The organism is Streptomyces sp. CAU 1734 (assembly GCF_039888735.1).
Classification (GTDB): Bacteria; Actinomycetota; Actinomycetes; order Streptomycetales; family Streptomycetaceae; genus Streptomyces.
The window spans coordinates 1-56,804 of sequence record NZ_JBDQQP010000018.1 but is presented as its reverse complement, the minus strand read 5'-3'; the positions used below and the strand labels follow the sequence as shown (position 1 = coordinate 56,804).

General features: G+C 73.3%; 47 protein-coding genes and 1 pseudogene (1 of these 48 running past the window's edge). 21 read left to right on the top strand and 27 right to left on the bottom strand.

From position 1 onward, the window contains the following. Nucleotides 1-635, bottom strand: the start of a protein-coding gene (locus AAFN69_RS29075) for a phosphodiester glycosidase family protein (protein WP_347731841.1). 2,911 nt of this gene lie to the left of the window's left edge; the window shows 635 of its 3,546 coding nt (coding positions 1-635); its start codon is at nucleotides 633-635; its stop codon lies beyond the left edge, outside the window. Nucleotides 636-905: 270 nt separating this feature from the next. Here AAFN69_RS29075 and AAFN69_RS29070 point away from each other — a divergent pair, with 270 nt between their 5' ends. Continuing rightward, nucleotides 906-1,505, top strand: a complete 600-nt coding sequence (locus tag AAFN69_RS29070; protein ID WP_347731840.1) for a DinB family protein — start codon at nucleotides 906-908, stop codon at nucleotides 1,503-1,505. A gap of 24 nt (nucleotides 1,506-1,529) precedes the next feature. Here AAFN69_RS29070 and AAFN69_RS29065 read toward each other — a convergent pair whose 3' ends face one another. After that, nucleotides 1,530-2,036: a DUF6328 family protein gene (locus AAFN69_RS29065; protein ID WP_347731839.1), complete on the bottom strand. Its 507-nt coding sequence runs from the start codon at nucleotides 2,034-2,036 to the stop codon at nucleotides 1,530-1,532. A gap of 233 nt (nucleotides 2,037-2,269) precedes the next feature. On the opposite strand from AAFN69_RS29065, the gene AAFN69_RS29060 reads away from it, so the two are divergent. Next, entirely contained in the window at nucleotides 2,270-2,440 is a 171-nt protein-coding gene (locus AAFN69_RS29060) for a hydrophobic protein (protein ID WP_347731838.1), read from the top strand. Nucleotides 2,441-2,555: 115 nt separating this feature from the next. Here the strand turns inward: AAFN69_RS29060 and AAFN69_RS29055 are convergent, their stop codons facing one another. Continuing rightward, on the bottom strand, nucleotides 2,556-2,780 hold the full coding sequence (locus tag AAFN69_RS29055) for a DUF6458 family protein (RefSeq protein WP_347731837.1): 225 nt from the start codon (nucleotides 2,778-2,780) through the stop codon (nucleotides 2,556-2,558). Between the two features lie 129 nt (nucleotides 2,781-2,909). Next, on the bottom strand, nucleotides 2,910-3,161 hold the full coding sequence (locus AAFN69_RS29050; protein WP_347731836.1) for a DUF6158 family protein: 252 nt from the start codon (nucleotides 3,159-3,161) through the stop codon (nucleotides 2,910-2,912). A 333-nt stretch (nucleotides 3,162-3,494) separates the two neighbouring features. Between AAFN69_RS29050 and AAFN69_RS29045 the strand changes: the two genes are divergently transcribed. Beyond that, nucleotides 3,495-4,304, top strand: coding sequence for a VOC family protein (locus tag AAFN69_RS29045; protein WP_347731835.1), 810 nt, complete (start codon nucleotides 3,495-3,497; stop codon nucleotides 4,302-4,304). 76 nt (nucleotides 4,305-4,380) lie between these two features. Here AAFN69_RS29045 and AAFN69_RS29040 read toward each other — a convergent pair whose 3' ends face one another. From AAFN69_RS29040 to AAFN69_RS29030, 3 genes are all read right to left on the bottom strand, one after another. Beyond that, nucleotides 4,381-4,551 carry a hypothetical protein gene (locus tag AAFN69_RS29040; protein WP_347731834.1) on the bottom strand — a complete coding sequence of 57 codons (171 nt, stop codon included), beginning with the start codon at nucleotides 4,549-4,551 and terminating at the stop codon, nucleotides 4,381-4,383. A gap of 175 nt (nucleotides 4,552-4,726) precedes the next feature. Next, a complete protein-coding gene (locus AAFN69_RS29035; RefSeq protein ID WP_347731833.1) occupies nucleotides 4,727-5,206 on the bottom strand; it encodes an ATP-binding protein in 480 nt (159 codons plus the stop codon). Between the two features lie 409 nt (nucleotides 5,207-5,615). Next, entirely contained in the window at nucleotides 5,616-6,821 is a 1,206-nt protein-coding gene (locus tag AAFN69_RS29030; RefSeq protein WP_347731832.1) for an aromatic acid exporter family protein, read from the bottom strand. 290 nt (nucleotides 6,822-7,111) lie between these two features. On the opposite strand from AAFN69_RS29030, the gene AAFN69_RS29025 reads away from it, so the two are divergent. The 3 genes from AAFN69_RS29025 to AAFN69_RS29015 all read left to right on the top strand — a co-directional run bounded on the left by AAFN69_RS29025 (nucleotide 7,112) and on the right by AAFN69_RS29015 (nucleotide 9,617). Then, a complete protein-coding gene (locus tag AAFN69_RS29025) occupies nucleotides 7,112-8,188 on the top strand; it encodes a PHP domain-containing protein (RefSeq protein ID WP_347731831.1) in 1,077 nt (358 codons plus the stop codon). Nucleotides 8,189-8,352: 164 nt separating this feature from the next. Continuing rightward, nucleotides 8,353-8,742: a VOC family protein gene (locus tag AAFN69_RS29020; protein WP_347731830.1), complete on the top strand. Its 390-nt coding sequence runs from the start codon at nucleotides 8,353-8,355 to the stop codon at nucleotides 8,740-8,742. A gap of 113 nt (nucleotides 8,743-8,855) precedes the next feature. Further along, a complete protein-coding gene (locus AAFN69_RS29015; RefSeq protein WP_347731829.1) occupies nucleotides 8,856-9,617 on the top strand; it encodes a helix-turn-helix transcriptional regulator in 762 nt (253 codons plus the stop codon). A gap of 56 nt (nucleotides 9,618-9,673) precedes the next feature. On the opposite strand, the gene AAFN69_RS29010 is transcribed toward AAFN69_RS29015, so the two are convergent. Together AAFN69_RS29010 and ppk2 are read right to left on the bottom strand one after the other, a co-directional pair. After that, nucleotides 9,674-10,444, bottom strand: coding sequence for a sortase (locus AAFN69_RS29010; protein ID WP_347731828.1), 771 nt, complete (start codon nucleotides 10,442-10,444; stop codon nucleotides 9,674-9,676). Between the two features lie 246 nt (nucleotides 10,445-10,690). Beyond that, nucleotides 10,691-11,509 carry a polyphosphate kinase 2 gene (gene ppk2, locus AAFN69_RS29005; RefSeq protein ID WP_347731827.1) on the bottom strand — a complete coding sequence of 273 codons (819 nt, stop codon included), beginning with the start codon at nucleotides 11,507-11,509 and terminating at the stop codon, nucleotides 10,691-10,693. 337 nt (nucleotides 11,510-11,846) lie between these two features. Here ppk2 and AAFN69_RS29000 point away from each other — a divergent pair, with 337 nt between their 5' ends. Beyond that, nucleotides 11,847-13,049, top strand: coding sequence for a globin domain-containing protein (locus AAFN69_RS29000; protein ID WP_347731826.1), 1,203 nt, complete (start codon nucleotides 11,847-11,849; stop codon nucleotides 13,047-13,049). A 418-nt stretch (nucleotides 13,050-13,467) separates the two neighbouring features. On the opposite strand, the gene AAFN69_RS28995 is transcribed toward AAFN69_RS29000, so the two are convergent. From AAFN69_RS28995 to AAFN69_RS28955, 9 genes are all read right to left on the bottom strand, one after another. Then, complete coding sequence (locus tag AAFN69_RS28995) at nucleotides 13,468-14,370, bottom strand: universal stress protein (protein WP_347731825.1); 903 nt, start codon at nucleotides 14,368-14,370, stop codon at nucleotides 13,468-13,470. A 465-nt stretch (nucleotides 14,371-14,835) separates the two neighbouring features. Beyond that, nucleotides 14,836-19,305, bottom strand: a complete 4,470-nt coding sequence (locus AAFN69_RS28990; RefSeq protein ID WP_347731824.1) for an amino acid adenylation domain-containing protein — start codon at nucleotides 19,303-19,305, stop codon at nucleotides 14,836-14,838. Further along, the gene (locus tag AAFN69_RS28985; RefSeq protein WP_347731823.1) at nucleotides 19,305-20,849 is read right to left on the bottom strand and encodes an amino acid adenylation domain-containing protein; all 1,545 of its coding nucleotides are present in this window, start codon (nucleotides 20,847-20,849) and stop codon (nucleotides 19,305-19,307) included. Before AAFN69_RS28985 ends, AAFN69_RS28990 begins: the two co-directional genes overlap by 1 nt. Next, nucleotides 20,846-21,109, bottom strand: coding sequence for an acyl carrier protein (locus AAFN69_RS28980; protein WP_347731822.1), 264 nt, complete (start codon nucleotides 21,107-21,109; stop codon nucleotides 20,846-20,848). The genes AAFN69_RS28985 and AAFN69_RS28980 overlap by 4 nt, the downstream gene beginning before the upstream one ends. 697 nt (nucleotides 21,110-21,806) lie before the next feature. Beyond that, entirely contained in the window at nucleotides 21,807-22,274 is a 468-nt protein-coding gene (locus AAFN69_RS28975; RefSeq protein WP_347731821.1) for a hypothetical protein, read from the bottom strand. An 81-nt stretch (nucleotides 22,275-22,355) separates the two neighbouring features. Continuing rightward, entirely contained in the window at nucleotides 22,356-22,619 is a 264-nt protein-coding gene (locus AAFN69_RS28970; protein WP_347731820.1) for a DUF6225 family protein, read from the bottom strand. 741 nt (nucleotides 22,620-23,360) lie between these two features. After that, on the bottom strand, nucleotides 23,361-24,596 hold the full coding sequence (locus AAFN69_RS28965; protein ID WP_347731819.1) for an MFS transporter: 1,236 nt from the start codon (nucleotides 24,594-24,596) through the stop codon (nucleotides 23,361-23,363). Between the two features lie 485 nt (nucleotides 24,597-25,081). Beyond that, nucleotides 25,082-25,480, bottom strand: coding sequence for a hypothetical protein (locus tag AAFN69_RS28960; RefSeq protein WP_347731818.1), 399 nt, complete (start codon nucleotides 25,478-25,480; stop codon nucleotides 25,082-25,084). Between the two features lie 82 nt (nucleotides 25,481-25,562). Beyond that, nucleotides 25,563-26,033, bottom strand: coding sequence for a spore germination protein GerW family protein (locus tag AAFN69_RS28955; protein WP_347731817.1), 471 nt, complete (start codon nucleotides 26,031-26,033; stop codon nucleotides 25,563-25,565). 651 nt (nucleotides 26,034-26,684) lie between these two features. Between AAFN69_RS28955 and AAFN69_RS28950 the strand changes: the two genes are divergently transcribed. From AAFN69_RS28950 to AAFN69_RS28930, 5 genes are all read left to right on the top strand, one after another. Beyond that, nucleotides 26,685-28,379 (top strand): VanW family protein, encoded by a 1,695-nt coding sequence (locus AAFN69_RS28950; protein ID WP_347731816.1) that lies wholly within the window; start codon nucleotides 26,685-26,687, stop codon nucleotides 28,377-28,379. A 388-nt stretch (nucleotides 28,380-28,767) separates the two neighbouring features. After that, entirely contained in the window at nucleotides 28,768-30,276 is a 1,509-nt protein-coding gene (locus AAFN69_RS28945; protein WP_347731815.1) for a DUF6056 family protein, read from the top strand. Nucleotides 30,277-30,345: 69 nt separating this feature from the next. Continuing rightward, a complete protein-coding gene (locus AAFN69_RS28940) occupies nucleotides 30,346-30,684 on the top strand; it encodes a PadR family transcriptional regulator (RefSeq protein ID WP_347731814.1) in 339 nt (112 codons plus the stop codon). Then, nucleotides 30,681-31,559 (top strand): hypothetical protein, encoded by an 879-nt coding sequence (locus AAFN69_RS28935; RefSeq protein WP_347731813.1) that lies wholly within the window; start codon nucleotides 30,681-30,683, stop codon nucleotides 31,557-31,559. Before AAFN69_RS28940 ends, AAFN69_RS28935 begins: the two co-directional genes overlap by 4 nt. 233 nt (nucleotides 31,560-31,792) lie before the next feature. Further along, nucleotides 31,793-32,710, top strand: coding sequence for a DUF4184 family protein (locus tag AAFN69_RS28930; RefSeq protein WP_347731812.1), 918 nt, complete (start codon nucleotides 31,793-31,795; stop codon nucleotides 32,708-32,710). A 42-nt stretch (nucleotides 32,711-32,752) separates the two neighbouring features. Here AAFN69_RS28930 and AAFN69_RS28925 read toward each other — a convergent pair whose 3' ends face one another. Continuing rightward, complete coding sequence (locus tag AAFN69_RS28925) at nucleotides 32,753-35,782, bottom strand: BTAD domain-containing putative transcriptional regulator (protein ID WP_347731811.1); 3,030 nt, start codon at nucleotides 35,780-35,782, stop codon at nucleotides 32,753-32,755. 648 nt (nucleotides 35,783-36,430) lie between these two features. Here AAFN69_RS28925 and AAFN69_RS28920 point away from each other — a divergent pair. Continuing rightward, the gene (locus AAFN69_RS28920; protein ID WP_347731810.1) at nucleotides 36,431-36,964 is read left to right on the top strand and encodes a hypothetical protein; all 534 of its coding nucleotides are present in this window, start codon (nucleotides 36,431-36,433) and stop codon (nucleotides 36,962-36,964) included. 337 nt (nucleotides 36,965-37,301) lie between these two features. Here AAFN69_RS28920 and AAFN69_RS28915 read toward each other — a convergent pair whose 3' ends face one another. From AAFN69_RS28915 to AAFN69_RS28905, 3 genes are all read right to left on the bottom strand, one after another. Next, nucleotides 37,302-37,658, bottom strand: coding sequence for a hypothetical protein (locus AAFN69_RS28915; protein ID WP_347731809.1), 357 nt, complete (start codon nucleotides 37,656-37,658; stop codon nucleotides 37,302-37,304). Nucleotides 37,659-37,681: 23 nt separating this feature from the next. Then, nucleotides 37,682-38,212 (bottom strand): helix-turn-helix domain-containing protein, encoded by a 531-nt coding sequence (locus tag AAFN69_RS28910; RefSeq protein ID WP_347731808.1) that lies wholly within the window; start codon nucleotides 38,210-38,212, stop codon nucleotides 37,682-37,684. A gap of 133 nt (nucleotides 38,213-38,345) precedes the next feature. After that, complete coding sequence (locus tag AAFN69_RS28905) at nucleotides 38,346-38,681, bottom strand: tetratricopeptide repeat protein (protein ID WP_347731807.1); 336 nt, start codon at nucleotides 38,679-38,681, stop codon at nucleotides 38,346-38,348. A gap of 132 nt (nucleotides 38,682-38,813) precedes the next feature. On the opposite strand from AAFN69_RS28905, the gene AAFN69_RS28900 reads away from it, so the two are divergent. Both AAFN69_RS28900 and AAFN69_RS28895 read left to right on the top strand, forming a co-directional pair. After that, complete coding sequence (locus tag AAFN69_RS28900; protein ID WP_347731806.1) at nucleotides 38,814-39,779, top strand: pirin family protein; 966 nt, start codon at nucleotides 38,814-38,816, stop codon at nucleotides 39,777-39,779. Between the two features lie 1,422 nt (nucleotides 39,780-41,201). Next, nucleotides 41,202-41,876 carry a transposase gene (locus AAFN69_RS28895; RefSeq protein WP_347731805.1) on the top strand — a complete coding sequence of 225 codons (675 nt, stop codon included), beginning with the start codon at nucleotides 41,202-41,204 and terminating at the stop codon, nucleotides 41,874-41,876. Here the strand turns inward: AAFN69_RS28895 and AAFN69_RS28890 are convergent. Beyond that, nucleotides 41,842-42,942, bottom strand: a complete 1,101-nt coding sequence (locus AAFN69_RS28890; RefSeq protein WP_347731804.1) for a hypothetical protein — start codon at nucleotides 42,940-42,942, stop codon at nucleotides 41,842-41,844. The genes AAFN69_RS28895 and AAFN69_RS28890 overlap by 35 nt on opposite strands. Before the next feature lie 585 nt (nucleotides 42,943-43,527). Next, a complete protein-coding gene (locus tag AAFN69_RS28885) occupies nucleotides 43,528-44,202 on the bottom strand; it encodes a hypothetical protein (protein ID WP_347731803.1) in 675 nt (224 codons plus the stop codon). Nucleotides 44,203-44,239: 37 nt separating this feature from the next. Here AAFN69_RS28885 and AAFN69_RS28880 point away from each other — a divergent pair, with 37 nt between their 5' ends. Continuing rightward, the gene (locus AAFN69_RS28880; protein WP_347731802.1) at nucleotides 44,240-44,578 is read left to right on the top strand and encodes a hypothetical protein; all 339 of its coding nucleotides are present in this window, start codon (nucleotides 44,240-44,242) and stop codon (nucleotides 44,576-44,578) included. Here AAFN69_RS28880 and AAFN69_RS28875 read toward each other — a convergent pair. Then, nucleotides 44,557-45,314: pseudogene (locus AAFN69_RS28875) on the bottom strand (transporter); the annotation flags it as partial. The gene AAFN69_RS28880 and the pseudogene AAFN69_RS28875 sit on opposite strands and share 22 nt — an antisense overlap. Before the next feature lie 801 nt (nucleotides 45,315-46,115). Here AAFN69_RS28875 and AAFN69_RS28870 point away from each other — a divergent pair. Both AAFN69_RS28870 and AAFN69_RS28865 read left to right on the top strand, forming a co-directional pair. Beyond that, a complete protein-coding gene (locus tag AAFN69_RS28870) occupies nucleotides 46,116-46,721 on the top strand; it encodes a hypothetical protein (RefSeq protein WP_347731801.1) in 606 nt (201 codons plus the stop codon). Between the two features lie 1,104 nt (nucleotides 46,722-47,825). Continuing rightward, on the top strand, nucleotides 47,826-48,266 hold the full coding sequence (locus AAFN69_RS28865) for an SUKH-3 domain-containing protein (RefSeq protein WP_347731800.1): 441 nt from the start codon (nucleotides 47,826-47,828) through the stop codon (nucleotides 48,264-48,266). Between the two features lie 307 nt (nucleotides 48,267-48,573). Here AAFN69_RS28865 and AAFN69_RS28860 read toward each other — a convergent pair whose 3' ends face one another. Next, nucleotides 48,574-48,900 (bottom strand): nuclear transport factor 2 family protein, encoded by a 327-nt coding sequence (locus AAFN69_RS28860; protein WP_347731799.1) that lies wholly within the window; start codon nucleotides 48,898-48,900, stop codon nucleotides 48,574-48,576. A gap of 261 nt (nucleotides 48,901-49,161) precedes the next feature. Between AAFN69_RS28860 and AAFN69_RS28855 the strand changes: the two genes are divergently transcribed. After that, nucleotides 49,162-52,248, top strand: a complete 3,087-nt coding sequence (locus tag AAFN69_RS28855) for a BTAD domain-containing putative transcriptional regulator (protein WP_347731798.1) — start codon at nucleotides 49,162-49,164, stop codon at nucleotides 52,246-52,248. A gap of 353 nt (nucleotides 52,249-52,601) precedes the next feature. Here the strand turns inward: AAFN69_RS28855 and AAFN69_RS28850 are convergent, their stop codons facing one another. Continuing rightward, nucleotides 52,602-52,805, bottom strand: coding sequence for a hypothetical protein (locus AAFN69_RS28850; RefSeq protein WP_347731797.1), 204 nt, complete (start codon nucleotides 52,803-52,805; stop codon nucleotides 52,602-52,604). A gap of 403 nt (nucleotides 52,806-53,208) precedes the next feature. Between AAFN69_RS28850 and AAFN69_RS28845 the strand changes: the two genes are divergently transcribed. Then, nucleotides 53,209-54,588 (top strand): helix-turn-helix domain-containing protein, encoded by a 1,380-nt coding sequence (locus AAFN69_RS28845; protein WP_347731796.1) that lies wholly within the window; start codon nucleotides 53,209-53,211, stop codon nucleotides 54,586-54,588. 224 nt (nucleotides 54,589-54,812) lie between these two features. Then, a partial coding sequence (locus AAFN69_RS28840; RefSeq protein WP_347731795.1) for a condensation domain-containing protein occupies nucleotides 54,813-56,804 on the top strand: 1,992 nt, incomplete at its 3' end.

Below are 56,804 nucleotides of genomic sequence, written 5' to 3'. Positions count from 1 at the left end.
CCGGAGGGCAGGGTGAGGGTTCCCTCGACGTGGAGGCGCAGTACGCGTCCGGCGGCCCCGGGCCCGATGCCGATGGCCCGTTCGGCGCCCGCCACCGGGGAGTGGGTGAGCTCGCCGGCGCTGATCCCGGGGCCCAGCGGGGCATCTGTCCGCCCGATGTCGAAGAAGTCTCCGTTGAGGGCGGCGACGGTGCGCCGGCCGGGGCCGGGGTCGTGCCGGGCGGCGAGCTCGGAGACGGTGGCGCGGGCGGCGACACGGCCGGGCGAGAGATAGTCGACCCGCAGGCCGGGGGCGTCGAGGTCGACGGCGAGGGTGTCGATCCGCAGCCAGTCGCGGGCTTCGAGGCGGTCGTACGAGGTGAGGCGGACGCCGGGGGCGACCGGCCGCGAGACGCGTGCGGTCTCGATGCCGTCCGGGCCGGGGCCGGGGCCGGGGTCGGAGGGCGGCGCGGTGCCGGGCGGGCCGGCGGACGGGGCGCTCGCGGGCGGCGGCGCGACGGCCGGCGGCACCTCGGCCGAGGCGAACGGACGCGGGTCGGGGGCGGAGTCGGCGGCGGCCGGGGAGAGTCCTCCGAGGGCCAGCGCGGACACGGTCGCGATCAGCACGGCGGTGCGCCGTGTACTGCCTGGGCTCACAACGTCTCCCGGGTCTCTGCCGATTGAGCACGGGGCAAGCGCTTTCCCCGACAGCATTCCCGCCGCCCGGGCGGACGCACCGGGCCCCGCGCGGGAAGAGCTCCGGGCGGGGCGGAAATCCACCGGACGGACGGCGCGGCGGCCGTTGTCCGGGCCGCGGGGGCGGGGGGCTCCCGCCGCCGCCCGTGTCGCGGGGGGCTCGTGCCGCCGCCCGGTGCCCGTCGCGCGAAATGCGGTGGACAGCGGTCACCCGGTCGGCAGACTGGCCCCATGACCGCACCGGATGCCCGAGCCGACCTTCACTTCTACCTTCAGTCCGCCCGCGACGCCCTGCTGTGGAAGCTCGAAGGGCTCACGGAGTACGACGTCCGCCGCCCGCTGACACCGACCGGCACCAATCTCCTCGGTCTGGTGAAGCACGCCGCCGGTTGCGAACTGGGCTATCTCGGCGACACCTTCGGGCGGCCGTCCGGCGAGCGGCTGCCCTGGCTGGACGAGGGTGCCGAACCCAACGGCGACATGTGGGCCACCGCCGACGAGTCGCCCGCGCGGATCGTGGATCTCTACCACCGGGCGTGGGCGCATGCGGACGCCACGATCGGCGCGCTGGCGCTGGAGACGGTGGGGAGGGTGCCGTGGTGGCCGGCCGGCCGGGACGAGGTGACCCTGCATCACGCGGTGGTGCGGGTGATCGCCGACACCCACCGCCACGCCGGGCACGCGGACATCCTCCGTGAACTCCTCGACGGCTCCGTGGGGATGAACAAGAACAACACCGGCATGGCACCGGGCGACCGGGAGTGGTGGGAGAACCACCGCGCTCTGCTGGAGCGCACGGCCCGGGAGGCGGGCGGTCCGGGCGCACGGTGACGGCGGACCGCCCCGCGGGCGCGGTCAGCCCTCGGGAGTGCCCTCCGCCGGCTGCCGGGAGCGTGTCCACAGCGGCAGGACGAACCAGCACAGCCCGAACCAGAGGACCATCCCCGCGACGAGCCAGACGGCCAGTGAGTCGTGGAGCACCACTCGCAGGATCAGCAGGAGTGAGGACGCCATCGTGCAGAGCAGCAGCACGAGTCCGGCGATGGTGAGCCGGGAGGCCCAGACGACGGTCTCGGGCTTCAGCCGGCGCCCGGCGACCATCCGGTGGAAGGAGACGGGGCCGATGAGGGCGCCGGTCGCCGCGGCCCCGAGCAGGACCGTGGCCAGATAGATGTTCCGGTCGATGTCCGAGAGTGTGGTGAAGCGGGGCTGGAAAACCACGGTGAGCAGAAATCCGAAAAGGATCTGAACACCGGTCTGGGCCACTCTCAATTCCTGGAGAAGTTCGCCCCATCTCCGGTCCGCCCGTTCATCGGCCGTCTCGTCCCGGCCGCGGCGCGGGATTTCACCGTCATCGGTCACCGAAGCACCCCGTCCGGTACGGGCGGGGACGGCCGGCGGCCCCCGCGGGAATCCATCCGCACCCGGTCCGGCGGCTCCGGACACGGCCGGCATGCTTCGCCGACCAGCGCGCGAGTCTTCCGGTTCCCGTTTCCGGTCACCGCAAACGCCGGTCGCACAAACAATTCATCGAAAATGTGTACGTGTGGTGGAGTGAATCGCGGGCACACGCATTTCCGGAGGTGCAGAAAACAATGGTTCCCATTCTTCTTGTTCTGCTGCTGGCCATCCTTCTCTTCGGAGTCGGATTCGCCGTGAAGGCACTTTGGTGGATCGCACTGGCGGTCCTGGCGATCTGGCTCCTGGGCTTTGTCATGAGGAGCACGAAGACGGGAGGCGGGCGGTCCCGGTGGTACCGCTGGTAGACCCGGCGGACACCCGCGGGGTGTGACGCGGAGGGGCGGCGGCCGGAAGGCCGCCGTGCCTCCCGGCCGCGTGGCCGGGAGGCACCCACTCCTGTGCACGGGGTTGCCGCGCGGGTCACTCGTACCGCCGGTGACCGCCCTCGTCGATGACGGGCGCCGAAGGCGGAACCACCAGCCGGCGGCGCCTGGCGATACTGGCGAAGGTGACGACTCCGATGAAACCGACGGCCATCAGGATCAGGCCGATGACATCGAGGTTGGCACCCTCCATCTGCCAGTCGGTGGCGAATGTGAGGATCGCTCCAACAGCGATCAGAATGATGCACCCTCCCAGGCCCATCGGAACCACCTTCCTGAGGGAACGGTTCCTCACGCGGGTACCCGGCATCACGCCGCTCATGCCCGGCACTCGGGCCGATCCGCCCGGCCGCCGGGCGGCCGGCGGCGGCCGGTGCGCGACCCCGCGTACTCACTCCTGATGGGTGCGTGCCCGCGCGCCCGCGCGGGTGCGGGCCGCCGAGACCGGACGGTCCGGATGGCGGCGCAGATACTCCTCCTCCAACTGCGCCATCCGGGTGGTGTGCGCGGCCAGTGAGGCGGGTGAGCCGTGCAGCAGGGTGTCGTGTCTGCTGCGGTGGATGTTCTCCAGTTCCCGGATGAGCTCCTGCTCGCCGAGGCGGGCGGGCTCGATGCCCCTGCGCGGATTCCCGGCCTGCGTCATGGCAGCCGTACTCCTTCCGTCCGGCGGCTCCGTGGCGTGCCACGGCCGTCGCGACCACATGTCCCCGACCCCCGGCCGGTGGCCCCGCGCGCACGGGCGCGGTCCGCACCATCCCGCCCCGCCCGGGGCGGGAGCGCAACTCGGGCCCCGCCCGCCGGGCTCCGCGCCGGGTGGCCGGGGCGGGACACGCGGACGGCCCGTGACTCGCGTGGATGCCGGGCTGGAGGCAGGATGAGGAACCGGACCCCGGCTCGGCCTCCCCGCCCCGGCTTCCGGTCCGCCGGCCCTTCCGACCTGCGGAGGGGCGCGCGCACCTCCCAGGACACGAGGGTGATGGACAGAATGAGGGAACCGGCCGCCGCGGCGGACACGACACCGGGCACCGGCCGCATCGGCGCGCCGTGCTGGGTCAGTCTGATGGCGCGTGATCTGGCGGCCTCGCAGGAGTTCTACGGCGCCGTGCTGGGCTGGCGGTTCCACAAGGGCCGGCTCGGCGACGGATTCAGCATCGCGGCGCTCGACGGCGAGCCGGTGGCCGGTATCGGCGCGCTCGCCCGCACCTTCCGGGTGGCCGTCGCCTGGACACCGTACTTCGCCGTCCCGGACGCGGATGTGGCGGCGGCCAGGATCCGCGAGCGCAGCGGTACGGTCGCGGTCGGCCCGCTCTCCTTCTCGCTGGGGCGCGGTGCCCTCGCCGCGGACCGGGACGGCGCCGTCTTCGGCATCTGGGAGGGAGCGCTGCTCCCGGACTGGCAGTCCGGGAGCAGGGACGCCCCGGCGTGGCTGCTGCTGCGCACCCGCAACGCCTTCGATTCGGCGATCTTCTACGGGGAGATCCTGGACTGGGCGACCGAGGGGCCCGGCGGCTGCGATGTGGGCTTCGAGAACGACGAGGTCGTACTCGCCTACAAAAGCCATGTGATGGCCCGGCTCGCCTCCGGGGCGACCGGCGCCGCGGCCGATCCGGTGCACCGCCCCCGCTGGGATGTGCACTTCCCGGTCGCGGATGTCGACGCCACGGCCCGGGCGGCGCGGGAGGCGGGCGGTACGGTGCTGGAGCGGCGCACCACCTCCGAGGGTCTGGAGGAGGCGGCGATCCGCGACCCGGACGGCGCGCTCTTCACCATCAGCGGCCGCCCCTGAGCGCCCCCGGCGGGGGCGGTCCCGGATCGTCCGCCGATGAGGACACGGCCCGGCGGTCCCGGAGAGCGGCGCGGGGTCAGCCGCCGTGCCTGCGGCGGCGCGCCTCCCGTGACGCGGCCTCCTCCTCGCGGCCCAGCTGCTTCTCGCGCACTCCCTCCGCGCGCAGCCGCTCATCGCGCAGGGCGATCCCGTCGGCTTCCTTCTTCCGGCCCTTCACCTGCTTCAATTTCGCCTTGACCCAGCTCATGAGCGCGGCCTTTCTCCTACGGCATGTGCCGCCCGCCGGGCTCCGCCACCCGCCGGCCGGCCTGTCGGCACCCGGCTGCCCGTACGGCCCGGCCCCTACACGCGATGGTACGGACGGTGCGGCGGCCGCGCGAGAACAGTGCTCCCCGCACGTCCCGGCGGGGGTGCCGCGGGGTTCAGCGCGGCCGGGGCCGGACCCCGGCCGGGGCGGGGGTGATCTCCGCCCAGACGACCTTCCCGTCGCCCACCCGGTCCGTGCCCCAGCTCTCCGCCAGCCGGTCCAGCACGATCAGTCCGTGGCCGCCCGGCTGGGAGACCTCCCGGGGCCGCCGCCGGGGCGGCTCGGGGCTCGCGTCCGCGACCTCGATCCGCAGCCTGCCCGGTGTGCGGCGGAGCACCAGTTCGGTCGGGCCGCCCGCATGCAGACAGGCGTTGGTGACGAGCTCGGAGACGAGCAGCAGCACATCGTCCGCGCGCTCCGCGCGCTCCCCCGAGTCCGGGATCCACCCCCAGTCCGCCAGGGCGCTCCCGGTGAAGTCACGGCAGCGGCCGACCACCCCTCTGACGCCGAACAGCGCGAGCCGCCGGATCTGTCCGTGTGTGTGCGTGTGCCCCTGTCCGTTCTCAGGTCCCGGTCCCCGGCGGCCTGTGCCCATCGCTCCTCCGCTGTGTCTGCCGCCCGTCCGCGAGCGCCGCGGGCACGGTGTGACGCACCCCGTACACCCTGTCGCGGCGGTGAGTGCCGGTGCCGCGCGCCCATGGGCGCCCGTGGCCCGGGGTCAGCCGGCCGGCCGCCGGTCTCCCCGCGCCCGTCCCGGCTCCGTCCGGCCCTTTTGGGCGGGACCTCGGCGGCGCGCTCTGTCGAGGCGGGCGGTGCCGGGCCGCCGCCACCCGTGTGGCTGTCGTCCGCTCACCGCACCGGCACTTCCCACAGTGCCCGTTCCGTACGTCCCGAAACGCCTGGCCACCCGCGAGGTTCCCGGTGACGGGCGGGGCGGCCGGTTCCTCCGGGCCCCGTGTCCCGCGCGGACGGCGGCGGGCGCGGCCTCCCCGGCCGGTCCCCGGTCAGCGGGCCGGCGCCCGGCGGCGGCGCTTCCCGCCCAGCCACTGGCGCGCGGCGGCCAGCCGGGGGTACTTCTCGCGCGTCTCGCGGGCGCTGCGGTCCAGCTCCTCCATCAGCCGCCGGGTGCGGTGCTCGGGGTCGAGCTCGTCCAGGATCCGGTCCGCCTCGGCGAGCAGCGCGCCGTGCAGCTGCCAGTGGATCGGGTCGCGGCGCACCGCCTCCAGAAAGAGCCCGGCCATCCGCTCCCGGCTGTCGGCCGCGTCGCGGAGCCCGTCGGCGAGCCGGCCCTCCGCGAGCTCGGCGCTGGCGCTGACCTGGCTGGTGACCAGTACCGCGAAGCTGACCAGCGCGTCGGCGATCCGGGCGAGCAGTTCCTCGACGGCCAGCGCCTCCTCGCGCGGATAGAGGTCCCGCCCGCCGCCGCGTTCCCTGGCGAGGTCGGTCATGGTGCGGGCCATCACCCGCAGCACCACGGCGCAGATCTCCAGGGTGTCGAGACCGGTGCGCAGCACCACCCGGTTCAGCAGCCCCTCCCGCACCCTCGGGTTGAGCCGGAGGCTGTCCTCGGCCTGGCGGAGGGAGGCGTCCACCTGGGCGATGTCGTTGTCGAGCCGGCGGGCCTCGTGGAGCCGGGCCGCCGAGCCGGCCACGGAGGCGGGGTTGCTCAGCTCCTCGCCCATGCCGAGCAGCAGCAGCCGCATCCGCCGGGAGAGTTCCACGATGGACTCCCCCGCGGTCCCCACCCACACGGGCGGCAGCAGCACATTGAACAGCAGCCCCACCACCGCGCCGATCAGGGTCTCCACCACGCGTTCCCATGCGGTGGCGGCCACTTGGGTGACACCGAGCACCAGCATGGCGCTGATGGCCACTTCGGGGACGAATTCACCCACCCGGACCATGTAGCCGATGATCAGCGAGGCCAGGATGAGCAGCCCGAGACTCCACCAGGAGAGTCCCACCAGGATGCTGAACGCGCTGGCGATGAGCACACCGGCGACGACGGAGTTCACCCGGCGGATACCGGTGGTGAGGGTGGAGTAGAGGGTCACCTGCACCACGAGCAGGGCCGTGAGGGGTGCGGTGAGCGGGGCGGGTTCGCTGCTGATCCGGAGCGCGACGGCATAGGCGATGGTCGCCGCGGCCGTGGCACGCAGGGTCTGGACGACGGCGGGCCGGCTGCGGTGGCGCCTGATGAATTCGGCCATCCGCTTCACGGTCGGGCTTCGCGTCTGGGGCAATGCGGGCACCCATGGGCTTTCGGTTCGGGGGGCACAGGCGGTACGGGGATCGTCCTTCTCCGCCACCTGCCCCCGGACGATCAGGGTAAGCCGGATCGGACCCCGATGCTCCCCGGAAACCGGGGGCATGACGGTCCGGCACCACACCCGTTCCCGCGTGCCGCCGGCGTCGCCCCGGGCCAGAGTGGAGGGGAGGCCGGGAGGGTCACTCCGCACCGGCGCGGGTGCGGAGCCGGACCGGGCGGAGAGGAGCCGGTGTGGATCCCGTGGAGGCGCTGGACCGGGTCGCGTTCCTGCTGGAGCGGTCGCGGGCGGAGACCTACCGGGTGCGGGCGTTCCGGACCGCCGCCGCCGTGCTCTCCGCACTGTCCGGGGACGAGATCGCGGCGAGGTCCGCCGCCGGGTCGCTGGAGGCGGTGAAGGGCATCGGGCCGAAGACCGCGGGGGTGGTGCGGGAGGCCCTGGCCGGGAACGTGCCGGAGTATCTCCGGCGGCTGGAGGAGAAGGCCGCCGAACCGCTCGCGGAGGGCGGCGGGGCGCTGCGGGCGCTGCTGCGCGGGGACTGTCACCTGCATTCGGACTGGTCCGACGGGGGAAGTCCGATCGAGGCGATGGGCCGGGCCGCGAAGGCGCTGGGTCATGAGTGGGCGGTGCTGACCGATCACTCGCCGCGGCTCACCGTGGCCCGCGGGCTGTCGGCCGAACGGCTGCGCGAGCAGTTGGAGGTGGTGGCGGGGCTCAACCGCCGCTGGGCGCCCTTCCGGCTGCTGACCGGTATCGAGTGCGACATCCTGGCGGACGGCTCGCTCGACCAGGAGCCGGAGCTGCTGGACCGGCTTGACGTGGTGGTCGCCTCGGTCCACTCGGAGCTGCGGATGGAGTCCCCGGCGATGACCCGGCGGATGCTGGCGGCGGTACGGAATCCGCTGGTCGATGTGCTCGGGCACTGCACGGGACGGCTGCTCATCGGCCGTGAGCGGTCCGGGCGGGGGCGCGGGGCGGGCGGGGGCGGTGCGGGGAGCCGGGCGGACGGCCGGCGGCCGGAGTCGCGGTTCGACGCGGATCTCGTCTTCGCGGCCTGCGCCGAGCACGGTACCGCCGTGGAGATCAACAGCAGGCCGGAGCGGCTGGACCCGCCGATGCGGCTGCTGCGCGCGGCGGTGGCGGCCGGGGTGTTCTTCGCCGTCGACACCGATGCCCACGCGCCGGGGCAGCTCGACTGGCAGCTGCTCGGCTGCGACCGGGCGGAGCGGGCCGGGGTGCCGTCCGGGCGGGTGGTCAACACCTGGGGCGCGGACGAGCTGCTGGCCTGGACCGCCGGCCGGCGGCCGTGACGGCCGGCGCGGGTCGAGGCGGGTCGGTACGGGTCAGTGCGGGTCGGTACAGGTCGGCGCGGGTCGATGCGGGTCGATGCGGATGCGGATGCGGGCCGGTGTCCCGGGGGAATTGCCCGCCCCCGGTCCGTCTGTCCGGGCGACTCGGGGGCAGACGAGCCCGTATGACGGTGAAGAAGACGAGTGTGCTCGTACTGGACTGTGCCGAACCGCTGGAGCTCGCCGAGTTCTACGCGTCGCTTCTCGGGGCGGAGACGCGGATCGCCGACGACCCCGACTTCGTGGAGATCATCGGCCATGCCGGGGTCCATCTCGCCATCCGGCGCGACCTCGGGCACGCGCCGCCGAGCTGGCCCCGGCCGGAGGACTCCCAACAGGCCCATCTGCGGATTCTGGTGGCGTCCGACGACATGGACGAGGCCGAGCGGGAGGCGGTGGGTCTCGGCGCCAGACCGGTGGACGCGAAGGAGAACAGCGGGCCGCGCGAGGTGCGGATCTACTCCGATCCGGCCGGTCACTCCTTCTCCCTGGCGGTCTCCCCCAGCCCGCGCTGACCCTTCCGGCCCCCGCCGGCGGGCACGCGGGGCGCGGCTCACCGCCGGATGTCCGTGCGGGCCCGCGGCGGACCGGGGTCTTTCCCGCCCGCCACGGGCTACGCTGCCGACTCATGTTGCGGAACGGACATGCGCCGCGCTGCGGAGGCGGCCCGGGAACGGCGATCGTCGTCAGCGCCTTCACGCTGTCCGACGGCTTCTGGTCGGCCACCCGCAGCCATCCCTGCCATCGGCTGGCCCGCTCCGGGAAGGGTCTGCTGGCGGTGCGGACCGGTGCGCGGGCCTGGCTGCTGCCGCCGTCGATGGCACTGTGGATTCCCGCCCGGCTGCCCCATGCGACGGGCGCGGCCGGGAGCGCGGACGTGCACGGCGCCCGTCTCGATCCGGCGGGCTGCGCCGGTGCTCCCGACGAGCCGACGGTGGTCGCGGCCGGACCGCTGCTCAGTGCGCTGATCGGCCATCTGGACCGGCCGGACCTCGGCCGGGAGGCCCGGCGGCGGGCGGAGGCGGTGGTGCTCGATGTACTGGAACCCCTGCCGGTGACCAGTGTCTCGGTGCCCGAGCCGGTGGACCCCCGGGCGCTGGCGGTGGCCCGGGCGCTCGCCGCCGACCCCCGGGACAACCGGGGGCTGGAGGCATGGGGCGACCGGGCGGGCACCAGCGCCCGCACACTGGCGCGGCTGTTCATCGCGGAGACGGGTCTCACCTTCGGCCAGTGGCGGGAGCGGCTGCGGATGCAGGCGGCGATGCCGCTGCTCGCCGGTGATCTGCCGATCGAGGCGGTGGCGCGCCGGGTGGGGTACGGGTCGGCGAGTTCTTTCGTGGCCGCGTTCCACCGGATCGTGGGTCTGACGCCGCGCCAGTACTTCCCCTGAGCCTCCGGGCGGTCCGCGACGGACCCGGTGGCGTCCCGCGTCGCGGTGAGGGTCCGTCACCCGCCGCCCGTGCCCCCGCTCTCCCTGAGGACGCCGATCTTGTCGATGCGGTGCTCGGGGTTGCCCTTGTCGTCCCGCCAGAAGTTCCCGGCCGCGTCGTCCTCCGGGGTCGCGCAGGTCGAGATGGTGATCATGGCCCGGGTGGGGCGCTCGCCGGGCCGGCCGGGCACTGCCGCCCGCTGCTCGTCGAGGGAGCGGGCGGAGCGGAAGGAGGTCCGCCGGGTGTCGGTGATCTCGTACACGAAGGTCTGCCCGCCGGCCGTGACGGTGACGGTGTCACCGGCGCGCAGCGACGGCAGATCGCGCAGCGGGGCACCGGCCGAGAGGCGGTGCGCGGTGACCAGGTAGTTGCCCTTCTCCCCGGGGCCCACTCCCCCGTGTTCCCCGTAGGGGCTGGCGGCGTCGCCGCGGTTCTGGATCCTGGTGCCCGGCCAGTCGTCGGTGGTGCCCTCGTAGGGGATGACCCGCAGTCCGCGGACGCCGATGGCGGGGATGTCGAGGGTCGCGGGCTCCGTCCGGGGGATCACCGGACGGGATTCCTCCGGGGACGGAGAGGGCGCACGGGACGCGGCCGGCCCGTCGCCGGCGGTGACCGCCGGTATGGCGTCGGCGGTGACGGCGCGCGGGGCGGACGAGATGACGGCGGGCGCGCGGTCCCGGCCGCCGGGGACTCCGTCCGCGGTGCCGGTGGCGGCCGTACAGCCGGTGAGCAGGGCGGCGGTGAGCACCGCCGCGGATATCGGAAGGGCGGTTCGCGCTGCTGCCATGGGCGGATCCGGATCGTCGGCCGGCCGGAGACCGGGACCGGTGTGCGGGGCCGGTGGCCGCGTGGACGGGACCGCCCGTGATCGAGCAGTTGTTCCCGTACTGACTCCACCATGCCCAACCCCCGGGGGTACGGCAAGAGCGGAGCCCTCCCGCGTACCGGCGCCCCGGGGTCCGCGCCGTCCGTCCCTCCCTCCGAGAACCCATGGTGCTCACGGTGCTCACGGGGAGGGAGCGACGGGCCGGCGCTACCGGACGAGCCCCGCCGAATGGTCGGGCACATAGGTCTGGAGATCGCGGGGCGGCCGGACGTACCCGGTCGACGGCGGGCGCTCCGGGATCTCGATGACCGGCGGGGGCACCTCCCGGTACGGCACCGTGGAGAGCAGATGGGCGATCATGTTGAGGCGGGCCCGCTTCTTGCTGTCGCTCTCCACGACATACCAGGGCGCCTCGGAGATGTCCGTGTGCACCATCATCTCGTCCTTGGCCCGGGAGTACGCCTCCCAGCGGGTGATCGACTCCAGGTCCATCGGCGACAGCTTCCAGCGCCGGGTCGGATCGGTGAGGCGCCGCCGGAACCGCTCCTCCTGGACGTCGTCGCTCACCGAGAACCAGTACTTGCGCAGCAGGATCCCGTCCTCCACGAGCATCCGCTCGAAGATGGGGCACTGATGGAGGAACCGCTGGTGCTCCTCCTTGGTGCAGAAGCCCATCACCTGCTCGACCCCGGCCCGGTTGTACCAGCTCCGGTCGAAGAGCACGATCTCACCGGCGGCCGGCAGATGCTCGATGTACCGCTGGAAGTACCACTGGCCGCGCTCGCGTTCTGTGGGCTTGGGGAGGGCGGCGGTGCGGGCGACGCGCGGATTGAGGTGCTCCGCCACGCGTTTGATGGTGCCGCCCTTGCCCGCCGCGTCGCGTCCCTCGAACACCACCACGAGCCGGACGCCCTCCACGCGTACCCACTCCTGGAGTTTCACCAGTTCGGTCTGGAGCCGCAGCAGCTCGTCCTCGTACACCGCGCGCGGCAGCGGGGCCGCGGATCGTGTCTTCTTGTCGCCCATGAGATCTCCCGGGTTGACGCCGTTCCCCGCCGACCTTACGGACCGGCGCCCCCGTGCGGTGCGACCGACGTCACGGGAGGCCGGCACGGGAAGGGGGCCGGCACCGCGCCCCGCGGAGAATCCGCCCCTCGGCCGGTGCGCGGGATCCGTGTTTTGTAGGGTGTCGTGCGGGTGAGGCCCGGGCGGGAGAAACACACCGCACCGGCCGGCGACAGCGGCCGGTGCCCGGCGCCCCCATCCGTGTTCCCGCCCGTCCGACGGGCGGATGCCCCACGGCTCATCACTGTTCAGTCCTGCTTACGGTCCATCACGGTTCATCGATTCCGGGAGTCCGACGATGCTGTCCGAGAAATCCACCGCGACCATCCGCGCCACCCTGCCCGCTGTCGGGGGTGCCATCGACGAGATCACCGGGCTCTTCTACGACAAGCTCTTCGCCGCCCACCCCGAGCTGCTGCGCGATCTGTTCAACCGCGGCAATCAGGCTGCCGGGGAACAGCAGCGGGCCCTCGCCGGATCCATAGCCGCGTTCGCCGTCGCCCTGATCGACCACCCGGACATCCGGCCGGACACGCTTCTCGGCAGAATCGCCCACAAGCACGCCTCCCTGGGTGTCACCCGGGACCAGTACGCGATCGTCCACACCCATCTCTTCGCGGCCATCGCCGAGACGCTGGGCGACGCGGTCACCGACGAGGTCGCCGCGGCCTGGGACGAGGTGTACTGGCTGATGGCCCATGCCCTGATCGCCATCGAGAACGGGCTGTACGCGGAGGCCGGGACCGAACCGGGGCCGAGTCTGCGCGACCATCTCGTCGTCGGGCGGCGGACCGAGACCGACGAGGTCGTCACCTTCCTGGTACGGCCCGCGGACGGTTCGCCGCTGCCGCCGTTCCGCCCCGGGCAGTACGTCTCCGTGCAGGTGGAACTCCCCGACGGAGCACATCAGATACGCCAGTACAGTCTCTCCGGAGCACCCGCCGACGCGCTCCAGTTCAGTGTCCGCAGGGTGACCGGGACACCGGACGGTGAGGTCTCGGGCCATCTGCACGACCGGGTACGCCCCGGCGATGTGCTGCGGGTGAGCGCGCCCTTCGGCGATGTGGCCCTGGCGGACGGGGACGGGCCGGTGCTGCTGGCCTCCGCCGGGATCGGCTGCGCGCCGCTGATCACCATGCTGGGGGCGCTGGCCGGGCAGCGCTCCAAGCGCCGGGTCACGGTGGTGCACGCGGACCGCAGCCGGCGCGACCACGCCTTCCACGCGGAGCTCGGCCGCCTTGTCGCGGAGCTCCCCGATGCGGAGGCGCATGTCTGGTACGAGCACCCGGAGGGCGACTGGCCGGCCGGCCGCACCGGTCTCGCCGACCTCTCCGGTGTCCGGGTGGACCCCGGAACCACCGCCTATCTCTGCGGCCCGCTGCCCTTCCTGCGCGCCACTCGCACCCGGCTGCTGGAGCTCGGGGTACCGGCGGCCGACATCCACTACGAGGTCTTCGGCCCCGATCTGTGGCTCGGCCGCGACGAGAGCCCGGCCGGCTGACCGGGCCCGTCCGTACGGCCCTTGAGCACCGATGAGCCCGAGGGCCGGCCGGGGGTGTGCGGTCCCCGTCCGCGCGACCGCACACCCCGCACACCCGCCGGACCCCGCACCGGCATGACGGCGTCCCGGGCGGGTCACACGGGTACGGGTCGAGGACGGGGGCGCGGTCTCTCCCGCCCCTCGCCGCCGCGTGGCCGGGCGAGTTCACCCGGCGCCGGCGGCGATTCACCGCACACCGCCGGCACACGGCCGGGGACGCACTCGCGGGCACCGCGCCCAAGACGCCCAGCGCGTCGCGGAAGGAGTCGTACCGGCCCATTCCACACCGGCCGGGCACCGGCCGCCCGCCGGCGGGACCGGGGAGCGGCGGTCCCGGAAACGGCGGCGGGTGAGCCGGCCGCGCACGGCACCGGCGGGATCAGGGGTGCGGGATCACCGCGACCGGGGCGGCCGAGTGGTGCAGCACCGCGTGGGCGACGGAGCCGATCCGTCCGCCGAACGCCGTCGCCCGCCGGATGCGGCGGCCGACCACCAGCAGGGATGCCCCGTCCGATGCCGCCACCAGCTGGTCGACGGCCCGGCCGGGCTCGGCCTGTTCCACCACCTCGACCGCCGGGTACTTCCGCCGCCACGGGTCGAGTGCGGCGCTGAGGGCCGCCGCCTCGGCCGCGCCGAGCCGCTCGTCGAGCTCCGGGTCCGGCGGCAGGCCGTAGGCGAAGTAGGGCGGCAGATTCCAGCTGTGCACCACCCGCAGCGGGGCGTCGCGGCGGGCCGCCTCGGCGAAGGCGAAGCCGATCAGCAGCTCGTCGGGGGCGTTGGCGTCGAGTCCGAGGACGACCGGGCCGTCCGGGGCGATCGGCGGGACCTGGGCGTCCGCGGCGGGCAGCCGGTCGTGCTCGCCGGCCTCCGGCGCCCGCACCAGGACCACGGGACGCTCGGTGCGGGAGACCACCGCCTGGCCGACCGAGCCGACCAGGAAGCCGCCGAAGCTGCTGAGACCGCTGGAGCCGAGGACCAGCAGATCGGCCTCCGCGGCGGCTTCGGTGAGCACATCGCCGGGCCTGCCCTTGAGCTGTTCCGAGGTGATCTCCAGTTCGGGGTGGCGCCGCCGGAGCCCCTCGGCCGCCTCGCGCGGGATGTACTCGGTCCACTTCCGCTGGTCCTCGTCGCCCAGGAAGGGGGCCTGGACGAAGGGCACCGGCTCCCGGACATTGACGACCCTCAGCGGCAGTTCGCGCAGCTTCGCTTCGCGAGCGGCCCATTCGGCGGCGGCCAGGCTCTCTCGGGAGCCGTCGATGCCGACGGTGACGGTGCGGGACATGGTGCACACCTCCGGAAGCGGAAGGAATCGACTCGTGTGATCGTTCCCCTGCCCAGCATGATCGCCGGGACACCGGTCCGCGAGGGGCCGCAGGTCCCCGCGGGATGGACTCAGGTCCCGGGCCCCGGGCCCGACCGGCCCTGTCCGAAAGGCCCTTCCGCCGGGGGGAATCGTCCGGCCGGGTGACGGCCCGCCACACCGCGGGGGCGGCCGGGTGACGGCGCGCGCGGACCCGGCGGCCGGCGCACCCGCGGCGGGAAGGAGAGGAGCCGCCGTGCCGGGGCGGCGTGAGTCCGCCGCGCACCGGACAGGTCCCTCCGCTCCCACCGGGCGGCGCGCGACACGGGGGTGACGGATCGTCTCCGGACACGGTCCGGCCGGGCCCGGGGATGTCCGGCCGGTCCCCTCACAAGGTGGCGGGATTCCGCCCCTGTACCGGCCGGGCGGTCCGGGACACCGCCCGGCTCAGCCCGACGGTACGGGCCTCCGTGCGGGCAGCGGCAGGAATCCTACCCGGACATGGGCCGCCACATAGCGCGCGAAGAGGGCCTCGTCCACCTCCGGGCAGACGATCCCGGTGCCCCGCAGCGCCTCCCGCGTGGTCGTGGCGTCGAAGACCGCGGCACCGGAGAAGCGGGGCGCGGCGTCGGCCGCCCCGGCCGGCAGCAGGGAGAGCAGGGGATGGGCCGCGTTGGACGCCTCGCGCTCCACCGCCCGCCGCCACTCGCCGAGCGGTACGTCCGTGATGGCGTACCCGAGGGAGCGCAGCAGACCGACCGCGCGGCCGAGGCTCACCGGTCGCCCGGAGGCCAGATGGAAAGTGCGGTTCCGCGCCCGGGGGTTCCGGGAGAGGGCGACCACGGCCCTGCTCACATAGTCGACCGGTACGAGGTCGAACCGCTCGTCCAGGCCGGCCGGGGCCAGCCCGGCCTCCACGCACCCCTTGAGCAGCAGCCAGAAGTAGTCGGAGGTCTGGCACAGTCCGCTGTCGGAGGCTCCGCAGACGCGGGCGGGACGGTGGACCGTCACGCTCAGGCCGCGTTCGCGCGCCCGCTCCAGCAGCATCTCGGCCGCCCATTTGCTCTGCGCGTAGCCGTTGCGCAGGGCGTGGGCCGGGGGAAGCGGGTCCTCCGGGCGGATGGGGCCGCCGCCGGCCGGCCCGTCGGTGTGGACGCCGACGGTCGAGATGTGGTGGAGCGGCACCGAGCCGTGGAGCGCGGCGAGCCGCAGGACCTCGGCCGTGCCGCGCACATTGCCGCCGCGCAACTGCTCGTAGGACCGGGTGAGATTGACCGACGCACCGCAGTGGATGACGGTGTCGGCGCGGCGGGCGAGGCCGTCGAAGTCCTCGGCGGGCACGCCCAGCCCCTCCGCTGCCAGATCGCCGGGCACCGCGATGATCCGGCCGGCGAATCGCTCCTCCCAGAGACCGTAGGCGTCGAGCGCGGCGCGCAGCCGTCTTCCGCCGGCCACGGCATCGGCCGCCCGGACGAGGCAGTGCACGGTGCCGGCGGAGGAGGTGCGCAGCAGCTCGCGCAGGAGGAAGGTGCCCAGAAAACCGGTCCCGCCGGTGAGGAACACCTGCTCGGGGCGGGCGGTCACACCGAGCGGCGCGGGCACCGGCACGATCGACGGGGGCAGTTCGGTGTCCGCGGCCATCTCCGGCGCGGCGGCCGGCCGGGGCCCGTCACCCGTCCCGGTGCCGTCCGCTCCGCTCAGGAGTGCGGACATCCGGCGGATGGTGGGGGCGGCGTAGAAGGAGCCGAGGCTGAGCCGCACACCGTACGCCTGGTGCACCCGGAGCAGCAGCCGCACGACCAGCAGGGAGTCTCCGCCGAGCGAGAAGAAGTCGTCGTCCGCGCCGATCCGGCCCGCGCCCAGCACCTCGCGCCAGATCTCCGCCATCCGGCGCTCCGGGCCGGTGGGGACATGTTCCGGTTGCTGTTCCCGCTCCGGGGCGGGAGCGGCGCGGCCGTACGCGGCGGGCAGCGCGGCCCGGTCCACCTTGCCGCTGGGGGTGAGCGGAAAGGCGGGTACGGCCGTGATCAGGGCCGGTATCAGGGGCTCGGGCAGGGTTCTGCGCAGGGCCCGGCGGAGCTCCGCGGCGTCCGGGGCGGCGGGCCCGGCGGGCCCGGCGGGCCCGGCGGGCCCGGCCGGTATGTAGTGGGCCGCGAGCCGGGTGGTGTGCGGCAGCGAGGTGTCGGCCGTGACGACCGCGTCGGCGACCCCGGGCACGGCTTTGACGGCGGACTCTATCTCGCCGAGCTCGACCCGGTGGCCGCGGACCTTGACCTGGTCATCGCGCCGGCCGAGGAATTCGATGGCACCGCCGGGCAGGAATCGGCCCAGGTCACCGCTGCGGTACAGCCGCGCGCCGGCGGGGGCGAACGGATCCGGGACGAACTTCCGCCGGGTGATGTCCGGCCGGCCCCGGTAGCCGAGGGCGACGCTCTCGCCGCCGATGCAGATCTCCCCCACCGCTCCGGGGGGCACGGGGGCGAGCCGGTCGTCCAGCAGATACACCCGGGCGCCCGGCACCGGGCGCCCGATGTCGGCCCGGTCCGGCCAGTCGGCCGGGTCTCCCGCGAGGGCCCCGGCGGTGACCACATGGGTCTCCGACGGGCCGTACTGATTGTCCAGCACGGCGGCGGCGTTGCGGGTGAAGAACCGTCTGACGGCCGGGGTGACGAAGAGCTGCTCCCCCGCGCTGACCACCTCGCGCAGGGAGGGGCACCCCCGGCCGGCCGGACCGGCCGCGTACTCGGCGAGCTGCTGAAGGGCGACGCAGGGGAGGAAGAGACGTTCCACCCGGCGCTCCCCGATCAGTGCCAGCAGCCGGGCGGGGTCGCGGCGGGTCTCGTCGTCCATCAGGACGAGGGTGCCGCCCGCGGCCCAGGTGCTGAACAGCTCCTGGAAGGCCACATCGAAGCTGAGCGGGGCGAATTGCGCGGTCCGGCGGGGGCCGGGGGCCCGTGCGGAGGACCGGCGTACCTGCCAGTCGGTGAGGGCGGCGAGGGCGCGGTGCGGCATGACCACTCCCTTGGGCAGCCCCGTCGATCCGGAGGTGTAGATCAGATAGGCGGGGTCGTCCCGGTCCGCCGCGGGGAGGACGGCGCCCGGACGCACCGCCGCACCGCCGGGGAGGAGCGCGTCGTCCAGCGGGAGCACCTCGGCGCCCGCGAGGTCCGCGGCCCGCTCCCGGAGGGCGCCGGACGCCGACAGCACCGCCCGGGCGCCGCTGTCGCGGAGCATGAAGGAGATCCGCTCCGCCGGATAGCCGGGGTCCACGGGCACACAGCAGCCGCCCGACCTGAGCACCGCGAGGACCGCGACCGGCAGCTCCGGCGAGCGTTCCAGCAGTATCCCGATCCGGGAGCGGCCGTGCCCGGCCGCCACCAGCCGGGCGGCCAACGCGTCGGCGGCGGCGTCGATTTCGGCATAGCTCAGCCGCACATCCCCGTACTCGACGGCCACCGCCTCCGGTGTGCGGCGGGCGGCCGACGCGAACGCCTCATGGGCGAGGGGCACTCCGGGCGCGAGGGCCGCGCCGCGTGCCCAGGACCCGGTCACCCGGTCCCGGTCCTCGGCCGCGAGCACCGCCAGTTCCGCCACCGCGCGGCCGGGATGTGCCACCGCGTCGGCCAGCAGAACACAGAAACGTTTCGTCAGGAGTTCCGCGCCGGCGGGGGTGAAAAGGTCGGCCGCGTACTCCAGCCGGCCCCGGAAAGTGCCCTGTTCCGGGCTGAGGTGGAGGAAGACATCGAACTTCGCCGTTCCGCCGTGCGGATGGAGCCGTTCGGCGCGCACCCCGGGGAGCGAGAGACCGGGCGCCGGGCCGTCGTCCACCGTCAGCACCACCTGGAAGAGCGGTGTACGCGACGGGGTGCGCGGCACCCCGGCCATCCCCACCAGCCGGGTGTACGGCATGTTCCGGTGTTCCCCGAGCAGCCGGGCGGTCCGTGACGTCCGGGCGACGAGCTCCCGGAAGGACTCCCCCGCGGTCATCCGCGTGCGCAGCGGAAGCACCTCGGCGAGGCAGGCGATCATGGGTTCGGTCTCGATCCCGTCGCGCCGGGAGACCGGTACGCCGAGGATCACGTCCTGTCCGTCGCCGTGTCTGCCGATCAGCGCGGTGACCGCGGCGGCGAGTACGGCGAACGGGGTCACCCGCAGCTCCCGGCAGAGCAGCCGCAGCCGGGAGACGAGCTCCTCGTCCAGGGTGAACCCGGCCACCCCGCCCCGGTGCCCCAGCCGCTCCGGGCGCGGGCGGTCGAGCGGGAAGGCGGATTCCAGGGGCGGATCCGCCAGCGTCTCCCGCCAGTACTCCTCCGTCTCCGCCCGGGGCCGGGCGGCCCGCTGCCGACGTGCGTACGGTCCCGGCTGGAGCGGCACGGGCGGCAGCGCCGGCTCCGGGTCGCCCGCCGCCGCGGCCCGGTACAGACCGCTGAACTCCTCGTCCAGCAGATACAGCGCCCAGCCGTCCACGGCCGCGTGGTGCACGGCGACGGCGAGCACCGCGTCGTGCTCCCCCAGCTCCAGCAGGGTCGCGCGCAGCAGGGGCGGCCGGTCCAGCGGTATCGGGACCGAGACGGCCTCGTACACCGCCCGGTCCAGCTCACCGCTGGTCACCCGCCGTCTGACCAGCGGTACGGGCATGGGCGGCAGCACTTCCTGCACGGGCTCGCCGCCGGACAGCAGCAGTCTGCCGCGCAGGGCCTCGTGCCGGCGCACGACACCGGTGAGCGCGGCCCGGACCGCCCCCGGGTCGAGGGGGCCGCGCAGCCGGTGCACCCAGGACTCCACATACCGCGACACCCCCTCCCCGAGCTGGTCGTTGAGCCAGATTCCCTCCTGTTCCCAGGACATCGGGTGGACCGAGGGCGCGAGTGGGATGCCCGCGTCGTCCGCGGTGTTCGCTGTGGGGCCCATGGCCATCAGAAGCTCCTGTTCATGGCGTGGCCGGAGGCGGCCGGCACGGGCAGCAGCGCCAGCAGCGCCGCCCGGTCCGCCTTTCCGTGCGGGGTGAGAGGGATGCTCCGCTGCGGGGAGATGAAGTGGGGCACAAGGTAGTGGGGCAGCCGCGAGACCAGTTCGCGCCGGAGCAGAGCCGGTCCGAGCTCCCGGTGCCCGGGGGCTCCCGGCGGCTCGGTGGTGTAGAACATGGCCAGCCGGATGCCGCCGCCGTCCTCCGGGGCGTCGTGGAGGGCGGCGACCACGCACTCCCGCACCCCGGGGATCCGCCGGCCCGCCGCCTCGATCTCCTGGGGTTCGACCCGGTGGCCGGCGATCTTCACCTGCCGGTCGGCGCGCCCCCGGAAGTGCAGTACGCCCCGGTGGTCCAGCAGGCCGAGATCCCCGGTCCGGTAGATCCGGGTGGGCGTCCCGGCGACGCTCACCGTGGGGAACTTCTCCGCGGTGAGCCCGGGATCGCCCAGATATCCCAGGGCGAGGCCGTCCCCGGAGAGGCAGATCTCCCCCACCGTGCCGGGACCGGCGGGCTCGTCCCCGCACAGCACATGGACCCCGGTCCGGGAGACGGGCGTGCCGAGGGGGATACCCCGCGGCGCGGCGCAGTCGTCCGGGCCGACGGGGTGGGTGGTGGCGAAGACACAGCTCTCGACCGGACCGTAGGCGTTGAACACCGCCATGTCCGGATGGATGTCCAGGCACCGGCGGACATGGCCGGCGGACATCCGCTCACCGCCGGTGAGCAGTGTCCGCAGTCCGCGCAGGCTCTCCGGGTCCTCCTCCAGGATCAGATGGAGCAGCGAGGTGGTCAGAAAGGCCGCGTCGACCCCCGACTCCCGGATCAGGGAGCGCACCTCGCCCGGCAGCGGATAGTCGCCCTCGGTCATGACACAGCGGCCGCCCGCGACGAGGGTCCCCCACACCTCCAGGGAGAAGGCGTCCCAGGAGACCGGCGCGGCCTGGGCCATCGCCCGGCCGGGCCCGGTCCAGGCCCTGACGTCGCGGGCGAGCCGGGTGGTGGCCCGGTGCGGTGACACCACGGCCTTGGGCACACCGGAGGTTCCCGAGGTGAAGAAGACGGTGGCGGGGTCGTCGCCGGTGACCCGCGGCGGTGCGGTACGGGAGGGGCGCGGCGGTTCGCCGTCCGGGGCCCACGCCGGTACGAGACCGCCGGGCACGGGTCGTCTGGTGATGAAGAGCGGGGGCGCCAGGGTCTCCAGGACGGTGCGCACCCGCTCCGGCGGCCAGCGGTGGTCCAGGGCCGCGTAGCCCGCGCCGCATTTGAGCACCCCGAGGAGGACCGCCACCAGCTCCGCCGACCTCGGCAGATCGACCGGCAGCAGATCGCCGGGCCCCACGCCGAGTTGGCTCAGCCGCGCCGCCCAGCCGTCGGCGGCGGCGTCGAGTTCGGCGTACCGGATCCGCTCATGGCGGGTGACCACGGCGAGGGCACCGGGGGTGGCCGCGGCCTGCCGGGCCACCGCCCCGTGGATCAGCGAGGGATCGTTCATCCCGCGGCCACCCGGGCGAGCACGGCCTCGGCGAACTCCCCCACGGTGTCGCTGTCGAGAAGGAGTTCGGGCGGTGTCACCACACCGGTCGCCTGCTCCACGCGGAGGCAGATGCGCATGGCCTGGAGGGAGGAGCCGCCGTGGGCGTGAAAGCTGTCTCCCGCCGTCAGGGGGCCCGACCGCAGGACACTCTCCACGATCCCGATCACCCGGGCGGTGTCCACGGGACCGGTTGGCTGATGGGATATCTGCTCTGCCACTGTTTCTCTCCAGATGACCTGAATCTTCACCGGACAACACCCCACAAGATGTCACCCGCCTCCGCGGACGGCGGGCTCTCCCCGCCTCGTTCAGCGGCCCTACCCGAAGTGGCGGGGAGGTATCCGCCCCGGATTCTTCTCACTCCGTATGAGAGAAATGCATTTGCCCCGGATGACTCGGCTCAATTCCCGGCACGACGGCGCGACGGCCCGGTCCCGGCGGGGCACGGACGTCCGTGAGGAGCCTCGGCGGGCCGGCGGACGCCCGGCGTCCGGTACAGCGGGCCTCTTGTGCGCCGGCGGCTCTCACCCGTGACGGACCCCGCGCGGGCGGCCGGATGGTCCGGCCGGGCGGTGGTGCGCGGCGCTCTCGTACGGGGTGGGCAGCCGGAACCGGGCCCGCGACGGCGGGGGTGCGCGGCATTGCGGGGCGGGGCGGGCACCCCGTGTGCGAGAGCCCGGAACCGTGCCGGACGGGGACGCGGAGTCCCGGCGGGCTGCCCTCGCGTCGCGTCGGCCGACGGCGTGGGCGCGGCCGGGGGCATTCGCCGGGGCGGCGGCTCGGACCGGCGGATTCCGGTGTCCGCTTCGGCCTGTCGGGCCGTGCGACCGGCGGGCCGGGGTGGTACGCGGAGGTGTGTGACGCCCCGGCCGGACTCGCGGGAGAGCGCCGAATCGGATGCGGGGCCGGGTGGCGTCAGCCGTCGTCCGGGGCCCGCGCGGGTGGCGCGAGCCGGTGCACGCGCAGGGCCTGCTGCCCGGGGCGCCAGCCGCTGCGTTCGACCACCTCCACCGTGTAGCCGAAGCCGCGCAGCGCCTCCGCCACGACTTTCAGCCGGTCCCGCCGGTACTCGGCGGCGCCCGGCGGATCCTGTCGGCCGATCCGCCAGCGGTACTCGGCGTCCGGGACATGGGTGACCTCCACACCGAGTACGGCATGCTCCGGCCAGGTGTCCGGATGAGCCGCCTCCACGGTGCAGAACTCCCCGGTCCAGCGGCCCTGCTGCTGGACCCGCGGAGGTGTCAGTCCGGCCTCCTCCAGCCGCCCGGCGACCTCACGGGCTCCGGCGTAGTAGTCGGATCCCGCGGGCGACGGGTGTCCGGCTTCCGGGGCCGGGCGTATCGGAGAATCGTTCGCTTCGTGCGCGGGACCGTGCGTGACCATGCCTCATAGTGCCTGCGCCCGGCGCGTTCGACCGCCGATTTCCGGACAGGAACCGCACGCGGCCCCGGCGGAACGTGCGGTTCAGGCCGGATCGCAGTGGTATTGACCCGCTTTGTAGTCGGCGAAGAGCGTGTACTCGACGTCGGTCCCGGCCGGGCCCGCCGCCGGATGGTCCTTCTCCACGGGTTCGAGATTGACCAGCGAGTACTCGCTGTACCCGTCGAAGTCCCCGGGGCCGTCAGCGACACCGATGTGGATGGGGGTGTCGTCGGGCAGGCCCGCCAGGGCCTCCCTCAGCCGGCCTGCGGTCCATACCTGCGGAAAGTGGTCGAAAGTGTCAGCCATGGGCAGAGGTTACCCCCAGCGGTGACGGAATCCCGCGCTGCCGCGCCGAGCACCACGACACCTCCACCCGCCGCTCTCCGCCGCCCCGGCGCGGACAGCCGGCACGAGCCGCTCGCGCACCTCCCGAAACGCCCTCCACGGGCGCGGGCGGGCGAGGTTGCGGCCACCGGGCACGTATCCGGGGGACGGCGAAACCCGCCCGGGGCGCGTCAGCACTCTCCCCAGGAGGAAGCCGCCCGGAGCACGGACGGGGACGGCGGCCCGCCCCAGGCCGCCGACCACGCCGCACGCCTCTGTGCGGGTGAGCCGCTGCCCCGAGCCGGCGGCCGGCGCGGACGGCGACGTACGCCTTCAGCACCCTCCACGGGAGCGAGCAGGCCACCGGGCGCGTACCCGAGGGGTGGCAAGTCCCGCCCGAAGCACGGGCGGGGACGGCGTTCCCATGCCATGGCAAGGCACCGATGGCGCCCGGAAGCCCGCACTGGCACTCAAGGACGCCGAACCAAGTCCCGCACCGGGGAGCGAGGACACCAGACCAAGCCCCGCGCCGGCGGGCAACGACGCAAACCCGAGCCCCGCCGGTGAGCGAGGGCACCGAACCGAGCCCCGCCGGTGAGCGAGGACGCCAAACCAAACCCCGCACCGGGGAGCGAGGACGCCAAACCAAGCCCCGCCGGCGATTGAGGCGCGGGGTCCGGGGCAGAGCCCCGCAGGCGCCCGCGCCGCGCGAAGCGCACCGCGTCAGCCGGCCCGCGCACCACCGCCGCCCGCACCACCGCCGCCCCCCACCGGCGGCCTTCGCAGCAGATACAGCCCGACGCTCAGCGCGATGACCGTCACGACGGCCGTGAAGACCAGGCCCGCGTCCCGCAGCCCCAGCCGGAGGCTCAGCGCGCCCACCCCCACCACGGGTACGGCGATTCCGGTGTAGGCGACGACGAAGAAGGCCGACAGGGTCCCGCCGCGGTGCTCACGCGGCGCGGCGTCACCGACCGCCGTCAGACCGGCCCGGAAGGCCATTCCCTGGCCGAATCCGCCGGTCAGCGCGCCGGCCAGCAGCAGCGGCAGCGACTCCGCGAGGAGCGAGCCGCCCACCAGCAGCAGTCCGGCCACCAGGATCAGGCATCCGGCGGGCAGTGCCCGGCGCACCCCGAGGCGTCCGGTCAGCGACTGTCCGAGGGTGGAGGCCAGAAAGGCGGAGAAGGCCACCGCCCCGGAGAGGGCCAGATCGTCGATGTCCAGTGTCTCGGCCACGAAGCTCGGTGCGACGGCGGTGAAGAGCCCGAGCAGCGAGAACCCCGCGAAGGCGGCGACGGCCGCCGAGGGGAAGACTCCGCGCGCCTCCGGCGGCACCCGCATGCCCTGCGGCGGTCCCTGGGGCAGCCGCCGGGGGTGGGCGACGGTCTCCGGGAGCAGCCAGGCCGGGACAGAGGCTGCGGCCACCAGTGCCAGATGCACCGCGAAGGGCAGCCGCAGCGGCTCAGGGGCGTACTCCGCGAGCACTCCGGCCAGCAGGGAGCCACAGCCCAGACCGCCCATGTTCGCGGCGGTGGCCGCGAATCCGGCCCGCCCCGCGCGGCCCGGCGGGGCGAGTTCCATGACGGCGGCGGTCGCGGCGCCGGTGAGCAGTCCGGCCGAGAACCCCGACAGCAGCCGGCCCGCGAAGAGCGCCGGCAGCCCGGCCTCGAAGAGGAAACACAGATCCGCGGCGGCGGCGAGCCCGAGTGCGCAGAGCACGACGGGGCGGCGGCCCACCTGGTCGGAGTAGTTGCCCGCGAGCAGGAGGGAGGCGATGACGCCGACCGCGTACACGGCGAACACCACCGTGACCATGAGTTCGGAGAACCCGATCCGGTCGCGGTAGAGGCCGTAGAGCGGTGTCGGCAGGGTGGTGCCCGCCATGCCCACGGCGAACACCGCCGCCGCCACGAGATATCCGGGGCGGTGACTCCCGGGGTGACGTGCGGCGGCGGCCATACGAGCACGGTACGAGCCGGCCGGCCGGAATCCGCCGCACCGGCCGGTCCCCCGGGCCGCGCCCATCCGTTCGGCCCCTTCCCCGGCGCGGGTCCCTCACCGGACTCCCCGGGTCGTGTCCTCGGAGTCCGGTCCGCCCGGCGGACGGGACTCCGAGAAGAGACTCCCCAGGCCGTTTCTTACGGATCTTGCTGGGGTTCGCGTGCCTCCCCCAGCTACCGCTGGGGGTACCCCCAGGCACCGCGCTCCCCCTGGGCCTGGCGGCCCGGGTGGTGCCCCCACGCCGCGTTGTCGTCAATCACCAATGGCCCCCTATACCCTGCGGGCATGGGTGGGGGTCCCCCCGGCGAAGCCAGGGGGCGTGCCCCCACCGCAGTGGCTCAATCCTCCGCCTTGCGATCCACGGCACCAGACCCTCCCCCTACGCCCGAAGGGCGTGGGAGGTACCCCCACTCACTGATCCAGCCTGATCCGTAAGAAACGGCCTAGGCGCAGATGTTCTTGAAGTCCTTCGCCCCGGGCCTGGCGCGGAAGACGACCTCGTGCCCCGCGTCATCGGTGAAGACCGCCTTCTCCGGGGAGACCAGCGTCATCCGGCCCTGCTGGGAGGGGTTGTCCCAGCCGGCGGGCGGATTGCCCGAGCCGTCGTCCAGGGGTTTCACGGCCTCGAAGTACGTCTCGCCGACGAGGGCTTCCTCGATGCCGCAGTGCGTGCTCAGGGTGAAGGGGATGGTCCGGCCCGACGGGGAGGCCGTGGCGCCGGGCGTCTTCCCGGCCGGCGGCGCGGATCCCGGACGTCCGGCGTCCGACGCGGAACAGCCCGAGAGAATCACCGCGGCGGCCGACACCAGTACGGGAACGGCGTATCCGAATCGCTTGATCATGGCCCTGTGACGTGAGCGGCGCGGGAGCGGTTCCCCCCTCCGGCGCCACCCGGCCGACCACCCGGCCGCGGGCGCCGGCCGCTCAGCGCTTCCGGCGCCGGACGGCGCGGGCCGCGAGGATGAGCCGCAGCGGACCGCCGGGCCGGTTCCGGCGCCCGGCGAGGGCGCCTGCGGCAGTGCCGGCGACGGCACCGACCAGCAGCGCGGCCAGTGGGACGGCGACGGCCCAGGGGTCGCGGATCGGCCGGTACACCGCGCTGCCGCCGCTGATCTCGATGAAGCCGAGCGGCTTGGCCTCCGCGGCGCCGCCCCCGCCGCCGCCCTCGCCGGTACCGGTGCCGCGGGCCTCCCGGCCGGCACCGCCCCCCAGCGCCATCCTGGCCCTGGCGACCGGGATGACGGTCACTCCCCCGCCGGTGACGGGTTCGCCGAAGACCGCGGCCGCCGACGCGCCGCCGCCGAGCCGGCCGGCCAGCCGTTCCAGCATCTCCGTCACCGCCCGGGCGGAGTCGGCCTCCACCTCGCCGCGTGGGGTCTGCTCCGGCTCGTTCATCGCTGTCCTGTCTGGTCGCGGTCGGATCGGACGGTGGTGCGGCGGGCAAACGGGCGCCCGGACGCGCACGGCCGGAGAACCTGCCCCGGGGGTACGCGGCGGCCCGGCCGCGCGAGCGGGACGCCGGCACCCGTGATCACGGCCGCCGGTGCCGGGCTCAGTCTCGCAGGCCCCTCCCGGCGGGGCCAGGGGAAGTCCCCGCGCCCCGGCCCAAGTGCCGTGGCGCGCGCGGGGTGCCACGACCGCCCGCCGGGCGGTATCACGTGATGAACCCCGCGCCGGCGGCCCGGCAGACGGCGCCCCGGTCCGGCACCGGCGGGGCACGGACGGACAGTGTCCGCACGAGTCCGCACCGCGACAGGGGGCCGACGCCTCCGGCCCGGCTCCGCAGCCGCCGGGCCGGGTCTGGCACCGGGCGCACCGCGCAAACCCCGGCGGACTGAGGGAAACGTCTCACCGGACGGCGCCGGCGGCCCGCGCGGCCCGCCGGCCCCCGCATCCCGTGCCCCACCGGGCCTGCGGCTTCCTGTGAATCCCCGAAGCGGCTTCCTCCGGGAAATGCCTTGTATGTACCTTGGTAACGTCCCTCGATTGCCATACCGGCCGGGCCTCGCCCGGCCCTCTCCATGTCGGCCACCTGCTGGGAGTCTCATGCGCCGCCGAATACATCCTGCCGCTGCGACGGGCGGCGCCCTGGTCGTCGGCGTGGGCGCGCTCTATCTCGCCGGACTGCTGCTCACAGCGGACAGGATTCCGGACGGGACCCTGGTGCGCGGGGTGGACATCGGCGGCATGAGCCAGTCCGAGGCCCGGGAGACCCTGGACAGGGAGCTGAAGGATGTCGCCGCGATACCACTGAGGGTGACCGTCGGGGACAGGACCGACCGTGTCGACCCCGCTGCCGCGGGATTCGGTTTCGACGCCGGGGAGACCGCGGCCCGCGCCGTCCGGCCCGCCGGCGACCCCTTCAGCGTGATCGCGGGCCTCTTCGCCTCCGACGGCGGCACGATCGAACCGGTGGTCCGGGCCGACGAGGACAAGACCCGTACCGCCCTCGCGAAGCTCGCCGCGAAGCACGACCGCGAGGTCACCGAGGGCGCCATCACCTTCGACAAGGGCCTGCCGAAGCAGGTGGCCCCGCTGACCGGGCAGAAGCTCGACATCGATGCCTCGGTCGAGGTGCTGAGCTCCTCCTTCCTCGCCGAGCGGCCCGCCCCGGCGGATCTCCCCGTCAAGGAGACGGCACCGCGCATCGGCGCGGCGGAGACGGAACGGGCCATGAACGACTTCGCGCGCCCGGCGATGTCCGGGCCGGTCACCCTCACCACGGGTGACGACCGGATCACGATCAGCCCCGCCGTCCTCGGCGAACATGTGTCGATGCGGCCCGGCAGCGGCGACCGGCTGCTGCCCGAGGTCGACGGCAAGGCCCTGCTCGCCGATCCCGCGCTGGCGGGCTCCTTCGCCGCGGCGGCCAATGAGCCGGTGGACGCCAGGATCCGGCTGAACGGTGAGCGGGTCGAGGTGGTGGCGGAGGGCGAGCCGGGCCGTGAGTTCACCGCGTCCTCGGTGTCCAGGGCCGTACTGCCGCTGCTCACCGAGTCGGGGGCCGCGCGCACCGGCGAGGTGGCCACCAAGAAGACCCAGCCGAAGCTGACCCGGGAGGGCGTCGCCGAGCTGGGGCTGACGGAGAAGGTGTCCTCTTTCACCGCCACCTTCCCGAAGTCCGAGTACCGCACGAAGAACATCGGCCGGGCCGCGGAACTGATCAACGGCTCGCTGGTGCGGCCCGGTGAGACCTGGAGCTTCAACCGCACCGTCGGCGAGCGCACCAAGGCCAATGGATTCGTCGACGGCATCATCATTCTCGACGACAAATACACCAAGGCGGCCGGCGGCGGAGTTTCGACGGTGGCCACCGCGGTCTTCAATGCCATGTTCTTCGCCGGTGTGAAGCCGGTGGAGTACGGGGCCCACTCCTTCTACATCGAGCGCTATCCGGAGGGCCGCGAGGCGACGGTGGCCTGGGGCAGTCTCGATCTCAAGTTCAAGAATGACTCGGGCAAGGCGATCCAGATCCTGGCCGATTCCACGGACACTTCGGTGACGATCACCTTCCTCGGCACCAAGAAGTACGACTCGGTGGAGGCGAGCAAGGGCCCGCGCACCAATGTGAAGGAGCCCGGCACCCGGCCCGGCGCCGCGAAGGACTGCCAGCCGCAGACCCCGCTGGAGGGGTTCGATGTCACGGTGGAGCGCATCTTCACGGTCGACGGCAAGGAAGTGAAGCGGGAGCCCTTCCACACGCGCTACACCCCGCGTGATCGCGTGACCTGCGAAGACTGATCCGAGCACGCGTCTGTGCACTCCGCCCCCTCACCCCGGCCCGGCCGCGGATGAGGGGGCGGAGTGCGTACGGGCACCGGAGCACCGCCCGCTCCGCCCATTGCTCCGATCATCGGCGGACCCGACAGGTGATTTCATCATTCCGCCACCCCTCGGCGAACAGGTGTATTCCCGCTCCAGGGGCACATCCTCCGGGACGGACGGCCGGTGCCGTGGAATCGTGCCCCGTGAACTCATGGCGGGTACGGGGCTTCTTTCCGTATTCGGGGGCCCGGTGTCCCCGGAAACGGTCCGCGAGCGCGGAATTCCCGGTCGCACCGTTCTCGTTCCCGTTCACCGGCGGGTGCCCGGATGACAAGCCGGGCCCGAAGAGAAAGGCGGGCCACCCATGGCCGATGGCGCTCCGGGGACGGTCGTCACGGAGGCACCGCGGGAAGCGGCGCGGTCCGCCGGCGGCGCGGACGGAACGCGGGAGACGGACGGGGAGCGGCGGCGGACCGATCTCCGGATGGCGGCCCTCGCGCTGCTGCCGCTCGGACTGCTCGCCGCGGCCGCGCTGCTCGGCCAGTACGTCAGGCCCGGTGCGGACGACTGGTGCTTCCTGCCGGCCGCGCGGGACCACGGCATCACCGGAATGATCGAGAAGTTCTACTTCGAGGACAACGGGCGGATCGCGAACGCCCTGCTGGTCGGGGCCTACGCGAAGCCCGGTGTCGCGGGACACCAGTGGTTCGCCCCGGTGACCGGCCTGCTCACGCTGGGAATCCTGTGGGCGGTGACCGCTCTCGGGCTCCGCCGGGCGGCGCTGAGGGTCCCGCGCGGCGTCCCGCTGCTCGTGGCGTCCATGGTGACGGCGGTCTTTCTGTTCGCGAGCCCCAACACCTACAAGACGTTCTACTGGCCGGCCTCGGCCGTCTCGCACACCGTGGCCCCGGTACTGGCCTGCACAGCGGTCATTCCGCTGCTGCTGGCCCGGTCACGCCGGCAGCGGACGGCCGCCGCGGCCGCCGCGGCGGCGGCCGGTGTCTGTCTGGCGACCCTCTCGGAGCAGGCATCCGTGGTGGGTGTCGTCGTGCTGTCGGCCGTTCTGCTGCTCGCCGGCCGGATCTTCACCGGCAGGCGGCGAACCCTCGCGCGGTACTGGTGTCTCGCGGGCATCGCGGGGACCGCCGCCGGGACGCTGCTCCTGCTCACCTCGCCGGGTTCCCGGACCCGGCGGGAGCGGTACGGGGCGAACTCCTCGATGTTCGCCCCCGAGTCGCTGGGCGGATCACTGGACGCCTTCGGCCGGATCCTCGGCACTCTCCTCACCTCATGGCACTATCTGGGGGCGGTGGCGGCGGGGGTGCTGCTGGGTCTGATGTGCCGCAGCGGCGGGAGTCGTTCCGCGCCGGTGGTGCTGCGGCACCGGTCGCTGCTCCTGGCCGGCGGGATCCTGGCCTTCCTCGTCTCCGGGTATCTCTGCACCGTCATCGCGTATCCCGTCTTCGGTCCCGGGGTGGCGGTGGTCTCCCGGACCTGGAACGACTACCTGCTGCTGTATGTGGTGGCGCTCACCGGCGGCGGCGCGCTGCTGGGGCGCGCACTGCGCGGGCCGGCCCGGTACACGGGTCCGGCGAGGGCGGCGGCGGTGGCAGTCTGCGCCGTCTGCTGTGCGGGCCTCGCCGTGTCCCTGGGGCATCTGGGCGCGGACATGAGCGAGCGGGCGCGGGCCTGGGACCAGCAGGACCGGTGGCTGCGCGCTCAGGCGGCGGGGGGTGCCCGGGTCCTTCCCTACACACCGCTGTCGGTCGCGGGCATGGGAGAGCCCTTCGGCAAGCACGGGAGCTGGCCGGCCGGCTGTGTGGCCGACCACTACCGCGTCGACAAGGTCACGCACGGGACGCGGCTGCCCTGACGCGCGCCTCGGGAGGTCCACCGCCGGCGGCCGTCACCGCCGCTCCGTTGGACGGAATATTCTGGGGGAATGAGTGAGCGGGCGATGCAGGAACTGGCACTGCTGGTGTTGACGGCCCTCGCGGACGCGCCCCGGCACGGATACGCGATCGCCCAGGAGGTCAAGGGGATCACGGACGGCCGGGTGGTGCCGCGTACCGGAGCGCTGTACGGGGCGCTGGACCGGCTGGTGGCGGAGGGGCTGATCGAGGTCCGGCAGGAAGAGGTGGTGGACGGCCGGGCGCGCCGGGTCTTCGCGCTCGCCCCCGAGGGCCGGGAGCGGCTGGCGCTCGAAACGGAGCGGCTGGCCGCGGCCGTCCTGGAGGCCAGGCGCCGGCTGGGGATCGCCGGCGGCTCGGTGACGGTGTGATCGACCGGCTGCTGCTGCTCTACCCGCCGGGCTACCGGGCCGCGTACGGGGAGGAGATCGCCGACACGTACCGGGAGATGACGGCGGGTCTGGCGCGGGGAACCCGGCTGCGGGAGGGCGCGGATCTGGCCGGCCATGCGCTGCGGGTCCGGCTCGGGCTGGGGTCGGCCGATCCGCTGGGCCGGCTGGTCGCGTCGGCCGCGCCGTTCGCGCTGGCCGCGGCGGCGGTGAATGAGGGTGTCCGGCTCACTCACTGGTCCACGTCGCTGGTCGTCTCGCCGTCCCCGGCGTGGATATCGATGAGGGCTCTCGACGGTCCCGATGTGCTGGGGCTGCTGTTCTCGCTGCTGGTGTGCGCCGGTGCGATCGTCGCGCTGACGGGCCGCTGGGCGGCGGGCGCGGCCGGCGCCGTGTGCGGGATCGCGGGTACGGGGGTGCTCGCGCTCTCCAGTGAGTCGCTGTTCGGGGACCGGCTGGCCGTTCCGGTGGCGGCGCTGCTCACGGTCGCAGTGATTCTCGCCTGCCCGCCCGATCTCCGTCCCGGTGCGGGTGCGTCGGCGGTGGCCGGCGCGATGGCGGGGGCGGCCTGGCTGCCCGCCATCGCCGTGGACGCGGGGGTGGTCGGCGGGGTGAGCACCCACTACGGCGCCTGGCCCCTGCTCGTTCTCGCCCTCACGGGGGTTTTCCTGGCGCTGCGTGCCCGGTCGTGGGGGCTGCGCGAGCTCGGTGTGATGGCGGTGGCCTCCCCGCCGTTCATCGCGCATGCCTACGCCCTGGCCTGGCACGATCCCCGGCCGGTCGCCGCCCTGGTGCTCATGCTGCCGGCCGCGGCGGCGATCACGGCGGCGGCCCGGGCGGTACGCCGCTCGCGCTGACCGGGCCCCGCCCGTGACGGCCGTCCTCCTCCGGGAGGGCGGCCGTCGCCGTACCGCCCGGGCCCGCCGGGAGCCGGGAGGGCCCGCCTGGACATAGTCACTTCAACTGAATAGTCTCTCCAGCGTTCTATAAGGCCGGTGGATCCGGGCTGCCTCGAACGTCCGCGGCGGCCCGCCGCCCGGCTGTTCCGGCGCGCCCCGCCGGCCCGACCCGAGCCAGAGAGCGCCCCGAGATGCCGTTCACCCTGTCCCACCCCGCGGCGGTCATACCGCTGCTGCGCCCCCCGTTCGTACCCGCGGCCCTGATCGCCGGGGCGATGGCACCCGATGTGCCGTACTTCCTCGCGGCCCTCGGCCTGTCGGTGACCTCCCGGACCTGGTACGAGCCGTTCCTCAATGCCACGACGTCGCACTCACCGGCCGGCGCGATCACCGTCACCCTGCCCCTGGCACTCGTTCTGGTCGCCGGACACCGGCTGCTGCGCGGACCGGTGAGCGCGCTGCTCCCCGCCCTCCCGGCACCCGCCCCGCCGCGCGACCCGGCCGTGAGGGCCCGGGCCCGGTACGCGGCGTGGCTGCTGCTCTCCGCGCTGATCGGCATCGCCACCCATATCGTGTGGGACTCCTTTACCCACTCCGGCGGGCAGCTGGTCGACCGGGTGGCGTTCCTCCGCGAACCCGGCCCGGGCGGACCGACCCCGGCCAGGCTGCTCCAGCACCTCAGCACGGCGGCCGGCCTGGTGGTCATCGGCGTCCATCTGCACCGCCGGCGCCGCCGGCCGCGTACTCCCCGGCCCGCCGGCACGGCGCCGCTCACCCCCGTGGTGCGGTGGGGCGCCGCGGCGCTCCTCGTCCTGGCCGCGCTGCTGGGTGCCGCCGCCCACACCCGGGGAATCGACACCTACCGTCAGGTGACGGTCACGGACACCGGCAGCCCGATCGTCCGCGAGTCCGGCGGCGCGGTCACGGAGATCACCTACCCCACCAGGACGGAGAACGCCCCCTGGACCACCGTCGCGGAGGGCATGCTGTCGGACGCGGCCAAGGGCGCGGGGGCCGGTCTCGTCGTCGCCCTGCTGCTGTACGCGGCCCTCTGGCACGGCCACCGGGTGTTCCGCGCCGCCCGGCGGCCGGGACGGAACACGGTCTGACCCGGCCGACCCGGACACCGGCCCCGGGCCCCGGCCGGACCGTCAGCCCTGGGTCCCCCCGGAGGACGGAGCGGGGGACTCCGGGCGTACCCGGGGCGGCTGGACCGGCTGCCCGATGGTGGCGGCGGCCAGTTCCGACAGCGCCCGCTCGGCGTCGTCGACCTCGGCCAGGCCGAGACGGCGGTAGATGGCCACCGACTCCCGCAGACAGAGCATCGCCCGGTCGCGCCGTCCCAGCGCCGCGAGTGCCCGCCCCAGCGTGGTGAGCGCACGTGCCTCGGTACGGACCATGCTGATCTCATGGCTGAGCGCGCGCGCCTGGTCGGCCACGGTGACGGCGGCGGCCGGGTCCCCCTGGATCAGCCGGATCTCGGCGATCCGGTGCAGCAGATTGGCCTCCAGGAAGCGCATTCCGAGGTCACGGCTCAGCTCAAGGCTCCTGCCGTAGCAGTTCATCGCCGCGTCGGTGTCCCCCAGCATCCGCAGTGCGGTGCCCCGGTGGATGAGGGTCTGCGCCTCGCCCATCCGGTCGCCCAGGCGCCGGTAGAGCGCCAGTCCGGTGGCCGTGACCTCCGCCGCCTTCGCCGGCTCGTCCAGCATCACATGGGCGAAGGCGATGCTGCCCAGGGTGTTCGCCTCGCCGGACATGTTGCCGATGACCCGCTGGAATTCCCTGGCCTCGTTCAGCAGTGCCACACTGCGGCTGTTGTGGCCGTCGTGGCTGGCCGCGATCAGCGCTCGCACATTCAGCACTTCGGCGAGGACCACCGGATCGTCGTGCTCCCGGCAGAGCCGCGCGGCCCGTTCGATGTGTCCCGACCCCTCCATGGGCCTGCTCAGCTGCCACAGCGCCCCGCCGAGCAGATAGCGGGCGGCCGCCTCCGCATGCGCCAGGCCCGCGCGCTCCGCCGCGTTGACGACGGCCCGCGCGGGCTCCACCGTGTCGCCCCACGCGTAGGCGCGCTCCAGCAGCGGATCGAGACCGAGCAGGACATCGGCCGCCGGACCCACCAGCGGCGCCCGCCGTGCCGACTGCCGCACCACCTGGAGCACGCTGTCGCGCTCCTGGTCGAACCACGCGTACGCGGCACGCGCGCCGGGGAATTCGACGCCCGCCGCCGAGGTCTCGTCGAGCAGTTCGGCGATGCGGTGGCCGGGCCGGACCACCCGGTAGGCGTTGCCGACGGTGGCCAGCAGAAAGGCGAGCAGACCCCCGAGCGCGCCGTCGGTGCGCTCGGCCGGGTCCGTCCGCGCGCAGAGCTCGCGCGCGAAGAGCCGGAGCAGATCGTGGTAGCGGTAGCGGCCCGACTTCGGGGACTGGAGCAGACCGGCGTGGATCAGATCGTCGAGTACCCGCTCCGCCTCGAACTCGTCCGTTCCGAGCAGCGCGGCGGCGAAGGACAGCGACACCGTCTCCGACTCGGGGAGCGCCAGCAGCCGGAAGGCGCGGGCCTGCCCGGGGTCGAGCTGGTCGTATCCCAGCTGGAAGCAGGCCCGTACATCCAGATCGCCGGTGCGCAGCTGGTCGAGTCTGCGGCGTTCGTCGGAGAGCCGGTCCAGGCAGTCGGCGATGGAGGTGCCGGGGCGGGCGAGAATCCGGCAGGCGACGATACGGACGGCGAGCGGCAGATATCCGCAGGTCGCCATGAGCTCCCGGGCGGCGGCCGGTTCGGCGAGGACCCGCTTCCCGCCGATCACCGAGGTCAGCAGGTCCAGCGCCTCACCGGGCCGGAAGGGATCGAGGTCGACCGGGTGCGCGGAGATCGCGGTCAGCCGCGCCCGGCTGGTGACGATCACCGCACAGCCGGGGTGTCCGGGCAGCAGGGGCTTGATCTGCTCGGCGTCGGCGGCGTTGTCCAGCACGACCAGCATGTGCTGCTCGGCCAGCAGACTGCGGTAGAGCGCGGCCCGCGCGGCGGGCTCCTCGGGCACTCCCGGCTCGGGTACGCCCAGTGCGTGCAGCAGTTGCCCGAGTACCGCGTGGGGCGAGGCGGGATTCTCGGTCACACCCGCGAGATCGACGAAGAGCTGCCCCGCCGGGAAACGGGCCCGCAGCCGGTGCGCGACATGAACGGCCAGCGCGGTCTTGCCGGTGCCGCCGATTCCGGAGACCGCGCAGACCCGGACCGCGGATCCGGCGGATTCGGCGAGATGTCCGGTCAGCTCGGCCACCAATTGGTCCCGGCCGGTGAAATCGCCGGTGTCGGCGGGGAGCTGCGCCGGCACCGGTACGGCCCGGGTCTCCGCCGGCGGGCTCCCGCCCGGCGCGGAGGGGGCGGCGCCGGCCGGTTCGGGCAGCAGCGCGGGATCGGAGCGCAGGATCCGCTCGTACATCTCGAAGAGGCGCGGATCCGGGTCGATGCCCAGCTCGCCGGCGAGTACGGAGCGGGCGTCGCCGAACGCCTCCAGCGCCTCCGCCTGCCGTCCGCACTGGTAGAGCGCGCGCATCAGCAGCAACCGCAAACTCTCCCGCAGCGGATGCTCGGCTATCGCCGCAGTCAGCTCGGTCACGGCCGTCCGCGCGTCGCAGAGTTCGAGGTCGAGCTCGACCCCGGATTCGAGCACACCCAGATACCACTGGGTGAGCCGTTCGCGTGTGGTGTCGGCGAAGGGCCCGGTCAGTCCGGTCAGCGGGACGCCCTGCCGGCGGTCGGCGGCCCGGCGCAGAAGCATCCGGGCGCGGACCGGGTCGCCCCGCCGCCGCGCCTCGCCGGCCGCGGCCACCTCCTGCTCGGCGAGGGTGACATCGAGCGAACCCGGGGGCAGCCGCAGCGCGTACGCGGATCCGGCCGACACCAGGAGGCGGGAGCCGCCGGCTTCGCGGTGCCCCGGTTCCAGCAGGGTGCGTATCCGGGAGACATAGGTGCGGACCGTCGTCGCCGCCGCCCTGGGGCACTGGCCGCCCCACAATCCGTCGATCAACTCCTCGGTGCCGACCGGCTGTCCCCCGGCGAGCAGCAGCATCGCCAGCGCCGTGCGCTGCTGGGGCCCGGCCAGCGGTAGTTCCCCGGTGCCGCGCCAGCCGCGCACGGTGCCGAGGAGAGTGAAGGTGAATCGACCGCTCTCGTTCACGCGACCAAAGCCCTTTCCTTGATCCAGCCAGTAAGTCTGGCACGGCGCCGGAGGTTCGCCGGGCGGGGTGGCCGGTTGCCGACCGCGCGCGAGGGGAGGGGCGGCGGGGAGCGATACGCCGGAACAGATGCTTCCGTAAGGGCTGTTGCGGGGCACCGGCAGGGCCTCGGTGCCGAGAGCCGGCGCGGCCGGGGGCCGGCCGGCTCCGCTCGCGCCCGGCCCGCAGGCGTCCGCCCCTGCACGGAGAACACACCGGCGGCCGGCCGCGCCGCCCCGTCCCCGGCACCGGACCGGACGGGGAAGGAGCCCCCGGCGAGGCCCGACACCGGTGCCCGGTCGCCTGATCAGACGCCTCCCCCAGGGCATTTCGGACGGGCCGGAGGCAGTGATTCCGGGGACCCCGCGAGCCGTGCCCTCCGCCACGGGTCCGGCCCGTGCGAGGGCCGGCGCGCACACCGCTCACGGGCCGGACCCGCCGTCACCGTCCTGACCTGTGATTCAGTGGGTCCGCACAGGGCGGCCGGCCGGGGCCCCGGCCGCGCGCCGGACACCCCGGACGGCGTATCCGACCGGCTGTCGACGCGGGTCCCGGGAGGCGCCGGGAAACATTGACAGATTATTGATCGCGCCTGGGCATAGTCAGGACCCATGGTCCTCAGAAGAACGGCCTCCCGTATGGGCGCGACGGCCGCGGCGGCGCTGGCCGCCGCCGCGCTCAGTACGGTGATCGCGCCCGATGCGACCGCCCGTGCCGCCCAGTCCTCGCCCGCCGGGTCCACGCCGGTCCCCGGTCCGGAACGGCGTTCGAAGCTGCACGAGGACACCCGTACACCCACCCCCGAGACGGCCGGGACGATGAGCGGTACGCCCTCCGGGCCGCCCTGTCCTCCGTCCGGAACCGGCGCGGGCTCGCACGAGCCGGCCGCGGCTCCGGCCGGAACCGGGGCGGTGGCCGAGGAGCGGTCCGCCCGCCGGGATCCGGACGGAACCTGCTGGATCGCCCCCGTCGAATGGCTCCCGGCCACCCGCGCAGGCGAACCTCCGCACCCCACCGCCCTCGGCCCGATGGCCCGGAGGACAACGGGCGGCGGCCGGGAGGCGGAGGGCGCGGACTCCCCCGTCCGCTACCGGAGTCACAGCCATGCCGTACAGAGATGGGACCGGAACACCCACACCCGCTGAGGTGATGGGAGAGCGCTCCCGGCGCGTCACCGCCGAGCGGAACCCCGCTCGGCGGGGTGTGCCCGAACCGGCCCCCGCCCCCGGATCCCCAGTGATCCAGTCCGGTTACGGGCGGCCATCCGGACCGCCGGGCGCCCGGCCGGGCCGGGCAGCGAAATCAGGTGCGCTGCCCGGCCCGGCCGCCGGCGGGTGCCCGTCCTCCCCGCCTCCGTCGGTGCGGGACGGCCCCCACCGCCGCGCGACCGCCGCGCCGGACACCGCGCCGGCGCTGCCCTGCGGACCGCTTTCCTGCCGCTTACCGGCCCCGGGACGACGCCCGACGCGTACCGGCGAGGCGTCAGCCGACCGGGACGGCCTGTTCGATGAGGGCCACGGTGGCACGGGGATCGTCGACCTGGACGACGAGACGGGCATACCGCTCGCCGGTGAGCTCGATCACCACGGCCTTGGCCGCGTCGCGGACGGCCCAGAACACCCGGCCCTCGCGGGTGTGGAAGGTGCCCGCCGTGATGACTCCGGGGAAGTGGGTCCCCGGGGCCCGCACGCCCTTCCGTCCGCGGACGATCCCCGGGTCGGCGGTGGCACCGCGCACATGCGCCAGCGGGACCGTCACCGCGCTCTTGAGCGCCCAGACCCTGTCGAGCCCCTCCATCGTCACGACCAGCCTGTCGCCGTCGATGCTGACCTGCGCCATCTGTGCTCCTTGTGAGTGGTGGATCAGTGCTGGAGGAGACGCCGGACGATCGTTTCGCCCGCCCGCCCGGCGTCGGGCTCACCGGGCGCGGCCGACCGGGCCCGGATACGGAGGCCCAGCAGCAGTGCGGTGAGCGCGGTGGAGATCTCCTGGCCGGCCCCGGTGCCGCCGGCGGCCGCCCGGTCGATCGACCCGAGTGTCCGGTTCACGATCTCGGCGACCTCCGTGTCCTCGGGCGCCCGCTCGACCGTGGCCAGCACCAGGAGATCGAGCCCCGGCCCCCGCGCCGCGAGTCCTTCGCGCAGCGCTTCGGCGGGCCCGGCGGTCTTGGCCATCCGCTCGACGAGCGGGGCCACATCGTGCTCCAGAGCCCGCCGCAGCGCGGCGAGGTAGAGGCCGCGCTTGCTGCCGAACGTCTTGTAGAGGCTGTTGCGGTGCACCCCGAGGTGTGTCACCAGATCATCGATGGAGATCCCGTCGTACGAGCGGCACGCGAACAGCTCCACGGCCGACCGGATCACCTCGGCCTCGTCGAACCCTCTCGGTCGTCCCATGGCACGACCGTACCCCGTTAAGGAACGATCGGTCAAGAACGACCGTTCCTTAACGGGGTACGGTCACCGGCCCGGGAACACGAAAGGGGCGGCCCGCCGTCCGGCGGACCGCCCCTCCGGCGGGACCCGTGGATCACTCCCCCGACATCGCCGCCGCCAGCCGCAGCTGCGGCGCCGCCTCGGCGTGCCGCCCCTGGCGCTCCAGCGTGCGCCCGAGCATCAGCCGGGCGTACTGCTCGACCGGGTCCAGCTCCAGCACGGCCCGCAGCTCCGTCTCCGCGCGGCCCAGCCGGGCGGAGTGGTAGTAGGCCCGGGCGAGCAGCAGCCGCTGGGCGACCTGCCCCGGCTCCTGCTCCACGAGGCCGCGCAGGATCCGCGCCGCCGTCAGGTACTCCTTGGCGTCGAAGAACATCTGCGCGCGCTCCCACCGCTCGGCAGCCGTGCCGAATTCGTAGTAGGTCTCGCTCATGTTCCCTCTCCTCCTCGGAGTCCTGTTCTGTCCGACGACGGGGTCAACCGGGGGGCTCCGTTGAATATTCCACTACCGTTGCGGGGTGTGGGGGCTGACCGGAGCCGCCCGTACAGGAATAGGTTGAGCGTCATGAGCAATCTCGATCGTCAGGCCGTCCCCACCGCATGCGGCGGTCGCGGATTCGTCGTCGCCGAGCCGGTACGCGAACTCCTCAGCCCGCGCCGGGTACAGCTCGGCGAGTCCACCGAAGTCCGCAGACTGCTGCCCAACCTCGGCCGCCGGATGGTCGGGGCGTGGGCCTTCGTCGACCACTACGGCCCGGACGACATCGCCGACGAGCCCGGAATGCAGGTCCCGCCCCACCCCCATATGGGTCTCCAGACCGTGAGCTGGCTCCACGAGGGAGAGGTGCTGCACCGCGACAGCACCGGCAGCCTGGCCACCATCCGCCCGCGCGAGCTGGGCCTGATGACCTCCGGCCGGGCGATCAGCCACTCCGAGGAGAGCCCCCGGCCGCACGCCCGCCTCCTGCACGGCGCCCAGCTCTGGGTGGCCCTCCCCGACGCCCACCGCCATGTGGAGCCCCACTTCCAGCACCACGCGAACCTCCCCGAGGTCACCGCGCCCGGCCTGACCGCCACCGTGATCCTCGGCTCCCTCGACGGCGCCGAGTCCCCCGGCACCGCCTACACCCCCATCGTCGGCGCCGACCTGGCGCTCAGCCGGGGAGCGGAGGTGAGCCTGCCCCTCAACCGGGACTTCGAGTACGCCGTGCTCTCCATGTCGGGCGAGGCGCATGTCGACGGCGTCCCCGTACTGCCCGGCTCGATGCTCTACCTCGGCTGCGGCCGCACCGAACTCCCCCTGCGCGCGGCCTCGGACGCCGGCCTGATGCTCCTGGGCGGCGAACCCTTCGAGGAGGAGCTGATCATGTGGTGGAACTTCATCGGCCGTACGCAGGAGGAGATCGAGGCGGCTCGGAATGACTGGATGACCGGCTCCCGCTTCGGCGAGGTGAGGGGCTACGACGGCGGCCCGCTGGCGGCTCCGCAGCTCCCGCCGGTGCCGCTGAAGGCCCGGGGAAGGGTGCGCTGACCTGCGGGAATACTGTCGGGCCAGCACCTTCGGCCCGGGTCGGCGCGGAGCTGCGGCGCCGGGCCCCCGGGCCCCGGCCGAGGGTGCCCGGGAAGGCCCTGCGGACGGGCCGCCGGGCCGGCGCGACTTTCCCGTCCGTGGGCGCCTTTGGGCACCTCTGGTCATACTCTTGCTGACCTCTTGCTGACTTTGCTGACGATTCGTCAGGTGAAATATCGGCACATGATGGCTGCTCGAAGGGCCAGTCACATGCTTGCTGATGCGACGAGACTTGGACGATGCCGACTTTGAGCCGCGATCGGCGAATGAGCGGGCTCACAGTTGTCCGGAGGCGCCACTACGACGGGCGTGTCGTTGTGGAGAGTCACCAAGGGGCTCCCTTGCGCCCCTTGGCGGCAGTCTCACGTTCCTTCTGATCGTTTTTCCTTCTCCGAGCCTCCGACCGCGTTGGCGGCAGCCGGACCGGCCATCGGCTCACGCTCGGGAGCAGGGCACTTCATGGCCGCCTCGCGCGGGCAGCGCGCGAGCGTTCCTTTTACTCCTGGGGCGTTTGACGATGCTGCCGGCGTCGCGGCGGTGCCTTGATCCGGGAGGGCAGTCCGGGCCGACCTGGACGGGCGCCTGCCCGGAGCCCCTGGTTGCCCTGCTCCACCGACTCACGTTGACGATCGTCGCTTCGGTCAGGGTGGTCGCGCAGGCTCCTGGCAAGGCCTGCCGCATGGTCGCCTCGGTCCGTCTCGTCTCCCGGTCGGTCTCGGCCGAGTGGACTGACTCTGCCCTCCGGCCGGCGGCCCGACCGGGGCGGGGGCACCGGTTCTGCACTACGGGAACTGACTGGGCGACCGGCTGCGCCAGATCTTTTCGTAAGTTCGGTGGGTGTGGTGGGCATGTGGGTGGGAGGCTGTTGGGGTGGCGTATCAACCTTCCCCTTCGGTTGCCGGCTCCTCCCTTCCCCCCTTTGTCGCGACCTCAGTTGGCGGAGGCGCGTCGTGTTCGGGCAGGCGAGTTGTTCGGGGGCGGTGTCTCGAATGCGGAGATCGCGCGGGCGGTGGGGGTGTGTGCCGAGAGTGTGCGGCGTTGGCGGCGGGTGTGGGAGAGCGGCGGTGCTTCTGCCCTGCGGAGACGGGCAGCCACCGGACGTCCGCCCAAGCTGGACGTTCACCGGGTCGAGAGGGTCCGGGCCGCGTTGGAGCGAGGTGCCCGGGCTCATGGTTTCGAGGCCGGCCTGTGGACCTTGGAACGGGTCGGCGTGGTCGTGGAGCGGGTGACGGGGGTGGTGTTGTCGAGGGCGTCGGTGTGGCGGTTGCCGACCGGTCGGCTGGGATGGAGCTTGCAGCGGCCCGAGCGTCGGGCTGTCGAGCGGGGCGAGTCGGAGATCGCCCGCTGGATCGCGCACGAGTGGCCGCGCGTCAAAAAGGGGCCGTGAACACACGTGCCTGGATCGTGTTCCCCGACGAATCAGGTGTCTCCCTGCTCCCTCAGATCCGCCGCACTTACTCACCCCGGGGTCGGACGCCGCTGCTGCGGCACCGGCTGAACTGGAAGCGGGCGTCGATGGCCGGAGCCTTGGGATACCACGCCACCGACCCCGGCCGCGGGGCCCGCCTGTGCTTCCACCTCAAGCCCGGCAGCTACGACACCGCCGGGCTCATCGAGGTCCTGGAGCAGATGAAGGTGTTCTACCGCGGCGAGCGGGTGGTCCTGGTCCGGGACGGCCTGTCCGCCCACTGGAGCAGGGCGATGCGGGCCTGGGTCGCCGGGCAGGACTGGCTCACCCTGGAACGACTGCCCGCCTATGCTCCCGAGCTGAATCCGGTGGAACTCTTGTGGTCCCCGCTCAAGAAACATGAACTCGCCAACCTCGCCGGCGACCATCTCGCCAATGTTGCCGACGCCGCCGAGCAGGGCATCCACCGCATCAACGCCAACCCACAACTGCCATGGTCATTCCTCGCCCACACCGGCCTCACCATCCACCCACCACACCCACTGAACTTACGAAAAGATCAGTGGCGCAGCTGGTTCAGATGCGCGCGCTCGCGCTGCCCGGTGAGCGTGGGTGTCAGCTCTGTTGCCCCTGGGCCGACCATGCGATGACGACCAGGCCCTGGCCGGGGGCACTGCCCGTGGCACCGGATGCTCCGGCGTCGCCGTTTGCGCTGGGGTTCGTGGCGGCGATGCCGCCGTTGCCGCCCGCGCCTCCCCCGCCGCCTCCGGCGCCGCTTCCTCCGGCGCCGGTGCCGGCCGGGACGGTGTACTGGGTTCCGTCGGCGAGGGTGAGGGTCCGGGCCGCCGTGGCGGCACCCGTTCCCCCGGAGCCTGCGGCGCCGCCGAAGCTGCCCAGGTAGGTCGTGCCGGGTGCGGCGCTTCCGCTGCCGGTGGTGCCGGGGCCGCCCGCGGTCCCGGCAGTGGACGAGAAGTCGGAGCAGAAGTCCAGGAGGCCGGTGGAGGCGTCTCCGCCCGCGCCGCCGGCAGCGGGGGTTTCTCCAGCGTTGGCGCGGATGGCACCGTCCTCGTATCCGCCGCCGCCGTTGTCCCCGCCGCTCCCGGACCGGCCTCCTCCGCCGCCCCGCGCGGATGCCAGCAGCGGAATCCGAAGGACGGACAGGCCGGAAGCCCGGCCCTCGCCGGTCTCACCGGCGGTTCCTCGTCCGCCGCCCGAACCGTTGTCGCCGGCGAGGCCTCCTCCGCTGTTCCCGCCTCTTCCGCCGGTGCCCCCGTCCCCGCCGGGCCGCGCCGCGCCGACGGTGACTCCAACACCCCTGAGGAGAGTGTCGAGACCGCCGAGCTGGATCAGGCTGAGGGCCGTGAAGGTGCACTGGGTGAAGGCGCCGCTGCCGCCTCCGCCACCGCCGTCGCCGCCCGCGCCTCCCGCGCCGCCATAGCCCTCACGCGCCGTGAGAATGTTCGCGGCCTCCCCGCCTCCGCCACCGCCTCCTCCGCCGCCTCCTCCGCCGGACCCGCCCGAACCCCACACGTACACGGTGTACTCGGTCACCCCGTCGGGAGGGAACCACCGTCCGTCGCTGGTGAACACCTCATGCCCGGCCGCAGCCGCCCTGGGCGCGCCTGCGGCGTGCTGCCCGGGCAGCACGGCCGCCGACAGCACCCCCGCAGTCACCGCGGCCAGTACCGCACCACGCCGCCTTCGCTGATACGTCATCACCACACCCACTTCCGGCTCTCACCGACATGGGGCAGACAACACACAGCCCCCTCCACCAGCCGATCCCCGCGGCCGGACGCTGCCACGCCGACACCATTTCAGGACCACCCGGACGAGTGACCAGCCGGCCGAGCCGACGTTGCCCAGCGCTCTGCGGATCGGAGACGTACGGTTGAAGCCGCCGGGCCATGTGCCGATGGTCTTCGCGGTCGTCAGCCGCTACCTCACCCGCCTCGCCGTCGACCTGGCCTACAGCAGGGCCTGGTGCATTGGCCCTCAGATCGCCGACATGGCCCACCGGGTGTCCGCACCCTGCACGATCTGGCCGCATGACCACCCGTGGACCGTGCGGTTACGGTGCCGGATGACGCGGGGTTGCGACCGTACGCCCAGGCTCCCGGGTGAAGCCACCATCGCCAGCGCCCCGGCGAGCCGCCGGCTGCGCCACCGTTGATAATGGCGTGACCACACCCCGATACTCACAAGCGCACAAAGGTGCAGCAGCGGCAGCGTCCCGCACCCGTCGTCGTCCGGCGTGGCTGGCGTGTCGTGCCCCCTTGCAGGGTGTGGGTGGTGGTGGTGTCACAGGGTTGCGGCTTCTTCTGTCAGGAGTGCCACGTCGGGGTGGGTGCTGTAGGGGCGCAGTACCTTGCGCATGGTGGTGAGGGATGCCTTGGCGCGGGTTGAGCGCAGACCGGGGTAGTCGATGAGGAAGCGCTTCCAGGTGGTGAGGGATTCTTCGAGGTTTCCCTGGGACAGTTGTGATTCGGCCAGGAGCGCTGTGGTCAGTGCCCTGGCGCGGCGTGCCTGTGGGGCGCGGGCGCGCAGGGAGGTGCTGTAGGCGCGGGCGGCTGCCCGGTGGTCCTTGAGTGCGGTCAGGGTGCGGGCGCGCTGGTAGTGCAGGGCCGCGGTGGGGTAGTTGTCGAAGGGGTCGGTGGGATTCTGGTCCGCGTGGCTGTGGAGGGCTTCCGCGTGGTGGAGCGCGAGGAGGGCCCGTGGGCGGTCGTCGGCCCGTGCGTGGGCGAGGGCCAGCTGGGATTGAGTGAAGGACTGGGTCAGGGGCGAGGAGTGGCGTTTCGCGGTGGCGGCCGCCTGTTCGGTCAGGGCGAGGGAAGGCCGCCGGTGGCCGATTTCCAGCGCTTGGGAGGCGAGTGCGCGGATCGCGATGGTGTAGGTGTGGGGGGATCGTCGGCTTCGGCGGCCAGATGGGTGGCCGTGCGGTGGTAGTGCTGGGCCAGAACGCTGTCGTTCGTCCACAACACTCACGTCATCGCCGGTCTGACGGAGCGGGGCGGTGTTCGTGGAGGAGCTGGACGAGATTCCCGAGGGGGCCCTGGTGGTGTTCTCCGCCCACGGTGTCTCCCCGCAGGTCCGTGCGGAGGCGGCCCGCAGGAGCCTCCAAGTGGTGGACGCGACGTGCCCGCTGGTGACGAAGGTCCACGCCGAGGCACGCCGCTATGCCGACCGCGGCAACAGCATCGTGCTCATCGGGCACGCCGGCCACGAGGAAGTCGAAGGCACCTACGGCGAGGCACCCGGCGCCACCGTGATCGTCGAAAGTTCCCAGGACATCGCCGGCCTGGACCTGCCGGACCCGTCGAAGATCACGTACCTCGGGTCGGCCTTCACATAGGCAAGGATCCTGGCCTGCCGCGCCGGCGGGACGCAGACGAAGTTCCGCAGCCGCCGGTAGGCGGTGTACTGCTTGCGCCGAACCGCCGCCACATCATCGCCCAGCCCGAGCAGAACCTCGTCCAAGGCCGTCGAAAGATCCGCCATCGCCCGGCCAGCCGGCCGGCGACCCGGCGCTGGCGCGGTCCGTGTACCCGCCCCGTTCCGGCGGCGGGGCCCTCGGGCGTGCCCGTGCACAGAGGCGACGGTCTCCAGCGCGATGTGGTCGTCGCCGTACAACCGGTAGCGGACGAGGTCGATACTGCGCCAGTGCTCCGGCACGGCATGCACGTTGTGGGGGGTGAAGTCGCCAGCCACACAGATCACCCGCGGGGCACTCCAGAGAATCCGCCCTGCGGCCTCGGCACCGAGGCGGTCGCGCACCAGGCGCTGGAACTCGTCCCGGTGATCCATCAGCCACGCCAGGTAGAACAGGCCCTGGTGGATCATCCCGGCGTCGGTCGCCCGCTTGTACTCCACGATCACTGGCGCGCCGTTCTCATCCAGGCCCAGTGAGTCGATCCGCCCGCCGTGGAGCGGCCGGTGCTGTACTCGCGCGCCTGGAATCCGACGCCCAGCATCGCCTCCATGTGGGCCTCGACAAGGCTCTGCACATCCGCCTCGGCCTCAGCCAGACGCGGCATGACCTCCGTCATGCCGCGCTTCGTGCTGAACATCCTCAGTTCCATCGCCCCCATCCCAAGATCTCTCCAGGGGCTGAACACGTGCGGCATGAGGATTGTTTCGCCGAGGCTGGCAGCCTCCCACGCCACCCAGCGAAGCGCAGGTACAAAGAGTGACAAACCCGCGAGGATCAAGGCGCACGCCCGCTACCACGATCTGCTCCATAATCCGGGAAATCCTCCGGTCCGGAGAGACGCTCGGGGCCGAAGCCAAGTTGCAACCCAAGAACCAGGGGCCACGCCGCCAACCCCTGACAGATCGAGTCAGCCCACCCTGCCCCACACCCACAATCCAGCGCACAACGCCTCGTGCGGCCAGCTCTGGCATCATGAACTGCGATGAGCCGATGCAATGGTCAACAAACAGCAAAGCTCCTCTGAAACCGCAGGTCAAAAAGAGTGCTTCCCGCGCGAGCGGGGGTGGACCGACCGGCAGCATCGACCGCAGCAGTGCGGGGGTTTTCGGCGGGGTGAACGAGAGCCACGCGGGCGGTGGTTTCGAGAGCCGCTTTGATCCATCCGTGCAGGAGATGGACAACTGTGCAGGTCCTTGATCGGCGGCGGGAGTGAGAGCCACCCTGATCGAGTGACTTCGGGTTGGGAGTGTCTGCGGCAGCGGATGGATGCAGGCCAGTAGCTTGGTGGTCTGGGCCCTGCCGGTCCGTGTCCCTGACAGGCGCGGTGCGGACGGGCCCGCTCCTTTTCCTGCGCTTGCAAGATTGGTGGACGGCCCCTTCCAGCGTTGTCAGGGGTGGGTGCGATGATCCCCGAGGTGGGCGTGAGCTCGCTGATATCTCGACTCGGGGGTGGCTCGGTTTGAACACGTGGCAGGAGTTGTCGGCGTCGGTGGAGGAGCGCCTGACGGCCATGTCGTCGAGTGAGCGCGGAGTCTTCGCCGCCGGCACCGCTGAACGGCTCATGAGCTGGCACGAAGCACTGCCCGAGGAGGATCGGGCGCCGTTCACGATGAGCCTGCGGCCCCTGCTGAACTCCGTCTGGGAGGGCTCCCTCGGGGACTCGGCCGCCTTCACGGCCGTGAAACGGGGTGTGGCCGAGTACATGCTCAGCGAGTACTGCCACAACGATGGGCAGGACGGCCCCGAAGACGCGGACGACAATGCGGCGGCCGCGACGCTGTATGCCGCGCACGCCTACCTGTTCGAGTGCCGTGACTTCGCGGTCTGGGCCAGCCGACGGGCCGTGGACGCTGTGGACGAGCACCTTGAGTACCTCGCCGAGCAGGAAGAGGGTCTACCCGACCTCGACGAGGCAACCCTTGCAGAGCTCCAGCGCCAGCTGCGGGATCTCGACCTCATCTCGACCTACTCGAAAGATCTGCGGCTCGCCAGCCTTGGGCTGCCCATCGACACCTCGATCCGGCTTCGCGTGGAACTGAGGACCCCTCTTTCCAGCCGGGACTGACCGGTCGAACAACCCGTTCAGCTGCGTCGTTCGGCCTCGGTGACGCGGAACCGGTAGGACTCGGTGCTGGCTTCCCGCGCAGGCGGGGGTGGACCGTCGACGCTCCAGGCCCAGATCGTCACCACCAAGCGCTTCCCCCACAGGTCGCCGGGGTGACACCGAAGACGCAGACGTCGAGCTCCCCGTCCCTCAGTGCGTTCTTGGGACAGGGAGTGCGCAACACCTACCTGAGTCACCGACAGTGACAGCCAGCCTCCGAAGAACCAAACTCCAGAGCGCAGCGCTGTCGCCAAGCAAAACGCACCTGCCATAGCCGCCTGGTTCCATCGAAGCCAAGCCAAGATCCGGACCATTCCCGGGCCAACTCATCGACTCAGAGCCCCAACGCACGCATCTCCGCAGGTCACGAACCTGCAATGCCCGTACCACCAGCAGACGAAGAATCTGCTGGTACTGAACCGGGCTCAGGCGACTCACTCACGTTGATGCCGGGATCCCCGACAAGTTCAAGGATCTGAATGCCGAAGCGGCAGAGCCCTGGCGGCCGGGAATCGCCGCAAGACCCCGCAGGCCGACTGCCACCGAGAACCCGCCGGCGCAGCGCCGTAGCTGGCCAAGGCGGCAGTTTCTTTCCATCCCATGGTGAAGCCAGCTTCGGGTTCGGTGATTGCACTCGCACTGCCCCGGACTGTCGATCTCGGGCCTCGTGGGCCGCCTCGACGACTCCGCCGCAACAAGGGGCTCTTCGCACTGAATTTGCGCTACAGCCTCAAGTGCAGCAGCAAGAAGCGGCAAGCCTCTCAGCATGCGTCACCACCCCTAACAATGTTCTTCGCATCCGGCATATCTTGTTCAGCGGCCCTCGGTGGAGGTGATCGCCCTGGTCCTCGGGCACTGCACCGCACAACGCCCACGGTGCTGCGAACCGCGGGCGCGAGGCTTCGGAGCCACGACTGCCAGTACGGAAAGCCAGCCGATCTGGTGCTGCCCGGCCACGAAATGCCACGGAGCGGCGCAGCCTCCGGTCGCGGCACGGTGCCCTCCCGAACCTCGTCTCGTACGTCGGCCGAGCCTGCGGTGAGCCGTCGGCGAGAGAGAGCGAACATGGAACGATTCTCGCCGAAGGCCGAGCAGATTCTCCGGCGAGCAGGATGGCACAACGATCGCACCGTGGACGTCCCCGCCTGGCGTACCCACTTCGCGCTGAACGGGCTGCCGACGTATGCGGCCGCCGGGAGATTCCTCACCGGATTCGGAGGAATCCGCGTCAAGGGGAAAGGGCCGGAAATCACCTGTGCCCGAGAGCCCTTCGAGTTCAACCCGACGCCGGCCGAAGGGGAGGAGGACCGGTTCCGGGAGTGGGACGAGGAACTGGAGTTCCCTCTCCTCCCGGTCGGACACATGGAGGACGGACTGTTCCTCCTCGGCACGGACGAGACAGCGAGGCTTCATCCGGTGACGAACTGGGTCGCCCGATTCCGGGCCGGGGACGCAGGAGTCGAGGGTCTGACCCCGGGCGTCATGCCCGGGTGGCCGGCCGGCTGATGAGTTCCCTCCGCCACGCCGCCGGGAACGGCCCCACGGCGCGCCACCGGCTGGTCGCCCCCCGATCAGCAGGGCGGCAGCCCGGGTGAGCCCGCTGAACCGGAGAGCGGTTCTGACCGCCACGGCCGCCGTGCCCCTGGTGGGCTGCGGGGTGACGGGCCCCTCGGACGCCTTGGCGGCGCCACCGGGCGGGGGCTGACCACGCTGATGCTCGGGCCGGGGGCGTCGGCGGGGCCGGTGTGGCCGCACCCCGCGGTCGCCCTGGACGCCGGCTGAGGCACGGCGGCCCCGGGCCCGCGGCGGGGTGTCAGCGCGCGGCGGCCCAGGCGGCGGCGTACCGGCGGCGGCTGCGGAGCATGCCCTCGTCGGAGAGGGTGAACACATCGACGAAGTCGACCTGCTGGGGGCTGACCCGGCCGATCGCGACCACGCAGTCGCCGGAGGCCACGATGCGGTCGATGTCGTGGCGGCAGCCCAGCGCCGGCGTCTCGGGCCGGGCGTCCTCGTCGAGCAGGGAAAGATAGCCGTCGATGTCCCCGGTGTCGAGGTAGTGGTAGGCCAGCCGCACATGATCGACCCCGGAGTCGGTGACAAGAGTGCTGGGGAGCAGCTTCCTCGGGTGGCGACTGTTCATGGCACGTCCTTTCGTACGACCGCCCCGCGGACGGGCGGTTGCCGGTACCACCGTCCTCCGGCGCCGCAACCCCTGCTTATCTCGGCACTATCGCCACCACAGGATCTGCACACCGTTTACAACAGTGGAGATGGTCGGGAAACTGTCCGCACACGTGTCTTGCACGTCGCTTGCGGCACGGACTCTGTTGGTCGGACGCGTTCCTCACTGGGAGTGACTGTGGACTTATCGCCCGGTGAGGGTCGCCCGACCCCGGACTCCGTGGTCTTCCGTATCCTCGGGCCACTGCATGTGCAGGGCCCGGACGGACAGGTACGGATTCCGCCCGGTCGCCAGGAGGTGGTCCTCGCCGCGCTGCTGCTGGAGGCGAACCGCGTCGTCAGCACCGACTATCTGGTGGATCTGATCTGGGAGGACGACCCGCCGGACACCGCCAGGACCCAGGTGCAGATCTGTGTGTCCCGGCTGCGGAAGCTGTTCGGCGGGCGGGCGGTGGCCGCCGCCATCACCACCCGCCCGCCCGGCTACGTCCTCGCGACGGAGGACGGTTCGGTCGACGCGGCGCTGTTCGCCCGGTGGATCGCCGATGCCCGGCTGACCGGGAAACGGGCCGGGGGCGCGGCCGAGGCGGTGGAACTGCTGCGGTCGGCGGGCGGACTGTGGCAGGGGAACTGCCTGAGCGGCATCGCGAGCGAGAAGCTGCGCAGCAAGGCACGGCAGCTGGACGAGGAGCGGCTGACGGCGGCCGAGCACCGGATCGACCTGGAGCTGGAGCTGGGCCGGCACCATGAGCTGGTGGGCGAGATACAGCACCTGGCGCACGAGCATCCGCTGCGGGAGCAGCTGCGCGGGAAGCTGATGCTGGCGCTGTACCGCTCGGGGCGGCAGGCGGAGGCCCTGGACGTCTACCGGCTCGGCAGAGAGCTGCTGGTGGAGGAGCTGGGTCTGGAGCCCGGCGGGGAGCTGCGGAGCCTGAATTCGGCGATCCTCGCCGGGGAGGTGCCGCCGCCGGGTCTGGCCGCTCCGCAGCCGGGCCGGCGGTCCGGTCCCGCCGGCCCCGGGAACGGCGGAGGGGACACGCCGGCCCGGCCGGCGGCGGGCGGTCCGGGCCGGGAGACGCCGGAGCAGGACGCCGGAGGCCGGACGGCGGAAGCCGGGCCCCGCCCCGCCGGGGCCGACCCCGCCGGGGCCCCGGTGCCGGTGGCCGAGGTACCGCGCCAGCTTCCCTCCGACACCGCGGACTTCACCGGTCACGGCACCCGGATCACGGACATCGAGAAGACGCTGCTGGGACCGGGCGAGCGGCGGGCCGTGGGGCTCGTCGTGATCGTCGGCAAACCGGGGACGGGAAAGTCGACACTCGCCACACATATCGCGCACGGCGTGGGCGAGACGCACTTCCCGGACGGGCAGCTCTACTGTGATCTGCGGGGTACCAGCGGTGCCCCGGCGACCGCCGGGGAGGTATTGGGCCGGTTCCTGCGCGCCCTCGGCATCCCCGGGCCCGTCATTCCCGAGTCCCTCGACGAGCGCGCCGAGATGTACCGGACGCTGCTCGGGTCCCGGCGGGTGCTGGTGGTGCTGGACGACGCCGCGTCCGAGAGTCAGGTCCGGGCGCTGCTGCCGGGGGCCGGGAGCTGTGCGGTGCTGGTCACCAGCCGGGTGCGGATGACGGGGCTGCCGGGCGCGCACCGGGTGGAGCTGGATGTGCTGGAGACCGGCGAGGCCCTGGAACTGCTGGTCCGGGTGATCGGCGAGGAGCGGGTGGCGGGCGAGCCGGTCGCGGCGGAGGCGCTGGTCCGGACCGTCGGCGGGCTGCCGCTGGCTCTGCGGATCGTGGCCGCCCGGCTGGCGGCCCGGCCGCACTGGACGCTGGCGTCGATGGTGCACCGGCTGGCGAACGAGCGGCACAAACTGGACGAACTCACGCACGGCGAGATGACGATGCGGGCGAGTCTGTCGCTGACGCACGACGGGCTGGGGCAGGCGGACCGGCAGCTGCTGCGGCTGCTGAGCCTGGCGCAGGGGCCCAGCCTGCCGGGCTGGCTCGCCGGGGCGCTGCTCGACGACCGCCGCCCGTTCCCTTCGGATCTGCTGGAGCCGCTGGTCGACGTGCAGATGCTGGATGCGGTCGGTATGGAGTCCACGGGCGGCTTCCGCTACCGCTTCCACGAGATCATCCGGGTGTTCGCCCGGGAGCAGCTGGCCGCGCACGACGATCCGGGGACCCGGTCGGCGGCGCTGAACCGGATGCTGGGCTGCTGGATGGCGCTGGCCGAGGAGGCCCACCGCCGGGTCTACGGCGGGGACTTCACGGTGCTGCACGGATCGGCGCCGCGCTGGGTGCCGCCCGCCGCGCATGTCGACGAGCTGCTCGCCGACCCCATGGAGTGGCTGGACAGCGAGCACGCCAATCTGGTGCAGGCGGTGGAGCACGCGGCGGCCGAGCAGCTGGACGAGGTGTGCTGGGATCTGACGACGACGCTGGTGACGCTCTTCGAGATGCGCGGCTATCTGGACCACTGGGAGAGTACGCACCGGCTGGCGTTGCGGACGGCGCGGTCGGCGGGCAATCAGCGGGGCAGCGCCGCCGTACTGGCCTCGCTCGGTTCGCTCTATCTCAGCCGCAGCCAGTACGACGAGTCGCGGACCGCGCTGACAACGGCGCTGGGGCTGTTCACCGAGATCGAGGACCGGCAGGGGCTCGGTCTCTGCCATCGTGATCTGGCCCTGCTGGAACGGTTCCTCGGTCGTGAGTGCGAGGCACTGGAGCTGTACGACCGGGCCCTGCGGGATTTCGACGCGTCGGGCGATGTGGTGGGCCGGGCCATCGTGCTGACCCAGAGCGCGCAGATCTGGATGCAGCGGGGGCAGAGCTCGGCCGCGCAGCGCAGGCTGGACGAGGCGCTGGGCATCTACCGGCTGGTCGGCTACACGGGCGGCCAGGCGCGGGCCCTGCGCCGGGCCGGTCAGCTCCAGCAGCAGCAGGGCGAACGGGGCCGTGCGGTGGCGACGTTCACCGAGGTCCTGGAGCTCTGCCGGGACAGCGGGGACGTGATCGGGGAGGGCCATCTGCTGCGGGACCTGGGGCTGGCGCACGCCAGAATGGGTCAGGACGCGGCGGCGCGGGACTGTCTGGACCTGGCGCTGGGCATCCGGGAGCGGATCATGGACCAGGGTGGGGCTGCGCTCGTACGGCTGGACCTGGCGAAGCTGCTCGTGTCGGACGGCGGGCCGGGTGACCGGGACCGTTCGCGGGAGTTGCTGCGGAGCGCCGTACGGGCTTTCAGGGACCGCCGGATGGAGCCGGAGCTCGCGGAGGCGCAGCAGCTGCTCGCGGGCGGCTGAGGCGGAGCCGCGGCTGGGCCCGGCGGGGCGGGACCGGCGGGGCGGGACCGGCGGGGCGGGGAACGGACCCGAGCCGTCGGGCCGTCGGCCGGCCGGTGCGGGAGCGGTTCGGGGGCTTGGCCGGTGGTGGCGCTGTCGCGGGCGCGGGATGCACTGCTCGGGGAGCGGGTGGACCGGTTCTGTCACGGTCCGGGGGCCTCGGGGGCCGGGGTGTTCCGGGTGTTTCCGCTTCGGGGTCAGTCCCAGGGATCGTTCACGGTCATCACTCCCGGAAGTCGTCGGCGTCGGAGGAGAACGGAGAGGTTCTCGGGCGGTTCCGCTTCGGGGTCAGTCCCAGGGATCGTTCACGGCCGTCAGTCCCAGGGGTTGTTGACGTTGGAGGGGCTCGGGGCCGGGGTGGGCGAGCCGGCCGGGGCCGGTCCGTCCGCCTGGGCCGAGGTGGCCGGGATGCCCGCCGGGGTGCTGTCGCCGGCCAGGGCCGCCTGGATGCCGAACAGTGCGGCGCCGGCGACGGCCGCGGTGACGGCCGCGGTGCGGAGAGCCTGGGAGAGAGCCATGATCCGATCCCTTCGATTGGGGCGTTCCCGCTGGTGGCGGGGCGTTTCCTGCTTTGTGGACACCACATTAGGGAGGGATGGAATCGCCGGACCGGCCGTGCTCCTATCGCCCGGCTATCACGGCCCGGACGGAGTGCGGCGGTACGGGGCGGGCTGGAGTCGCGGGCTCCGTACCATCCGCACCGGCCGGCACGGGAGCCCCACCATCACCAGAGGTGCACGGCGTGGACGGGTACGGCGATAGGAAGGGCGTCCGGTGGCGCGGTCCCGCCCCGGCCGGGGTGATAGCGGCCCGGCGATCCGCCCGCCGCGGCCGTGGTGCGCGGCGGCGCCGGGATGGTGGCGCGATAGCGGGGTGCCGACGATGGGACATGTCCCTCCCCACCCCGTTCAGGGAGCGCCCATGAACCCCGCCCACTTCACAGAGACCGTCACGGATTCACAGGTGGGAGCCCTGATCCGGGCCCATCGGCTGCGTATCGGACTGACCCAGCGGGAGCTGGCCGACCTGTCCACGATCAGTGTGCGGGCGATCCGCGATCTGGAACACGGCCGGGCCACCCGCCCCCGTACCGACACGGTACGGCTGATGGCGGACGCCCTGCGGCTGGGGCCCCGGGCCAGAGCCGCGCTGGAGGACGCCGCGCGGCCGGGCCGCGCGGGCAGAGCCCCGGCGGGGCCCCCGGCTCCGCCGAACGCCCCGAAGCCGCTGGTGGGAAGGGACACGGAGATCGCCACCCTGGTGCAGGAGCTGGCGCCGGACGGCGGGGAGCGGCTGGTGCATCTGGTGGGTCTGCCCGGGGTCGGCAAGACCCGGGTGGCACTGGCCGCGGCGGCGGCTCTGCACGTCTCCGGGGTGCCGGTGCTGTGGCACGCCTTCCCCGGCGCGGCCCGCGAGTACGGCCCGGCGGCCGGCGGGCCGTGGCCGGAGCTGACGGAGCGTCTGGTGTCGGGGCTGTACGCGTCCGGGTTACCGCACCGGGGGCCCTCGGGCGGGGAGTCGGCGAGCGCGCTGCTGGGCGAGGGGCCGGTGCTGCTGGTGCTCGACGGCGCCCCGGCGCACGCTCCGTGCGCGGAGCGGCTGACCCGGCTGCTGCACGAGGTGCCGGGGCTGCGGCTGCTGGTGACCTCCGACGAGCCGTGGCAGGCCCCAGGTGAACGGCTCTTCCTGCTCTGCCCGCTGCCCGTGCCGTCCGCCGGTGCCCGGGGGGCGGCGGACGGTCCGCAGCCGGCCGGGGACGAGCGCGAGCCCGCGGTGCGGATGTTCCTGGACCAGGTGCGGCGGGTGCTGGCGGCTCCGGCGGTGACGGCGGCCGACCGGGAGCGGGCGGTACGGATCTGCCGGCTCCTCGACGGACATCCGGGGGCGCTGTCGGCCGCCGCCTCCTGGCTGGTCGTCTCCGATCTGGCGGCGCTCTGCGACACGCTGGCGGTGGATCCGGCGGCGTTCCTCGACCATCTCGGCGGCCGGGACGACCGGCTCCGGGACTCCCTGTACGGCCGGATCGGGCGGCTGCCCGCGGGGCCGCGCGCCGTACTCGGCGCCCTGTGCGCCGCGCCGGGCCAGGACTCCGTCGCCGACGGCTTCGGGCTGCCCGCGCTCACCGCGCTGACTGGCGGCAGTCTGCACGAGTGCGGGCGGCTGCTGCGGGAGCTGCTGCTGTCGGGGCTGGTCCGGGCGGCCCATGAGGAGGGCCCGGCCCGCTTCCGGGTGCCGGCGCTGGTCAGGGCGCTGGTGACCGGGGCCCCGGTGGGCTCGCCGCAGGCAACTGCCGCCGTCTGAACTGCTCCCGGAGTGCCGGGGCAACTGCCGCCCGGGGCCGGACGGCGCGGATTGGATGAGCCAAGCGAGTTCCCGGCGGACCGGACCGGCGGGACCGGCCGGGGACCTCGCAGTCGCACCGCATCCGCACGCCGAACCGCCGGACCGCTCCGCCCGTACGCGGGGCCGGTCCGCATCCGCCGAGCCGAGCCCGTCGCGCCGGCCCGTCCCCGAGGAGCGACCGTATGTCCCCCAAGGCATCCGTCAGGCTGCCGCTGTCGGCGGCCCAGCGCGAGATCTGGCTGGCCCACACGCTGGATCCGTCCGGCCGCCGCTACAACATCGGCGAGTACCGGGAGCTGCGCGGCCGGGTCGATCCGGAGCTGGTCCGGGCCGCGTTCCGGCAGCTCGCCGTGGAGACCGACGCGATGCGGATCCGGGGTATTGGCGCGGACGGAGACGGCCCCTGGCAGACCCTGCACGCCGACCCGGGCGACCGGGAACTGGCGCTGGTGGACCTCAGCGGCGCCGAGGACCCGGCCGCCGCGGCCCGCGGCTGGATGGCGGCCGAGCTCGCCCGCCCGTTCGATCTGGCGGCGGACTGGCTGACCCGGCACGCCCTGGTGAAGGCCGGTGAGAAGCTGTGGTTCTACTTCCACGGTTTCCACCATCTGGTCATCGACGGCGCCGGGCGGTCCCTGCTGGGCGCCCGGCTGGTGGAGCTGTACGAGGACGCGGCGGCCGGGCGGCCGTGGCGTCCGTCGCCGTTCGGTTCGCTGGCGGAACTGCTCGCCGAGGAGACCGGGTACCGGGAGTCGCCGCAGGCGGCGGAGGACCGGGCGTACTGGGTCGCGAAGACGGCGGACCCGCCGCCGGCCGCGCGGATCGCCGGGGGGCGCTCGGCGCCCGTACCGCCCGGTTCGCTGCCGTTCGTCCGGCGTACGGTGACCCTTCCCGCGCCGTACGCCCGGCAGTTGCGGGAGATGGCCCGCGCGCACGGGGCGCCGTGGACGAGGGCGGTGATCGCCCTGGTGGCCGCCTACGTCCACCGGGCCTCCGGAACGGACGCCGAGGAGCTGACGCTGGCGCTGCCGGTGAGGGCGCGGACCGGGGAGACGGCCCGCAGCACCCCGGCGATGCTGTCGAACATCATTCCGCTGCGGCTGCCGGTGCCCGCGGGCGGCACCCTGGCGGGGCTGCTGGGGGCGGTGGTGACGGAGGTCCGGCAGGGGCTGCGGCGGCAGCGGACCCGGTTCGAGGAGTTGGGCCCGGAGGGCGCACCGGGGCGGCCGCCGGTCTCCCTGCAGCTGAACATCATGGCCTTCGCACCGGGGATGCGGTTCTTCGGTGTGCCGACCACCCTGCACAACCTGGGGAACGGGCCGGTGGACGGGCTGGCGGTCGCGGTCTACGACCTGGGGCCGGAGGACGGGCTGCGGATCGACTTCGACGCGGCGCCGGAGTCCTGCGACACGGCTGCCGTCGCCGCGCACCAGGACCGTTTCGTACGGTTCGTGGGCACCGCGCTCGCCGCGCCCGATGAGCCGCTGTCCGCGCTGGAGCTGATGGACCGGAGCGAACGGCGGCTCGTGCTGGACAAGTGGACGGGGGTGACGGCTCCGGTCGACGAGCGGCCGCTGACCGAGCGGTTCGAGGAACAGGCCCGGATCCGCCCGGACGCGGTCGCCGTGGTCTTCGGCGAGGACCACCTCACCTACGGCCGCCTCGACAGCGAGGCCAACCGGCTGGCCCACCACCTGCGCGCCACCACCGGACTCGGCCGCGGCGACCTCGCCGGCATCCTCGTCGACCGCTCACTCCCCCTCGCCACCGCCATCCTCGCCGTACTCAAAACCGGCGCCGCCTACACCCTCCTCGACCCCGACCACCCCGATCTGCGACTCACCGGTATCGCCGGCGACGCCGCAATCACCGCCCTGGTCACGACGGAGGGCTGTGCGCACCGGGTGCCCGGGCCCTGGCCGGTGGTACGGGTCGACTCCGAGGCCCCGGCGATCGCGGCGCGGCCGGGGAGCCGCCCGGAATCGGTGCTGACGGGAGACGACTCCGCCTGTGTGATGTTCACATCGGGGTCGACGGGACGTCCGAAGGGGATCCTCGCCTCCCACCGGAACCTGACCTCCACCATCACCGGCCAGACCTACTGCACCTTCGGACCCGGCGAAACCTTCCTCCAGTGCTCACCCGTCTCCTGGGACGCCTTCAGCCTCGAATTC

Coding starts and splice junctions, on each gene's coding strand:
- AAFN69_RS29070 (WP_347731840.1), top strand. CDS start 906: ATGACCGCACCGGATGCCCGAGCCGACCTTCACTTCTACCTTCAGTCC.
- AAFN69_RS29060 (WP_347731838.1), top strand. CDS start 2,270: ATGGTTCCCATTCTTCTTGTTCTGCTGCTGGCCATCCTTCTCTTCGGA.
- AAFN69_RS29055 (WP_347731837.1), bottom strand. CDS start 2,780: ATGGGCCTGGGAGGGTGCATCATTCTGATCGCTGTTGGAGCGATCCTC.
- AAFN69_RS29050 (WP_347731836.1), bottom strand. CDS start 3,161: ATGACGCAGGCCGGGAATCCGCGCAGGGGCATCGAGCCCGCCCGCCTC.
- AAFN69_RS29045 (WP_347731835.1), top strand. CDS start 3,495: ATGGACAGAATGAGGGAACCGGCCGCCGCGGCGGACACGACACCGGGC.
- AAFN69_RS29040 (WP_347731834.1), bottom strand. CDS start 4,551: ATGAGCTGGGTCAAGGCGAAATTGAAGCAGGTGAAGGGCCGGAAGAAG.
- AAFN69_RS29035 (WP_347731833.1), bottom strand. CDS start 5,206: ATGGGCACAGGCCGCCGGGGACCGGGACCTGAGAACGGACAGGGGCAC.
- AAFN69_RS29030 (WP_347731832.1), bottom strand. CDS start 6,821: ATGGCCGAATTCATCAGGCGCCACCGCAGCCGGCCCGCCGTCGTCCAG.
- AAFN69_RS29020 (WP_347731830.1), top strand. CDS start 8,353: ATGACGGTGAAGAAGACGAGTGTGCTCGTACTGGACTGTGCCGAACCG.
- AAFN69_RS29015 (WP_347731829.1), top strand. CDS start 8,856: ATGTTGCGGAACGGACATGCGCCGCGCTGCGGAGGCGGCCCGGGAACG.
- AAFN69_RS29010 (WP_347731828.1), bottom strand. CDS start 10,444: ATGGCAGCAGCGCGAACCGCCCTTCCGATATCCGCGGCGGTGCTCACC.
- ppk2 (WP_347731827.1), bottom strand. CDS start 11,509: ATGGGCGACAAGAAGACACGATCCGCGGCCCCGCTGCCGCGCGCGGTG.
- AAFN69_RS29000 (WP_347731826.1), top strand. CDS start 11,847: ATGCTGTCCGAGAAATCCACCGCGACCATCCGCGCCACCCTGCCCGCT.
- AAFN69_RS28995 (WP_347731825.1), bottom strand. CDS start 14,370: ATGTCCCGCACCGTCACCGTCGGCATCGACGGCTCCCGAGAGAGCCTG.
- AAFN69_RS28990 (WP_347731824.1), bottom strand. CDS start 19,305: ATGGCCATGGGCCCCACAGCGAACACCGCGGACGACGCGGGCATCCCA.
- AAFN69_RS28985 (WP_347731823.1), bottom strand. CDS start 20,849: ATGAACGATCCCTCGCTGATCCACGGGGCGGTGGCCCGGCAGGCCGCG.
- AAFN69_RS28975 (WP_347731821.1), bottom strand. CDS start 22,274: ATGGTCACGCACGGTCCCGCGCACGAAGCGAACGATTCTCCGATACGC.
- AAFN69_RS28970 (WP_347731820.1), bottom strand. CDS start 22,619: ATGGCTGACACTTTCGACCACTTTCCGCAGGTATGGACCGCAGGCCGG.
- AAFN69_RS28965 (WP_347731819.1), bottom strand. CDS start 24,596: ATGGCCGCCGCCGCACGTCACCCCGGGAGTCACCGCCCCGGATATCTC.
- AAFN69_RS28960 (WP_347731818.1), bottom strand. CDS start 25,480: ATGATCAAGCGATTCGGATACGCCGTTCCCGTACTGGTGTCGGCCGCC.
- AAFN69_RS28955 (WP_347731817.1), bottom strand. CDS start 26,033: ATGAACGAGCCGGAGCAGACCCCACGCGGCGAGGTGGAGGCCGACTCC.
- AAFN69_RS28950 (WP_347731816.1), top strand. CDS start 26,685: ATGCGCCGCCGAATACATCCTGCCGCTGCGACGGGCGGCGCCCTGGTC.
- AAFN69_RS28945 (WP_347731815.1), top strand. CDS start 28,768: ATGGCCGATGGCGCTCCGGGGACGGTCGTCACGGAGGCACCGCGGGAA.
- AAFN69_RS28940 (WP_347731814.1), top strand. CDS start 30,346: ATGAGTGAGCGGGCGATGCAGGAACTGGCACTGCTGGTGTTGACGGCC.
- AAFN69_RS28930 (WP_347731812.1), top strand. CDS start 31,793: ATGCCGTTCACCCTGTCCCACCCCGCGGCGGTCATACCGCTGCTGCGC.
- AAFN69_RS28920 (WP_347731810.1), top strand. CDS start 36,431: ATGGTCCTCAGAAGAACGGCCTCCCGTATGGGCGCGACGGCCGCGGCG.
- AAFN69_RS28915 (WP_347731809.1), bottom strand. CDS start 37,658: ATGGCGCAGGTCAGCATCGACGGCGACAGGCTGGTCGTGACGATGGAG.
- AAFN69_RS28910 (WP_347731808.1), bottom strand. CDS start 38,212: ATGGGACGACCGAGAGGGTTCGACGAGGCCGAGGTGATCCGGTCGGCC.
- AAFN69_RS28905 (WP_347731807.1), bottom strand. CDS start 38,681: ATGAGCGAGACCTACTACGAATTCGGCACGGCTGCCGAGCGGTGGGAG.
- AAFN69_RS28900 (WP_347731806.1), top strand. CDS start 38,814: ATGAGCAATCTCGATCGTCAGGCCGTCCCCACCGCATGCGGCGGTCGC.
- AAFN69_RS28890 (WP_347731804.1), bottom strand. CDS start 42,942: ATGACGTATCAGCGAAGGCGGCGTGGTGCGGTACTGGCCGCGGTGACT.
- AAFN69_RS28865 (WP_347731800.1), top strand. CDS start 47,826: ATGGAACGATTCTCGCCGAAGGCCGAGCAGATTCTCCGGCGAGCAGGA.
- AAFN69_RS28860 (WP_347731799.1), bottom strand. CDS start 48,900: ATGAACAGTCGCCACCCGAGGAAGCTGCTCCCCAGCACTCTTGTCACC.
- AAFN69_RS28850 (WP_347731797.1), bottom strand. CDS start 52,805: ATGGCTCTCTCCCAGGCTCTCCGCACCGCGGCCGTCACCGCGGCCGTC.
- AAFN69_RS28845 (WP_347731796.1), top strand. CDS start 53,209: ATGAACCCCGCCCACTTCACAGAGACCGTCACGGATTCACAGGTGGGA.